Annotated in this window: 51 protein-coding genes and 1 tRNA gene (1 of these 52 only partly in view); 16 read left to right on the top strand and 36 right to left on the bottom strand. The window is 71.1% G+C overall.

What is annotated here, in order from left to right:
• Window positions 1-128: 128 nt before the first annotated feature.
• Both meaB and ACZ6SQ_RS32745 read right to left on the bottom strand, forming a co-directional pair.
• Window positions 129-1,085: a methylmalonyl Co-A mutase-associated GTPase MeaB gene (meaB, locus tag ACZ6SQ_RS32740; protein WP_469568658.1), complete on the bottom strand. Its 957-nt coding sequence runs from the start codon at window positions 1,083-1,085 to the stop codon at window positions 129-131.
• 42 nt (window positions 1,086-1,127) lie between these two features.
• Window positions 1,128-2,330, bottom strand: a complete 1,203-nt coding sequence (locus ACZ6SQ_RS32745) for an acetyl-CoA C-acetyltransferase (RefSeq protein ID WP_386380997.1) — start codon at window positions 2,328-2,330, stop codon at window positions 1,128-1,130.
• A 147-nt stretch (window positions 2,331-2,477) separates the two neighbouring features.
• On the opposite strand from ACZ6SQ_RS32745, the gene mce reads away from it, so the two are divergent.
• The 7 genes from mce to ACZ6SQ_RS32780 all read left to right on the top strand — a co-directional run bounded on the left by mce (window position 2,478) and on the right by ACZ6SQ_RS32780 (window position 12,197).
• Entirely contained in the window at window positions 2,478-2,918 is a 441-nt protein-coding gene (gene mce / locus ACZ6SQ_RS32750; protein WP_386380996.1) for a methylmalonyl-CoA epimerase, read from the top strand.
• Window positions 2,919-3,153: 235 nt separating this feature from the next.
• On the top strand, window positions 3,154-7,002 hold the full coding sequence (scy, locus tag ACZ6SQ_RS32755) for a polarized growth protein Scy (protein ID WP_469568531.1): 3,849 nt from the start codon (window positions 3,154-3,156) through the stop codon (window positions 7,000-7,002).
• A 206-nt stretch (window positions 7,003-7,208) separates the two neighbouring features.
• Window positions 7,209-8,144, top strand: a complete 936-nt coding sequence (locus ACZ6SQ_RS32760) for a coiled-coil domain-containing protein (RefSeq protein ID WP_386380994.1) — start codon at window positions 7,209-7,211, stop codon at window positions 8,142-8,144.
• Between the two features lie 85 nt (window positions 8,145-8,229).
• A complete protein-coding gene (locus ACZ6SQ_RS32765; protein ID WP_469568533.1) occupies window positions 8,230-9,204 on the top strand; it encodes an ABC transporter ATP-binding protein in 975 nt (324 codons plus the stop codon).
• A 2-nt stretch (window positions 9,205-9,206) separates the two neighbouring features.
• On the top strand, window positions 9,207-9,977 hold the full coding sequence (locus ACZ6SQ_RS32770) for an ABC transporter permease (RefSeq protein ID WP_469568536.1): 771 nt from the start codon (window positions 9,207-9,209) through the stop codon (window positions 9,975-9,977).
• 124 nt (window positions 9,978-10,101) lie between these two features.
• Window positions 10,102-11,331: an ABC transporter ATP-binding protein gene (locus tag ACZ6SQ_RS32775; protein WP_469568538.1), complete on the top strand. Its 1,230-nt coding sequence runs from the start codon at window positions 10,102-10,104 to the stop codon at window positions 11,329-11,331.
• Window positions 11,328-12,197 carry an ABC transporter permease gene (locus ACZ6SQ_RS32780; protein WP_386380990.1) on the top strand — a complete coding sequence of 290 codons (870 nt, stop codon included), beginning with the start codon at window positions 11,328-11,330 and terminating at the stop codon, window positions 12,195-12,197. Before ACZ6SQ_RS32775 ends, ACZ6SQ_RS32780 begins: the two co-directional genes overlap by 4 nt.
• Before the next feature lie 56 nt (window positions 12,198-12,253).
• On the opposite strand, the gene ACZ6SQ_RS32785 is transcribed toward ACZ6SQ_RS32780, so the two are convergent.
• On the bottom strand, window positions 12,254-12,589 hold the full coding sequence (locus ACZ6SQ_RS32785) for an ATP/GTP-binding protein (protein ID WP_469568541.1): 336 nt from the start codon (window positions 12,587-12,589) through the stop codon (window positions 12,254-12,256).
• Window positions 12,590-12,811: 222 nt separating this feature from the next.
• Between ACZ6SQ_RS32785 and ACZ6SQ_RS32790 the strand changes: the two genes are divergently transcribed.
• A complete protein-coding gene (locus tag ACZ6SQ_RS32790; protein ID WP_469568543.1) occupies window positions 12,812-13,840 on the top strand; it encodes an LLM class flavin-dependent oxidoreductase in 1,029 nt (342 codons plus the stop codon).
• An 84-nt stretch (window positions 13,841-13,924) separates the two neighbouring features.
• Here ACZ6SQ_RS32790 and ACZ6SQ_RS32795 read toward each other — a convergent pair whose 3' ends face one another.
• Window positions 13,925-14,317, bottom strand: a complete 393-nt coding sequence (locus ACZ6SQ_RS32795) for an SCO5389 family protein (RefSeq protein WP_386380987.1) — start codon at window positions 14,315-14,317, stop codon at window positions 13,925-13,927.
• A 299-nt stretch (window positions 14,318-14,616) separates the two neighbouring features.
• Here ACZ6SQ_RS32795 and nucS point away from each other — a divergent pair, with 299 nt between their 5' ends.
• Window positions 14,617-15,288: an endonuclease NucS gene (nucS, locus tag ACZ6SQ_RS32800; protein ID WP_469568546.1), complete on the top strand. Its 672-nt coding sequence runs from the start codon at window positions 14,617-14,619 to the stop codon at window positions 15,286-15,288.
• Between the two features lie 88 nt (window positions 15,289-15,376).
• Here nucS and ACZ6SQ_RS32805 read toward each other — a convergent pair whose 3' ends face one another.
• The 3 genes from ACZ6SQ_RS32805 to ACZ6SQ_RS32815 form a co-directional block, all read right to left on the bottom strand.
• Window positions 15,377-17,908 carry an ATP-binding protein gene (locus tag ACZ6SQ_RS32805; protein WP_469568548.1) on the bottom strand — a complete coding sequence of 844 codons (2,532 nt, stop codon included), beginning with the start codon at window positions 17,906-17,908 and terminating at the stop codon, window positions 15,377-15,379.
• A gap of 251 nt (window positions 17,909-18,159) precedes the next feature.
• Window positions 18,160-18,483, bottom strand: a complete 324-nt coding sequence (locus ACZ6SQ_RS32810) for an STAS domain-containing protein (protein ID WP_386380984.1) — start codon at window positions 18,481-18,483, stop codon at window positions 18,160-18,162.
• A 172-nt stretch (window positions 18,484-18,655) separates the two neighbouring features.
• Entirely contained in the window at window positions 18,656-19,504 is an 849-nt protein-coding gene (locus ACZ6SQ_RS32815) for a 3-hydroxyacyl-CoA dehydrogenase family protein (RefSeq protein ID WP_469568550.1), read from the bottom strand.
• 156 nt (window positions 19,505-19,660) lie between these two features.
• On the opposite strand from ACZ6SQ_RS32815, the gene ACZ6SQ_RS32820 reads away from it, so the two are divergent.
• A complete protein-coding gene (locus ACZ6SQ_RS32820) occupies window positions 19,661-20,233 on the top strand; it encodes a cob(I)yrinic acid a,c-diamide adenosyltransferase (protein ID WP_469568552.1) in 573 nt (190 codons plus the stop codon).
• 160 nt (window positions 20,234-20,393) lie between these two features.
• Here ACZ6SQ_RS32820 and ACZ6SQ_RS32825 read toward each other — a convergent pair whose 3' ends face one another.
• Entirely contained in the window at window positions 20,394-20,969 is a 576-nt protein-coding gene (locus tag ACZ6SQ_RS32825; protein WP_469568555.1) for a hypothetical protein, read from the bottom strand.
• A gap of 152 nt (window positions 20,970-21,121) precedes the next feature.
• Between ACZ6SQ_RS32825 and ACZ6SQ_RS32830 the strand changes: the two genes are divergently transcribed.
• The 3 genes from ACZ6SQ_RS32830 to ACZ6SQ_RS32840 all read left to right on the top strand — a co-directional run bounded on the left by ACZ6SQ_RS32830 (window position 21,122) and on the right by ACZ6SQ_RS32840 (window position 24,900).
• On the top strand, window positions 21,122-22,321 hold the full coding sequence (locus tag ACZ6SQ_RS32830; RefSeq protein ID WP_469568557.1) for a sensor histidine kinase: 1,200 nt from the start codon (window positions 21,122-21,124) through the stop codon (window positions 22,319-22,321).
• Window positions 22,318-22,959: a response regulator gene (locus tag ACZ6SQ_RS32835; protein ID WP_386380979.1), complete on the top strand. Its 642-nt coding sequence runs from the start codon at window positions 22,318-22,320 to the stop codon at window positions 22,957-22,959. Before ACZ6SQ_RS32830 ends, ACZ6SQ_RS32835 begins: the two co-directional genes overlap by 4 nt.
• Before the next feature lie 117 nt (window positions 22,960-23,076).
• Window positions 23,077-24,900, top strand: coding sequence for a glycosyl hydrolase family 18 protein (locus tag ACZ6SQ_RS32840; protein WP_469568561.1), 1,824 nt, complete (start codon window positions 23,077-23,079; stop codon window positions 24,898-24,900).
• A 20-nt stretch (window positions 24,901-24,920) separates the two neighbouring features.
• Here ACZ6SQ_RS32840 and ACZ6SQ_RS32845 read toward each other — a convergent pair whose 3' ends face one another.
• The 26 genes from ACZ6SQ_RS32845 to ACZ6SQ_RS32970 all read right to left on the bottom strand — a co-directional run bounded on the left by ACZ6SQ_RS32845 (window position 24,921) and on the right by ACZ6SQ_RS32970 (window position 52,865).
• Window positions 24,921-25,367 carry a DUF2550 domain-containing protein gene (locus ACZ6SQ_RS32845; protein WP_386380977.1) on the bottom strand — a complete coding sequence of 149 codons (447 nt, stop codon included), beginning with the start codon at window positions 25,365-25,367 and terminating at the stop codon, window positions 24,921-24,923.
• Between the two features lie 170 nt (window positions 25,368-25,537).
• Window positions 25,538-25,912, bottom strand: a complete 375-nt coding sequence (locus ACZ6SQ_RS32850) for a F0F1 ATP synthase subunit epsilon (protein ID WP_386380976.1) — start codon at window positions 25,910-25,912, stop codon at window positions 25,538-25,540.
• Between the two features lie 111 nt (window positions 25,913-26,023).
• Window positions 26,024-27,460, bottom strand: a complete 1,437-nt coding sequence (gene atpD, locus ACZ6SQ_RS32855) for a F0F1 ATP synthase subunit beta (RefSeq protein WP_469568565.1) — start codon at window positions 27,458-27,460, stop codon at window positions 26,024-26,026.
• A complete protein-coding gene (locus ACZ6SQ_RS32860) occupies window positions 27,460-28,377 on the bottom strand; it encodes a F0F1 ATP synthase subunit gamma (RefSeq protein ID WP_469568567.1) in 918 nt (305 codons plus the stop codon). Before ACZ6SQ_RS32860 ends, atpD begins: the two co-directional genes overlap by 1 nt.
• Window positions 28,378-28,397: 20 nt before the next feature.
• The gene (gene atpA, locus ACZ6SQ_RS32865; RefSeq protein WP_469568569.1) at window positions 28,398-29,987 is read right to left on the bottom strand and encodes a F0F1 ATP synthase subunit alpha; all 1,590 of its coding nucleotides are present in this window, start codon (window positions 29,985-29,987) and stop codon (window positions 28,398-28,400) included.
• A 148-nt stretch (window positions 29,988-30,135) separates the two neighbouring features.
• On the bottom strand, window positions 30,136-30,951 hold the full coding sequence (locus ACZ6SQ_RS32870; RefSeq protein WP_469568571.1) for a F0F1 ATP synthase subunit delta: 816 nt from the start codon (window positions 30,949-30,951) through the stop codon (window positions 30,136-30,138).
• The gene (locus ACZ6SQ_RS32875; protein ID WP_469568573.1) at window positions 30,948-31,484 is read right to left on the bottom strand and encodes a F0F1 ATP synthase subunit B; all 537 of its coding nucleotides are present in this window, start codon (window positions 31,482-31,484) and stop codon (window positions 30,948-30,950) included. The genes ACZ6SQ_RS32870 and ACZ6SQ_RS32875 overlap by 4 nt, the downstream gene beginning before the upstream one ends.
• Before the next feature lie 53 nt (window positions 31,485-31,537).
• Window positions 31,538-31,759 carry an ATP synthase F0 subunit C gene (atpE, locus tag ACZ6SQ_RS32880; RefSeq protein WP_004925497.1) on the bottom strand — a complete coding sequence of 74 codons (222 nt, stop codon included), beginning with the start codon at window positions 31,757-31,759 and terminating at the stop codon, window positions 31,538-31,540.
• A gap of 77 nt (window positions 31,760-31,836) precedes the next feature.
• The gene (gene atpB, locus ACZ6SQ_RS32885; protein ID WP_386380970.1) at window positions 31,837-32,676 is read right to left on the bottom strand and encodes a F0F1 ATP synthase subunit A; all 840 of its coding nucleotides are present in this window, start codon (window positions 32,674-32,676) and stop codon (window positions 31,837-31,839) included.
• A gap of 210 nt (window positions 32,677-32,886) precedes the next feature.
• A complete protein-coding gene (locus tag ACZ6SQ_RS32890; RefSeq protein ID WP_469568577.1) occupies window positions 32,887-33,333 on the bottom strand; it encodes a hypothetical protein in 447 nt (148 codons plus the stop codon).
• A gap of 299 nt (window positions 33,334-33,632) precedes the next feature.
• Window positions 33,633-34,967, bottom strand: a complete 1,335-nt coding sequence (locus tag ACZ6SQ_RS32895; RefSeq protein ID WP_469568580.1) for an MraY family glycosyltransferase — start codon at window positions 34,965-34,967, stop codon at window positions 33,633-33,635.
• 162 nt (window positions 34,968-35,129) lie between these two features.
• Window positions 35,130-36,371, bottom strand: coding sequence for a serine hydroxymethyltransferase (locus ACZ6SQ_RS32900; RefSeq protein ID WP_469568582.1), 1,242 nt, complete (start codon window positions 36,369-36,371; stop codon window positions 35,130-35,132).
• Between the two features lie 82 nt (window positions 36,372-36,453).
• A complete protein-coding gene (locus tag ACZ6SQ_RS32905) occupies window positions 36,454-37,122 on the bottom strand; it encodes an arsenate reductase/protein-tyrosine-phosphatase family protein (protein ID WP_469568583.1) in 669 nt (222 codons plus the stop codon).
• On the bottom strand, window positions 37,119-37,766 hold the full coding sequence (locus ACZ6SQ_RS32910; RefSeq protein WP_386380965.1) for an L-threonylcarbamoyladenylate synthase: 648 nt from the start codon (window positions 37,764-37,766) through the stop codon (window positions 37,119-37,121). Before ACZ6SQ_RS32910 ends, ACZ6SQ_RS32905 begins: the two co-directional genes overlap by 4 nt.
• Window positions 37,767-37,818: 52 nt before the next feature.
• On the bottom strand, window positions 37,819-38,664 hold the full coding sequence (gene prmC / locus ACZ6SQ_RS32915; RefSeq protein WP_469568587.1) for a peptide chain release factor N(5)-glutamine methyltransferase: 846 nt from the start codon (window positions 38,662-38,664) through the stop codon (window positions 37,819-37,821).
• A gap of 39 nt (window positions 38,665-38,703) precedes the next feature.
• On the bottom strand, window positions 38,704-39,780 hold the full coding sequence (gene prfA, locus ACZ6SQ_RS32920) for a peptide chain release factor 1 (RefSeq protein WP_386380963.1): 1,077 nt from the start codon (window positions 39,778-39,780) through the stop codon (window positions 38,704-38,706).
• Between the two features lie 108 nt (window positions 39,781-39,888).
• On the bottom strand, window positions 39,889-40,110 hold the full coding sequence (gene rpmE, locus ACZ6SQ_RS32925; RefSeq protein WP_007499053.1) for a 50S ribosomal protein L31: 222 nt from the start codon (window positions 40,108-40,110) through the stop codon (window positions 39,889-39,891).
• Window positions 40,111-40,264: 154 nt separating this feature from the next.
• Entirely contained in the window at window positions 40,265-41,386 is a 1,122-nt protein-coding gene (locus ACZ6SQ_RS32930) for an LCP family protein (RefSeq protein WP_469568590.1), read from the bottom strand.
• Window positions 41,387-41,590: 204 nt separating this feature from the next.
• On the bottom strand, window positions 41,591-43,243 hold the full coding sequence (locus ACZ6SQ_RS32935) for a trypsin-like serine protease (RefSeq protein WP_469568592.1): 1,653 nt from the start codon (window positions 43,241-43,243) through the stop codon (window positions 41,591-41,593).
• 244 nt (window positions 43,244-43,487) lie between these two features.
• Entirely contained in the window at window positions 43,488-45,536 is a 2,049-nt protein-coding gene (rho, locus tag ACZ6SQ_RS32940; RefSeq protein ID WP_469568593.1) for a transcription termination factor Rho, read from the bottom strand.
• Window positions 45,537-45,958: 422 nt separating this feature from the next.
• Window positions 45,959-46,888: a homoserine kinase gene (gene thrB, locus ACZ6SQ_RS32945; protein ID WP_386381029.1), complete on the bottom strand. Its 930-nt coding sequence runs from the start codon at window positions 46,886-46,888 to the stop codon at window positions 45,959-45,961.
• Between the two features lie 301 nt (window positions 46,889-47,189).
• Complete coding sequence (gene thrC / locus ACZ6SQ_RS32950) at window positions 47,190-48,248, bottom strand: threonine synthase (protein WP_469568596.1); 1,059 nt, start codon at window positions 48,246-48,248, stop codon at window positions 47,190-47,192.
• Between the two features lie 6 nt (window positions 48,249-48,254).
• A complete protein-coding gene (locus ACZ6SQ_RS32955; protein ID WP_469568662.1) occupies window positions 48,255-49,553 on the bottom strand; it encodes a homoserine dehydrogenase in 1,299 nt (432 codons plus the stop codon).
• A gap of 161 nt (window positions 49,554-49,714) precedes the next feature.
• Window positions 49,715-51,106 carry a diaminopimelate decarboxylase gene (gene lysA / locus ACZ6SQ_RS32960; protein WP_469568598.1) on the bottom strand — a complete coding sequence of 464 codons (1,392 nt, stop codon included), beginning with the start codon at window positions 51,104-51,106 and terminating at the stop codon, window positions 49,715-49,717.
• A 15-nt stretch (window positions 51,107-51,121) separates the two neighbouring features.
• Window positions 51,122-52,159, bottom strand: a complete 1,038-nt coding sequence (gene nrtL / locus ACZ6SQ_RS32965; protein ID WP_469568601.1) for an ArgS-related anticodon-binding protein NrtL — start codon at window positions 52,157-52,159, stop codon at window positions 51,122-51,124.
• Window positions 52,160-52,280: 121 nt separating this feature from the next.
• Window positions 52,281-52,865, bottom strand: coding sequence for a response regulator (locus ACZ6SQ_RS32970; protein WP_469568664.1), 585 nt, complete (start codon window positions 52,863-52,865; stop codon window positions 52,281-52,283).
• Between the two features lie 66 nt (window positions 52,866-52,931).
• Here ACZ6SQ_RS32970 and ACZ6SQ_RS32975 point away from each other — a divergent pair.
• A tRNA-Arg gene (locus ACZ6SQ_RS32975) sits at window positions 52,932-53,003 on the top strand.
• Window positions 53,004-53,405: 402 nt separating this feature from the next.
• The gene (locus ACZ6SQ_RS32980; RefSeq protein WP_469568604.1) at window positions 53,406-53,681 is read left to right on the top strand and encodes a hypothetical protein; all 276 of its coding nucleotides are present in this window, start codon (window positions 53,406-53,408) and stop codon (window positions 53,679-53,681) included.
• A gap of 186 nt (window positions 53,682-53,867) precedes the next feature.
• Here ACZ6SQ_RS32980 and ku read toward each other — a convergent pair whose 3' ends face one another.
• Window positions 53,868-54,914: a non-homologous end joining protein Ku gene (gene ku, locus ACZ6SQ_RS32985; protein ID WP_469568606.1), complete on the bottom strand. Its 1,047-nt coding sequence runs from the start codon at window positions 54,912-54,914 to the stop codon at window positions 53,868-53,870.
• A gap of 59 nt (window positions 54,915-54,973) precedes the next feature.
• Here ku and ligD point away from each other — a divergent pair, with 59 nt between their 5' ends.
• Complete coding sequence (gene ligD, locus ACZ6SQ_RS32990) at window positions 54,974-55,870, top strand: non-homologous end-joining DNA ligase (protein ID WP_469568608.1); 897 nt, start codon at window positions 54,974-54,976, stop codon at window positions 55,868-55,870.
• Window positions 55,871-55,874: 4 nt separating this feature from the next.
• Here the strand turns inward: ligD and ACZ6SQ_RS32995 are convergent, their stop codons facing one another.
• Window positions 55,875-56,049: the end of a nuclease-related domain-containing protein gene (locus tag ACZ6SQ_RS32995; protein ID WP_469568610.1), read on the bottom strand. It continues 632 nt past the right edge of the window; only the last 175 of its 807 coding nucleotides appear in the window; its start codon lies beyond the right edge, outside the window; it ends in the stop codon at window positions 55,875-55,877.

A 56,049-nucleotide genomic window follows, 5' to 3' on the forward strand; every position in this document is an offset into this window, starting at 1 on the left:
CCCCCCCCCCCCCCCCCCCCCCCCCCCCCCCCCCCCCCCCCCCCCCCCCCCCCCCCCCCCCCCCCCCCCCCCCCCCCCCCCCCCCCCCCCCCCACGTCCGCGCGGGGCGGCCGGTGACAGCCGGAGCCTCAGCCCCGGGTCAGGCCCGTCACCAGTTCGTCCGCCGCGCGGTACGGGTCCAGCTCGCCCGCCACGATCCGCTCGGCGAGGCTGCTCAGCCGACGGTCGCCGTGCAGGTCTCCGATGCGTTCGCGAAGGGCGGTGACCGCGATCGTCTCCACCTCGTGGGAGGCACGGGCGAGGCGGCGCTCGGTGAGCACGCCGTGCTCCTCCATCCAGGCCCGGTGCTTCTCCAGGGCCTCGACCACCTCGTCCACCCCCTCGCCGCGCGAGGCGACTGTCTTCACGATCGGGGGACGCCAGTCGCCCGGGGCCCGGGACTCGCCGAGCCCGAGCATGTGGTTCAGCTCGCGGGCCGTCGAGTCGGCGCCGTCCCGGTCTGCCTTGTTGACCACGTACACGTCGCCGATCTCCAGGATGCCCGCCTTGGCGGCCTGGATGCCGTCGCCCATGCCCGGGGCCAGCAGGACCATGCTGGTGTCGGCCTGGGAGGCGATCTCCACCTCCGACTGGCCCACCCCGACCGTCTCCACGAGCACCACGTCGCAGCCCGCCGCGTCCAGCACCCTGATCGCCTGCGGCGCCGCCCAGGCGAGCCCGCCGAGGTGCCCGCGGGTCGCCATGGAGCGGATGTAGACGCCGGGGTCGGAGGCGTGGTCGGACATCCGCACCCGGTCACCGAGCAGAGCCCCGCCGGAGAACGGCGAGGACGGGTCGACGGCCAGGACGCCGACCCGCCTGCCCTGCCTGCGGTACGCCGTCACCAGGGCCGAGGTCGACGTCGACTTGCCGACGCCCGGGGACCCGGTGAGACCCACGACGTAGGCGTTGCCGGTCAGCGGAGCGAGCGCCGCCATGACCTCCCTGAGCTGCGGGGACGCCCCCTCGACCAGGGAGATCAGCCGGGCCACGGCGCGTGGCCGGCCCTCCCTGGCCTGAGAAACCAGCGTGGCGACGTCCTGCATCACAGCTCCCGTTCTCCTCGTGTCGGGTACGACGGCGGCCGGTCAGGCCTTGGGCACCCGCACGATCAGCGCGTCGCCCTGGCCGCCGCCGCCGCACAGCGCCGCCGCGCCGACACCGCCGCCGCGCCGCTTCAGCTCCAGCGCCAGGTGCAGCACCAGCCGGGCGCCGGACATGCCGATGGGGTGGCCGAGGGCGATGGCACCGCCGTTGACGTTCACCTTGTCCGTGTCCACGCCGAGGTCCTTCATCGACTGCACGGCGACGGCGGCGAACGCCTCGTTGATCTCGATCAGGTCCAGGTCGGACGTCTCCAGGCCCTCCTTCTTCAGGGCGTGCAGGATCGCGTTCGACGGCTGCGACTGCAAAGAGGTGTCCGGGCCGGCCACGTTGCCGTGGGCGCCGATCTCGGCGATCCAGTCCAGACCCAGCTCCTGCGCCTTGGCCTTGCTCATCACGACCACGGCGGCGGCGCCGTCGGAGATCTGCGAGGCGGTGCCGGCGGTGATCGTGCCGTCCTTGGTGAAGGCCGGGCGCAGCTTGCCGAGCGACTCCGCGGTGGTCTCGGCGCGGATGCCCTCGTCCTTGCTGAAGACGACCGGCTCGCCCCTGCGCTGCGGGATCTCGATCGGCGTGATCTCCGCCTCGAAGACGCCGTTCTTCTGGGCGGCGGCGGCGCGCTGGTGCGACAGGGCGGCGATCTCGTCCTGCGCGGCGCGGCCGATACCGAGGCGGGTGTTGTGCTTCTCGGTGGACTCGCCCATCGGGATGTTCTCCCACGGGTCGGTCAGGCCGTCGTAGGCCATGGCGTCGAGCATCTCGACGGCGCCGTACTTGAAGCCGTCGCGGGACTTCGGCAGCAGGTGGGGGGCGTTGGTCATGGACTCCTGGCCGCCCGCGACCACGATGTCGAACTCGCCCGCGCGGATGAGCTGGTCGGCCAGCGCGATGGCGTCGAGGCCGGACAGGCACACCTTGTTGATGGTGAGCGCCGGGACGTTCATCGGGATGCCGGCCTTGACGGCGGCCTGGCGTGCCGGGATCTGCCCCGCCCCGGCCTGGAGCACCTGGCCCATGATCACGTACTGCACCTGGTCACCGCCGATGCCCGCGCGGTCCAGGGCCGCCTTGATCGCGAAGCCGCCCAGGTCGGCTCCGGAGAAGGTCTTCAGGGAGCCGAGCAGGCGGCCCATGGGCGTACGGGCGCCGGCGACGATGACCGAGGTGGCGCTGTTCGTTCCAGACATGAGGTGCGATCCCCTTTCAGCTGCACAAGCTGAGGAGTGAACGAGGGTTTACTCGAATGTACTGAGCCGGTGCTCCGCGCGTCATCGGGCCGTCGGTGTGATCGCGCGCACGTTGCGTAACCACCTTCGGAGCGCTCCACTGAATCCATGCTGACGCGAATCGACCACATCGGGATCGCCTGTTTCGACCTCGACAAGACCGTCGAGTTCTACCGGTCCACCTACGGCTTCGAGGTGTTCCACTCCGAGGTCAACGAGGAGCAGGGCGTGCGCGAGGCCATGCTCAAGATCAACGATACGTCCGACGGCGGAGCCTCGTACCTCCAGCTGCTGGAGCCCACCCGCGAGGACTCCACAGTCGCAAAGTGGCTCGCCAAGAACGGCGAGGGAGTCCACCACATCGCCTTCGGCACCGCGGACGTCGACGGGGACGCCGCCGACATCCGCGGCAAGGGTGTGCGGGTGCTCTACGACGAGCCCCGTATCGGCTCCATGGGGTCCCGGATCACCTTTCTCCACCCCAAGGACTGCGGCGGTGTTCTCACGGAACTGGTCACTTCGGCGGCCGTTGAGTCACCTGAGCACTGACCCTCGTACATATGGGCCGGTAGGGTTGGGTGCGGTCGCCCGGCTCCCGGGCGTCCACGTCCTGTCGTCGGAGACGGCGCCAGGACCGCCGGGGTCCGGGTTTCGGGGGACGAGCGCCGGGCAGCAGCCCATGCTCCGTTCGTTGATCTGACACCATTCCCCGGGGGCCCCGTTCGGCGGATGGGCGGGGCTCGTTTGGAGAGACTTGCGACCAGGGGACGGATGGGACCGCGCAGTGCGGGGCTACGAGAGCCAGGAGCGAGAGCCGGCGGCTGACGTCGACCACCTCTCTCGGTTCGAGGCCGAGATGAAGCGGCTGAAGACCGAGCGGGAAAAGGCGATCCAGCACGCCGAGGACCTCGGCTACCAGGTCGAGGTGCTGCGCGCCAAGCTGCACGAGGCGCGCCGCACCCTGATGACCAGGCCCGCCTACGACGGTGCGGACATCGGCTATCAGGCCGAGCAGCTGCTGCGCAACGCGCAGGTGCAGGCCGACCAGCTGCGCTCGGACGCCGAGCGCGAGCTGAGCCAGGCGCGGGCGCAGACCCAGCGCATCCTCCAGGAGCACGCCGAGCAGGCGGCCCGGCTCCAGGCCGAGCTGCACCAGGAGGCGGTGACCCGGCGCCAGCAGCTCGACCAGGAGCTGGCCGAGCGCCGCCAGACGGTCGAGGCGCACGTCAACGAGAACGTGGCCTGGGCCGAGCAGCTGCGTGCCCGCAGCGAGGGGCAGGCCCGGCGGCTGCTGGACGAGTCCCGCGCGGAGGCCGAGAAGGCCCTCGCGGCGGCCCGCACGGAGGCCGAGCGGCTGACCGGCGAGGCCGGCCGGCGGCTCCAGGCCGAGGCCGAGGCGGGGCGCTCGGAGGCCGAGCAGATCCTGCGCCGGGCCCGTACGGACGCCGAGCGGCTGCTGAACGCGGCTTCCACCCAGGCCCAGGAGGCCACCGACCACGCCGAGCAGCTGCGTTCGTCGACGGCGACGGAGTCGGACTCGGCCCGTCGGCAGTCCGCCGAGCTGAGCCGGGCCGCCGAGCAGCGGATGAGCGAGGCCGAGGAGGCGCTGCGCAAGGCGCAGACCGAGGCCGAGAAGCTGCTCACCGAGGCCAAGGAGTCCGCCGCCAAGGCGCTGGCCGGCGCCGAGGCCGCCAACGAGACCCGCACCCGCACCGCGAAGGAGCAGGTCGCCCGGCTGGTCAGCGAGGCCACCAAGGAGGCCGACACCACCCGGGAGGAGGCCGAGCAGCAGCTCGCCGACGCCCGCGCGGAGGCCGAGAAGATCGTCGCGGAGGCCTCCGAGAAGGCCCGCACGCTCACCGCCGAGGAGAGCGCGACCCAGCTGTCGAAGGCGGCCAGGACCGCCGAGGACGTGCTGAACAAGGCCTCGGAGGAGGCCAAGCAGACCACCCGCGCCGCCGCCGAGGAGGCCGAGCGCATCCGCCGTGAGGCCGAGGCGGAGGCGGACCGGCTGCGCGCCGAGGCGCACGGCATCGCCGAGCAGCTCAAGGGCGCGGCGAAGGACGACACCCAGGAGTACCGCGCCAAGACCGTCGAGCTCCAGGAGGAGGCGCGTCGGCTGCGCGGCGAGGCCGAGAACCTGCGCTCGGAGGCGGTCGGCGAGGGCGAGAAGATCCGCGCGGAGGCCCGCCGTGAGGCGGTCGCGCAGATCGAGGAGGCGGCCCGGTCCGCCGAGGAGCTGCTGTCGAAGGCGAAGGCCGACGCCGACGAGCTGCGCCGGATCGCGACCGCGGACAGCGAGAAGGTCCGCACCGAGGCGATCGAGCGGGCGACGAGCCTGCGCCGGCAGGCCGAGGAGACCCTGGAGCGCACCCGCGGGGAGGCCGACCGCCACCGCGAGGAGGTCGTGGAGCAGGCCGACGGCATCCGCGCGGACGCCGAGCGGGCCGCGCAGGAGCTGCGCGAGGAGACCGAGCGGGCGGTCGCGGCCCGGCAGGCGGAGGCCGCCGAGGACCTGACCCGCCAGCACACCGAGGCCGAGCAGCGTCTGGTCTCCGCCGAGCAGGCCCTCGGCGAAGCCCGGGAGGAATCCGAGCGCATCCGCCGCGAGGCCGCCGAGGAGACCGACCGGCTGCGGGCCGAGGCCGCCGAGCGCATCCGTACGCTCCAGCAGCAGGCCGAGACGGAGGCGGAGCGGCTGCGTGACGAGGCCGCCGCCGACGCGTCCGCCTCCCGCGCCGAGGGCGAGGCCGTGGCCGTACGGCTGCGCACGGAGGCCGCGACCGAGGCGGAGCGGATGCGGCAGGAGGCGCGGGACGGCGCCGACCGTATGCGCGCGGAGGCGCAGGCCGCCGCCGAGCGGCTGGGCACCGAGGCGTCGGAGACGCTGGCCGCCGCTCAGGAGGAGGCCGTCCGGCGCCGCCGTGAGGCGGAGGAGCTGCTGGGTTCGGCCCGGCAGGAGGCCGACCAGGAGCGCGAGCGGGCCCGCGAGCAGAGCGAGGAGCTGCTGGCGAGCGCGCGCAACCGCGTGGAGGAGGCCCAGACCGAGGCGACCCGTCTGGTCGAGGAGGCCGACCGGCGCTCGACCGAGATGGTGTCGGCCGCCGAGCAGCACGCCCAGCAGGTGCGGGAGTCGGTGACGGGCCTGCACGAGCAGGCGCAGGAGGAGATCACCGGGCTGCGTTCGGCCGCCGAGCACGCGGCGGACCGTACCCGCCGGGAGGCCGAGGAGGAGGCGGACCGGGTCCGTTCCGACGCCTACGCCGAGCGGGAGCGGGCCGGCGAGGACGCGAGCCGGGTGCGCCGCGAGGCGTCCGAGGAGGCGGCGGCCGCCAAGGCGCTCGCCGAGCGGACGATGGCGGACGCGATGGCCGAGTCCGAGCGGGTGCGCTCGGACGCCTCCGAGCACGCCCAGCGGGTGCGCACGGAGGCCTCGGACACCATCGCGCAGGCCGACCAGGACGCGGCGCGCACCCGGGCGGACGCCCGCGAGGACGCCAACCGCATCCGCTCGGACGCGGCGACGCAGGCGGACACCCTCATCACCGAGGCCCGCAGCGAGGCGGAGCGGCTCACCACCGAGACGGTCGCGGAGACCGACCGGGTGCGTGCCGAGGCGCAGTCGGCCGCCGAGCAGCTGGTCTCGGAGGCGACCGGTGAGGCGGAGCGGCTGCGTGCCGGGGCCGCGGAGACGGTCGGTTCGGCGCAGCAGCACGCCGACCGGCTGCGCGCGGAGGCCGAGCGGCTGCGCGAGGACGCGGCCCGCGAGGCGGAGCGGCTCACCACGGCCGCGCGCCAGGAGGCCGAGCACATCCTGGACGAGGCGCGCCAGGACGCCAACAAGCGGCGTTCGGAGGCGGCCGAGCAGGTCGACACGCTGATCACGGAGACCGCGGCGGAGGCCGACAAGCTGCTGAACGAGGCGCAGCAGCAGGCGCTGAAGACGACCGCGGACGCCGAGTCGCAGGCCGACACGATGGTGGGCGCGGCGCGCAAGGAGGCGGACCGGATCGTCTCCGAGGCGACGATCGAGGGCAACTCCCGGGTGGAGCGTTCCCGTACGGACGCCGACGAGCTGCTGGTCGGCGCGCGCCGGGACGCGACGGCCATAAGGGAGCGCGCGGAGGAGCTGCGCGACCGCATCACGTCCGAGATCGAGGATCTGCACGAGCGGGCCCGCCGGGAGGCCGCGGAGACGATGAAGTCGACCGGCGACCGCTGTGACGCGCTGATCACGGCCGCCGAGGAGCAGCTGGAGAAGGCCAAGGCGAAGGCCAAGGACCTGATGTCGGAGGCGAGCTCCGAGGCGAGCAAGGTGCGTATCGCGGCGGTCCGCAAGGCCGAGGGTCTGCTGAAGGAGGCCGAGCAGAAGAAGGCCTCGCTGATCAAGGAGGCCGAGGAGCTGCGGGCCGAGGCGATCCGTGAGGCGCGGGCGACGGTCGAGGAGGGCAAGCGGGAGCTGGAGGTCCTGGTGCGCCGGCGCGAGGACATCCAGGCCGAGATCTCCCGGGTCCAGGACGTGCTGGAGGCGCTGGAGTCCTTCGAGGCGCCGTCCGCGGGCAAGGACGGGGGCGTCAAGGCGGGCGCGACGGTCGGGGCACCCCGTTCGGGTGCAAAGCCGTCGGACGGCTAGCCAGGCGGATGCGTTCCGGGGTGTTCTGGGGGCTTTGCCCCCAGACGTTCCCGGAGCTTTGCCCATGACTTGGCAAGCGATCCGGGGGTCAGCCACCCAAAAGGGGTGTCATTCTCCAGATCAAACACGCATCCGCTCGATGACACACCGTTCCGACCCCTAGGATTCCACCTATCACCTCACCGGTCTCATTCGACAGGAATCCCATGAGCGACACTTCCCCCTACGGCTTCGAGCTTGTGCGGCGTGGGTACGACCGCGCTCAGGTGGACGAACGTATCTCCAAGCTCGTCTCCGACCGTGACAGCGCTCTCTCCCGCATCACCGCTCTGGAAAAGCGCATCGAGGAGCTCCACCTCGAGACGCAGAACGCCCAGGCCCAGGTAACCGACGCCGAGCCGTCGTACGCCGGTCTCGGCGCGCGGGTCGAGAAGATCCTGCGCCTGGCCGAGGAAGAGGCCAAGGACCTGCGCGAGGAGGCCCGCCGCGCGGCCGAGCAGCACCGCGAGCTTGCCGAGTCGGCCGCCCAGCAGGTGCGCAACGACGCCGAGTCGTTCGCGGCCGAGCGCAAGTCCAAGGCCGAGGACGAGGGCGTCCGGATCGTCGAGAAGGCCCAGGGCGAGGCCGTCCAGCTGCGCTCCGAGGCGCAGAAGGACGCGCAGTCCAAGCGCGAGGAGGCCGACGCGCTCTTCGAGGAGACCCGCGCCAAGGCCGCGCAGGCCGCCGCCGACTTCGAGACGAACCTGGCCAAGCGCCGCGAGCAGTCGGAGCGCGACCTGGCCTCGCGTCAGGCGAAGGCCGAGAAGCGCCTCGCGGAGATCGAGCACCGTGCCGAGCAGCTGCGCCTGGAGGCGGAGAAGCTGCGCACGGACGCCGAGCGCCGCGCCCGCCAGACGGTGGAGACCGCCCAGCGCCAGGCCGAGGACATCGTGGCCGACGCCAACGCCAAGGCCGACCGTATCCGTTCGGAATCCGAGCGCGAGCTGGCCGCCCTGACCAACCGCCGCGACTCGATCAACGCGCAGCTGACGAACGTCCGCGAGATGCTCGCCACGCTGACCGGTGCCGCGGTGGCCGCCGCCGGCTCCCCGGCCGAGGACGAGCCGATCTCCCGCGGTGTCCCGGCGCAGCAGTCCCGGTAACCCTCCGGCAGCCCTTCGCCGAACAGCTGACGAGCCCTCTGTCACTCCGGTGGCAGAGGGCTTTGTCCCGTTCTAGCGTGGCCGCATGATCGAGCTCGAGGGTCTGACCAAGCGGTACGGAGAGAAGGTGGCGGTCAACAACCTCACCTTCACGGTCCGTCCGGGCATCGTCACGGGCTTCCTCGGCCCGAACGGCGCCGGGAAGTCCACGACCATGCGCATGATGCTCGGGCTCGACCGGCCGACGGCCGGGGACGTGCGCATCGACGGCAGGCACTACAACCAGCTGACCGACCCGCTCAAGTACATCGGCGCCCTCCTCGACGCCAAGGCCGTGCACGGCGGCCGCAGCGCCTTCAACCATCTGCTGTGCCTGGCGCAGAGCAACGGCATCCATCGCGGCCGCGTGCACGAGGTGCTGGACACGGTGGGCCTGACCGCCGTCGCCCGCAAGAAGGCCAAGGGGTTCTCGCTCGGCATGGGGCAGCGCCTCGGCATCGCGGCCGCGCTGCTCGGCGACCCGCGGATCCTGATGTTCGACGAGCCGGTCAACGGGCTCGACCCCGAGGGCATCCACTGGATCCGCAATCTGATGAAGGCGCTGGCCGCGGAGGGCCGTACGGTCTTCGTCTCCTCGCACCTGATGAGCGAGATGGCGCTGACCGCCGACCACCTCGTCGTCATCGGACAGGGCCGGCTGCTCGCGGACACCTCCATGGCCGACTTCATCGCCCGCAACTCACGGACCTTCGTCCGGGTGCGCTCCCCGCAGCGCGAGCGGCTGCTCGACGTGCTGCACCGGGCCGGGATCACGGTGGTGGAGACGGGCAGCGGGGTGCTGGAGGTCGACGGCGGCAAGTCCGAGCGGATCGGTGAGCTGGCCGCGCAGAACCAGGTCGTGCTGCACGAGCTGAGCCCTCAGCAGGCCTCCCTGGAGGAGGCCTTCATGGCGCTGACGGCCGAGTCCGTCGAGTACCACGCGCACACCGACAGGCCTCCCGCGCAGGCGCCGCCGCCGGAGCGGCGGCCGCAGTGGGGCGAGAGCTGGAAGGAGGGCTGAGCATGGCGGCCACACAGGTCATCCGGTCGGAGTGGACCAAGATCCGCTCGGTGGCGTCCACGGTGTGGACGCTCTCCCTCTCCGTGGTGGTCACGATCGCGCTCGGCATGCTGATCTCGGCGCTGTCGAAGAGCGAGTTCGACAATCTGGACGCCCGTGAGCAGCTCGACTTCGACCCGACCTTCATCAGCTTCGCCGGGATGAGCCTCGGGCAGCTCGCGATGATCGTGTTCGGGGTGCTGGTGGTGTCCAACGAGTACAGCACCGGCATGATCCGGGTCTCGCTGTCCGCCGTGCCGCAGCGGGCGACCTTCCTGTTCAGCAAGGTGGCCGTGGCCGCCGTGCTGGCGCTGGCGGTCGGCATGGCGACCAGCTTCGCCACGTTCTTCCTCGGCCAGTCGATGCTGGGTTCGCTGAAGGCGTCGATCGGCGACTCGGGCGTGCTGCGGGCGGTCATCGGCGGCGGCCTCTACATGGCGCTGATCGCGATGTTCTCCATGGGGGTGGCCGCGATGCTGCGCTCCCCCATGCTCTCGCTCGGCATCCTGATGCCGTTCTTCTTCCTGATCTCCAACATCCTCGGCAACGTCGGCGCCACGAAGAAGATCGGCCGCTACCTCCCCGACCAGGCGGGCAGCCGGATCATGCAGGTGGTCCGCCCGGTCGACGACGACACGCCGTACGGACCCTGGGGCGGGCTCGGGATCATGGCGCTGTGGGTGGCCGCGGCCCTGATCGGCGGTTATGTGCTGCTGAAGCGGCGGGACGCGTGAGTCACACTCGAAAGGGTGCTCGTTTTTACCTCCTCTTGGAGGGAACCGTCAGCGCCTCGATATCCTCCTAACCCTTACGGGGGCGTGTGCCCCGCTGTCCTGAACCTCTCGATGGGTGCGGAGCATGATCGAGGCAGTCGGCCTGACGAAGCGCTACGGCGACAAGACCGCTGTGTACAACCTTTCCTTCCAGGTGCGGCCCGGGGCCGTCACCGGCTTCCTCGGGCCGAACGGCTCGGGCAAGTCGACCACGATGAGGATGATCCTCGGGCTGGACAACCCCACCTCGGGGCAGGTGACGATCGGCGGCTACCCGTACCGCAAGCTGCCGAACGCGCCGCGCCAGGTCGGCGCGCTGCTCGACGCCAAGGCCGTCCACGGCGGCCGCTCGGCCCGCAGCCATCTGCTCAGCCTCGCCCAGCTGTCCGGCATCCCGGCCCGCCGCGTCGACGAGGTGCTCGGTGTCGTCGGCCTCCAGGACGTCGCCCGCAAGCGCTCCAAGGGCTTCTCGCTCGGCATGGGCCAGCGTCTCGGCATCGCCGCCGCGCTGCTCGGCGACCCCCAGGTGCTGCTCTTCGACGAGCCGGTCAACGGCCTCGACCCCGAGGGCATCCTCTGGGTGCGCAACCTGATGAAGGCGCTGGCCGCGGAGGGCCGTACGGTCTTCGTCTCCTCGCACCTGATGAGCGAGATGGCGCTGACCGCCGACCACCTCATCGTGATCGGCCGCGGCCAGTTGCTCGCCGACATGGGCGTCAAGGACTTCATCGCGGCGAACTCCGCGGGCTTCGCGCGGGTGCGCACCCCGGACACCGAGCCGCAGCTGCGCGAGAAGCTGGGCTCCGCGCTGACCGAGGCGGGCGCGCACGTGCTGCCCGAGCAGGACGGCGCCCTGCGGGTCACCGGGCTGCCCCTGCCCCGCATCAGCGACATCGCGCACGACGCCGACGTACGGCTGTGGGAGCTGTCGCCGCACCAGGCCTCGCTGGAGGAGGCGTACATGCGGATGACGCAGGGCGCGGTGGACTACCGCTCCACCATCGACCAGAAGGCCGGCCTCCAGCAGCCCCTGCCGCCCGGCGCCCAGCCGCCCATGCCGGTGCCCGGCCAGGGCCAGCCCGGCTGGTACGCCCCGCCGCCGCCCCAGCAGGGCGGTGCGCCCTTCGCCGCGCCGCAGGGCGCGAACCCGTACCTCCAGGCGGCCCCGGGCGCGGCTCAGCCCGGCTTCGGCCAGCCGGTGCCGGGTGCGCCGGCGCCGCAGCCGTTCGCCGCGCCGCAGGCACCGGCCGCCGCTCCTCAGCCGCCCGCGTCCGCCCCCTCCGCCGCCCCGAACAAGCCCGAGGACGTCCGATGAGCACGCCCCAGCACCCGATGCCGCAGGCCGCGCCCGAGTGGCAGGCGCCGGCCGGTCCGCCGCACGCCGCGTACAGCTCGCCGATCCCCGTGGTGCGCACGCACCTCGGCCACGCCCTCGCCTCGGAGTGGACGAAGATCAAGTCGATCCGCTCCACGATGTGGACGCTGGGCGTCTTCCTCCTGCTGGTCGTCGGCATCGGCCTGCTGACCGGCCTGGTGGTGGCGTCCAACTCCGAGGACGCGGGCCTCGGTGACGAGAACCCGCTCGGCCTCGGCTTCTTCGGGCTGCTGCTCGGCAACATGTGCCTGATCACGCTGGGCGTGCTCACCACGGCCTCCGAGTACGGCACCGGCATGATCCGCACGACCATGACCGCCTGCCCCACCCGGGGCCGGGTCCTCGCGGCGAAGTCGCTGGTGTTCTTCGTGCTGGCGTTCGTGGTGACGCTGGTGGCCTCGGGCTTCGTCGCCCTGGTCCAGGTCGGCCTGGTCAGCGACGCGCGTGAGCCCACCGGCGCGGAGTGGTTCAAGGGAACCGTCGGCGTCTCGCTCTACCTGGCCCTGCTCGGCCTGCTGTCACTGCTGATCGGCTCGGTCATCCGGCACTCGGCGGGCGCCATCACGATCATGATCGCGGCGGTGCTCGCGCCGCTGGTGATCGCGCTGTTCATGTTCTCGTCCTCGCTGGAGGACGTGCGCCAGGCGCTGTTCGAGTACTCGATCCCGAACCAGCTGAGCGTCTTCTACTCCAACTCCCTCACCGAGACCGGCCCGTCGGGCTGGGACCCGCTGTGGATCATGCTGGTCGCGGTCGGCGTGGCCTTCGCGGGCGCCTACGCCCTGCTGGAGCGGCGGGACGTGTAACCCCGCCCGCCCTTCCCGCACTCGGACCGCCCGGGCCGTGCGGGAGACGTGACCTGCTAGAACCTGGGCGCGTTACGGGACCGCTGCACCGGCGTGGTGCGGCGGTCCCGCGCGTTCCAGCACGCCTTGTGCCAGTGCCGGCGGTCGTCCACGCCCGCGTGCGCGGGCCAGGCCACCACGTGCGGGACGCCGGAGGGGATCATCTGGTCGCAGCCGGGGCAGCGGTAGGTCTTGCCCTGCACGCTCGCGCCCGCCACGTGCCGCACCGTCCAGTCCTCGCCCTGCCAGTCCTCCGAGGACTCCCAGCCGCCGTAGCGGCCCGGCCGGTCGTCCTCGGCATTGCGGCCGGACGAGGATTCGCCACCCTTGGGTCGGTTGCGACGCGGGGACACAGAACACCTCACGGGGCTATACAGGAATCACGGTCCGTGTCCAGCGTACGCGGCATCAGGGAGGGCACCCGGCGGTCCGTGGGGCTCGCCCGTCCCCACCGGGACGGCCCATTCGGCAGACAATCCGCAAATTCATCCGTCAGGCCGTGTCCTCGGCACGTGTCGGACGGTTATGCCGGGTGGGGGAGCTCCGTGTCGGAGCCAAGGAAGCAGGAAGTTGCGATGCGCGTAGGAAGTTTCGTGCTGGCGGCCCAGTTCCCGGGACAGGGCCAGGGGGAGGCACTGCACCGGGCGGTGCGCACTGCGGAGGTCACGGAGGAGGCCGGGCTGGACGCGGTCTGGCTGGCGGAGCACCACTTCGTGCCGTACGGCACCTGCCCGTCCGCGGTCACGCTGGCCGCGCTGCTGCTGGGCCGCACCCACCGGATCCGGGTGGGCACCGCGGTGTCCGTCCTGCCCACCACCCACCCCGTGACGCTCGGCGAGCAGGCCGCGCTGCTGCACCTGACGAGCGGCGGCCGCTTCTCGCTGGGCGTGGGCCGGGGCGGGCCGTGGGTGGACCTGGAGGTGTTCGGCACCGGCCTGGACGCGTACGAGAAGGGGTTCCCGGAATCACTCGATCTGCTGGTGCGCTGGCTGCGCGAGGCGCGGGTGTCGGCGGCCGGGGAGCGCTTCGCGTTCCGTGAAGTCCCGGTCGTGCCAAGGCCGTCGGAGTCCCTGACGGACGCCGCCGGTCCGGAGACGCTGGTCGCCTGCACCTCCCCCGCGTCCGTCCGGCTGGCAGCCGAGCGCGGGCTGCCGATGCTGCTGGGCATGCACATCGGGGACGAGGAGAAGGCCGAGATGACCGCGCAGTGGCGCCTGCACGCCCGCGCGGCCGGCCGCCCCGCCGAGGAGATCCGGGACCCGGGCCATGTGTCCGCCGGGGTCTGCCAGATCGCCGACCGGCGTACGGACGCGGCCGAGGTGCTGCTGAAGGCGATGCCGGGCTGGCTCAGGCAGGGGCTCGACGCGCATGTCACGGTCGACGGCCGCGAACGCCGGATGCGCGATCCCCTGGCGTACACCGAACTGCTCTGCGGGCTGCACCCGGTGGGCACCCCGCGGCTCTGCGCGGACCGGCTCGCCGCGACGGCGGAGCGCACCGGGGTCTCCCGCTTCGCCCTGCTCGTCGAGGGCTCGGGCGACCTCGCGGCCACGGAGGAGAACGTACGGCGGCTCGGCGCGGAGGTCCTGCCACAGCTGCGCTGAACCGCCGTGTCCCACGGGCTGCTTGCCGCCCCGGCCGAACTGCACCTCCCCCCGTACGGAGCGGCAAGCGAGTCGTTCAACGCCTCAGCAGTCCCGCAGCTCCGGGGACTGGTTCAGCAACTGACTGCGGACCGAGGTGAAGCGGGCCAGCGTCTGGTCGACGGAGGTGTCCATCGGGAACACCGCCACCCGGTGGCAGTTCTGGAAGGCCAGTCGCACCCCGAAGTGCCGTTGCAGCGCACCGCGTATGGCGTCACTCGCCAGCGCACGCAACAGCTGACCGCGTGCCTGCTCGTCCGGCGGGGGCGTCTGGTTGTCGGCGAACTGGCCGCCGTCCACCTTCAGCTGGGCCACCAGGGAGCTGATCATCTCCCATGCGTAGGGCAGGGAGGTCCGGACGCAGTCGACGAAGGCTGCTTCGTCGACCTCGCCTCGCTCGGCCTGTTCGAGTAGGGCCGGTGAGACGTCGAGCGACATGGGTTCTCCTCTCGCACCCCCGCGACGCAGGGGTTGCCGGACAGAAAAGGAAGGTCGCGAATTCCGACACGCTGCGTACACACATCGCAACCTCCCGTTTAATACGGTAGGCAACAGACGGTGACGGCACCAGGAGAATGCGCACATAGGGAACCCCGGGCCCGCGCACAATCGGCCACTACCGAACAGGACCGTTCTGGATCAAAAGGGGCGGCACCCTGAGCGACGGCTGGGGGCGGTGGTGGGCGACGGACGGGCGAATCGCGTCCACCCCCGGCCGTCGAGTAGCGTTGCGGACCATGCGTCTCGTCATTGCCCGGTGTTCCGTCGACTACGCCGGCCGGCTCACCGCTCACCTGCCCTCGGCGCCCCGTCTGATCCTGGTCAAGGCGGACGGGAGCGTCTCGATCCACGCCGACGACCGGGCCTACAAGCCCCTCAACTGGATGTCGCCGCCGTGCACTCTGAAGGAGGGCACGGGCGACGAGGAGGGCGTGTGGACCGTCGTCAACAAGGCGGGCGAGAAACTGATCATCACGATGGAGGAAGTCCTCCACGACTCCTCCCACGAACTGGGCGTGGACCCCGGCCTGATCAAGGACGGCGTGGAAGCGCACCTCCAGGAACTGCTCGCCGACCGCATCGAGACGCTGGGCGACGGCTACACGCTGATCCGGCGCGAGTACATGACGGCGATCGGACCGGTCGACATCCTGTGCCGTGACGCCGAGGGGCAGACCGTCGCGGTCGAGATCAAGCGCCGGGGCGAGATCGACGGCGTCGAGCAACTGACCCGCTATCTGGAGCTGTTGAACCGCGACCCGCATCTCGCGCCGGTCCGTGGTGTCTTCGCCGCCCAGGAGATCAAGCCCCAGGCCCGCGTCCTCGCCACCGACCGCGGCATCGGCTGCCAGGTCCTGGACTACGACGCGATGCGCGGCATCGAGGACGACAAGCTGCGGCTGTTCTGATCCGGCCGCCTTCGCGCGTACGGCACCGCACCGCGCTCAGGGCCGGGTTCCCCACGGGGAGCCCGGCCCTGACGCGTACCGCTGTGGGTCAGAGGATGTCGGCCGGGCCCGCGCTCTCCCGGCCCGTCTCCGAGGTGCTGGCCGAGGCCGTCGCCGAGCCGCTCGCCGAGTTGCTCGTGGTCGGCGAGCCCGAGGGCGACCCGCTCGGGGTTCCCGAGGGTGTGCCGCTCGGCGTCCCGGACGGTGTCGCCGACGGGGACGAGGGCCTCGTCGGTGAGGTGGAGGGACGGCTCGTCGGCTTCTTGGTCGGCGACTGCGTGGGCGAGGCGGACGGCCGGGGCGTCCCGCCGCCGGTGCCGCTCGGGGTGGGCACGGGAGCGTTCTGCACGGGAACCGTGGCCGGGTCGTCCGGGGTGCCCTCGGGGCTGGGGCCGGTCGGGCGGCTGGTGGCGGTGCCGGTGTCGCCGCCGGTCTCGGGGGCCTCGTCGGAGCCCAGGCTGTCCTCGCCCTGGTCCTGGCTGACCGAGGGGTTCACCCCCACCCGGTCCGAGGGGTCGGCGTCGTGGCCGGACGTGGCGCCCAGGGTCACCACCGTGCCCAGCACCGCGACGAGCAGCGCGCCCGCGCCCGTCGCCGCCAGGTTGCGCCGGGCCAGCCCGAGCAGCCCGCCCCGGGCGGCGCGGGGCGGGGCGGAGCTCTCCGGGTCCCGCCGCGTCGCCGGCCCGGAGGTGTCGTCGTCGGAGCGCCGCAGCGAGGGGAACGGCATGAGCGCCGGCGCGGCACCGGCCGCGCCCGCCGCCTCGTCCTTGCGGGTCTCGGGCAGTTCGGCCAGGAGGGCGAGCGGCAGGCCCAGCCCCGGGGTCGTGCCGGAGCGGTCGTCCACCAGGGCGAGCGCCCTGCGGCCGGCGACCGTGCCGCGCTTGTCGGCGAGGGCGCCGCGCAGGCCGATGGACGCCTCCAGTTCGGCGCGGGCGCGGTCGAGCTGTCCGCCGCACAGCGCGAGGACGCCGAGCTCGTGGTGGAAGTAGGCCTGTTCGGACACGGCACCGGCCAGCCGGGCGGCCTCGGCGCCGCCCCGCAGCGCCCGCTCCCAGGCGCTCCAGTCGAGGCCCGTGGCGAACGCGGGCGCCGCCGCGCGGGCCAGCTGTACGGCCGGGCTCTCCTCGTCCTCGGGCGGCACGGTGGTCACCGGCACCAGCGCGGTGAGCGCGCTGAGCACGGCGTCGGCCTCGGCGCACACGCGCTCGGGGGTGACCGAGGGGTGCCCGGCCCACCAGGCGTAGTGCTGGGCGGCGGCCAGGGCGCGGGTGTCGGCCTCGTCGCCGTATCCGGCGGACTCCAGCTGGGTCAGCACACCGGCGGCGAGCCGGTAGCGGGCGCCGACCGGGGTGACCAGGGCGCAGCCGAGGAGTTCGCCGAGGGCGGCGTCGGCGTGGGTGTCGCCCACCAGGGCGGGCAGATGCGCCTGGTGCGGGACCTCGCCGCCGAGGGCGACGGCGAAGCGCAGGGCGGCGCGGGCGGAGGAGCTGAGCCGGGAGGCGAGGAGAGCGGCGGGCGCGGCTCCCTCGGCGAGGGAGGGCAGGGGCACCTCGTCGGCGGGCTCGTCGGCGGGGGCCGGGGTGTCCTCCACGGGGACGTCGGGCTCGAAGACGCCGTACTCGTCGAGGGCGTCGGCCCCGGCGCGCAGCCGGTCGCGCTGCCGCAGCAGGGCGCCGGCCTGGACGAACCTGAGGGGCAGGCCCTCGGACTCGAACCACAGGTCGCCGGCCCAGTTGGCCTCGTCCTCGGAGAGCGTGCGGCCGACGGCGGACTCCAGCAGCTTCAGTCCGCCCGCGCGGTCGAGGCCGTCGAGAAGGACCTCGTCGAAGTCGGCCTCGACGGAGGGCGCGGGCACGTCGGGCGTGGCGGCGACCAGGAAGGCGCACTCGGGGGTGGCGTCCAGCAGCGCGTCGAGGGCGGCGCCGCCGAACTCCAGGTCGTCCACGACGACGACGGCGCCGATCTCGCCGACGCGGTCGAGCAGTTCGTCGCCTTCCGGGCGGTGCTCGGGCGCGCGGTGGACGGCGTGGAAGAGGTCGTGCAGCAGGTCGTCGGCGGTGCGGTGGAAGCCGCTGAGGCGGACCACGCCGTCGGGGGCGAGGTCGGCGCTGTCGCGGGCGACGAGGTCGAGCAGGCGGGTGCGGCCGGATCCGGAGGCGCCGGTCAGCCGTATGGAGCGGCCCCGGGCGAGGAGCCGTACGAGGCGCTCGTGCTCGTCCTGGCGGCCCAGCAGCGGCACTTCGGGGCGGGCCGGGCCGGCCGGGACCGGCGGTGCGGCGGCGCGGGCGGTCTCGGCGCGCTCGTCGGCGTCGAGCTTCTCGGGGCGGGCGGGGCGCCGGGCGGGCGGGCAGACCTCGATCTCGCTGCCGTCGACAGGGTTGACGGTGAGCAGGAACTCGCCGGAGACGAGTTCGGTCATGCGGGCCTGAGGGGGCGTGTGCTGGCCGAGTTCGGGCGCGATGGCGTCCCTGGGCGGGCGCTGGCGCGGCGGCTGGGCCGTGCCGCCCTCGAAGGCGTTCGGGCGGGAGGCACGTCCGTCGTCGTGGCCGTGGTCCTCGGGTCCCCGGGTGGTCGGGTCCATAGGTTCAAGCCCCCCAAAAGCGTGGTGTGGCGGTAGCCCCTCCCGGCCTTGCTGCACGCTGCGCTGTCGCTTCTGGTCCGGTACCCGCCGATGGGTTTCAGGCGGCGGGCAGACGAACCGTAAACCTTCGATCCGGTTCTACGACAGCCCGGGGTGCCGGCCCGTCCGAGACGTCATGGTCTCGTGATGATTGGGCGCGTCGGGCGATTCGACGCCTCGCGTCCGGTCCTGGTCACCGCCCGTATCGGGGGTCACACCCGGGGCAGCGACTCCACCCCGAGGCCGCCCTCGATGGCCAGAATCCGGTGCAGCCGGGTGGCCACGAGCAGGCGCTGCATCTGCGGCGGCACGTCGCGCAGCACCAGGCGGCGGCCGCAGCGGCCGGCGCGCCGGTGGGCGCCCATGATCACGCCGAGCCCGGTGGCGTCCCAGGAGTCCAGCTCCGACAGGTCGAGGACCAGGTCCCCGGCTCCGTCGTCGACGGCCGAGTGCAGGACCGTACGGGCGTCCGCGGCACTGCGAACGTCGAGGCGGCCCCCGACGACCACCTCGGCGTGGTCGCCCCTGATGTACATAAGTGCTCCTGTGCGTGCGTCTCGTGCTCCGCGATGCGATGAGTGTGGTGCCGTGCTGTACGAGCTACGGTTGCAACCTCTGACGGTGTTGAGGCGTCAGAGGTTGCCGTCCGTAAGCGAACCGATACCGAATTCACCCCTTGGTGTGACACCTGTGGGGCGTGTGCGGTTCTCAGTGCTTGTAGAAGCCCTGCCCGCTCTTGCGGCCGATGTCACCGGCGTCCACCATCCGGCGCATCAGCTCCGGCGGGGCGAACTTCTCGTCCTGGGTCTCGGTGTAGATGTTGCCGGTGGCGTGCAGCAGGATGTCGACGCCGGTGAGGTCCGCGGTGGCCAGCGGGCCCATGGCGTGGCCGAAGCCCAGCTTGCAGGCCAGGTCGATGTCCTCGGCGGTGGCGACGCCCGACTCGTAGAGCTTGGTGGCCTCCACCACGAGGGCGGAGATCAGCCGGGTGGTCACGAAGCCGGCCACGTCACGGTTGACGACGATGCAGGTCTTGCCGACGTTCTCGGCGAACTCCCGCGCGGTGGCGAGCGCCTCGTCGCTGGTCTTGTAGCCGCGCACCAGCTCGACGAGCTGCATCATCGGCACCGGCGAGAAGAAGTGCACGCCGACGACGCGCTCGGGGCGCTCGGTGACGGCCGCGATCTTGGTGATCGGGATGGCGGAGGTGTTGGAGGCGAGCACGGCCTCCGGGCGCACGATCTTGTCGAGCGCGCGGAAGATCTCGTGCTTGACCTCGAGCTTCTCGAAGACGGCCTCGACCACGATGTCGGCGTCAGCCGCCGCGTCCAGGTCGGTCGTCGAGGTGATCCGCCCGAGCGCCGCCTCGGCGTCGGCGGCGTCCAGCTTGCCCTTGCTCACGAACTTGTCGTACGACGCCTTGATGCCGTCCGTACCGCGCTTCAGCGCCTCGTCGGTGACATCGCGCAGGACGACGTCCCAACCCGCCTGCGCGGAGACCTGAGCGATGCCGGAACCCATGAGACCGGCCCCGATGACGGCAAGCTTCCGTGCCACTCCGACTCCCTTGTATGCATACACGCTGTTTACGTTTGCTCTCGGGCGGACACTAGCGGGCGTGAGCCGCTGTGTGACCGGTAAGTAACGCGCGTCACGTCTCATCTGACGGACATCACACCGGTGGGCGGCAGAAGGCGTAACTACCCTGATCCCATGGTCAATCTGACGCGCATCTACACCAGGACCGGCGACCGCGGCACCACCGCCCTCGGGGACATGAGCCGGGTCGCCAAGACCGATCTGAGGATCTCGGCGTACGCCGACACCAATGAGGCCAACGCGGTCATCGGGACGGCCGTCGCGCTGGGCGGTCTGGAGGAGGAGGTCGTCGCGGTCCTCACCCGGGTGCAGAACGACCTGTTCGACGTGGGTGCGGATCTGTCGACGCCCGTGGTGGAGAACCCGGAGTACCCGCCGCTGAGGGTCGAGCAGTTCTACATCGACAAGCTGGAGGCCGACTGCGACCGCTTCAACGAGCGGCTGGAGAAGCTGAGGTCGTTCATCCTGCCGGGCGGCACCCCGGGCGCGGCCCTGCTGCACCAGGCCTGCACGGTCGTACGGCGGGCCGAGCGTTCGACCTGGGCCGCGCTGGAGGTGCACGAGGAGGTCATGAACCCGCTCACGGCGACCTACCTCAACCGGCTCTCGGATCTGCTGTTCATCCTCGCGCGCACCGCGAACAAGGAGGTCGGGGACGTGCTGTGGGTGCCCGGCGGCGAGCGCTAGACGCTGGGCGCCGGGCCGGGCGCCAGGTGCTGGGCGCTGGGCCGGGCGGTTCTTCGGGTGCGGCGCCGTGGGGGCCGGGCGCGCAGTTCCCCGCGCCCCTGAGGCGGCGGTGGAGCTGCTGGGCGCGGCGGAGCCGCGTATCGGCACAGCCCCGCCGCCCCTAGAAGCGGCGGTCGGAGCCGGCGTGGTCCTGGACGGGTGAGGTCTTCTCGCGTTTCGGGAAGAGCGTGTAGCTCGTGGCGATGACCAGGTTGATGCCGATCACCCAGAGCATGCGCTGCTGCCAGGAGCGCAGCGAACTGGTGTCCCCGTCGCCTCCGACGTACCAGGCGGCGGCCTGGAGGAGGGCGAGGGCGACGACGGCCGCGAGGGTCCAGCGGCCGGCCACCCGCCACTCGTGGACCGCGCGGGCGGTGCCGTACTTCGGCGGCCGGGGCGGCGGAGGTCCGTCGGCGAAACGGTGGGCGAAGCGGGCGTCGGCCCACTTGACGGTGGCGTGGCCGAGACCGACCGTGAAGCCGATGTATACGGCGGCCAGGCCGTGCTTCCAGTCGGGCTCGGCGCCGTTCTTGAGGTCGACGGCGGTGACGGCGAGCAGCAGGATCTCCAGCAGCGGCTCGCACAGCAGCAGGGCCAGCCCGAGGCGCGGCATCCTCACCACGTAGCGCAGGGTCAGTCCCCCGGCCAGCAGCACCCAGAAGGCCACTTCACAGGCGACGATCAGTCCGACGATCACGGCTCGCTCCTCTCGGTCACCCTTCCAGGCTCCCGGCGGTCCGCGCGCCGCGCGTCGTCGGCGGAGAGGAACCCGCGCTACATCGAAAGATGCAGCCGGGGACCGTCCCCGGGGTGCACGCGTGCGGCCCGGCGGCGGTGTTGGATGAGGGCATGCTGTCCGCGCTCCCCCGCCCCCGCCGCTTCGATGTGCTCATCGCGCTGGCCGGGCTGCTGGGCGGTCTGCTGCTGTGGGGCCTGGGGCTGGGATCGCGGGCCGCGGACGAGCCGGTCGTGGTGTGGCCGGGCCGCTGGCCGATCCTGGTGCCGCTGGTGGTGATGGCGGGCTGCGAGCTGCTGCGGCGGACCGCGCCGCGCCAGGCCCTGCTGGTGGCGACGGTCGCGGTCTTCGCGGATCTGCTGACCCAGGGCAATCTGGTCACCGTCGTGATGTTCACGGACGTGATCTACGCGTCCGTGCTGTACGGCCCGCCCGCCGCGGCCCGCCGTGTCCCCCGGGTGACCGGCATCCTGTCGGTGGCCGGGATGGTGGTGCCGTACGCGATGTGGCGGGTGCCCGAGGCCCTGCTGATCGGCGTGGCCGTCGGTGTGGTGGCGTTCGCGCCCGCGGCCACGGGCCTGATCGTGCGCAACCACCGGGACGCCGCCGAGGCGGCCCGGCTGGCGGCCGAACGCACGGCGCTGCTGGCCGAGATGGACCGGGTGCAGGCGGTCACCGCCGAGCGCGCCCGGATGGCGCGGGAGCTGCACGACATGGTCGCCAACCATCTGTCGGCGATCGCCATCCACTCCACCGCCGCGCTGTCCCTGGACGAGCCGGCCACCACCCGGCAGGCGCTCGGGGTGATCCGGGAGAACAGTGTCGCGGGGCTGGCCGAGATGCGCCGTCTCATCGGCATCCTGCGCGACGGCAGCGGGGACAGCGAGCCCGCCGCCACACCCACCCTGGACGGCCTGGACGCCCTGGTCGCCTCGGCCCGGAGCAACGGCCTGGACGTGTCCCTGGACGTTTCCCTGGACGGCGACGCCCCGGCCGGTGTCCCCGCGCCGGTCGAGCTCGCCGCGTACCGCATCGTCCAGGAGTCGCTGACCAACGCCCTCAAGCACGCGGGCCCCGGCCGGGTCTCGGTCGTGCTGCGGGCCGGCGCGGGCGCGCTGTCCCTGACCGTCACCAGTCCCTGGGGCGGGCACGACGGGCCGCGCGCTCCCGGCTCCGGCGCGGGGCTGGTGGGGATGCGGGAGCGGGCCACGCTGCTGCGCGGCACGCTCCGGGCGGGTACGGAGGACTCCCCGGACGGCAAGGTCTGGGCGGTCCGCGCGACACTTCCCACTGCCGAAGGAGATCCCGCATGATCCGCGTCCTCGTCGCCGAGGACCAGTCCGCCGTCCGCGCCGGGCTGGTGCTCATCCTGCGCAGCGCGCCCGACATCGAGGTGGTCGGTGAGGCGGCCGACGGCGAGCAGGCGGTGGAGCTGGCCCGGGAGCTGCGGCCGGATCTGGTGCTGATGGACATTCAGATGCCGCGCATGGACGGGGTGTCGGCGACCCGGGCGGTGGTCGCGGAGCGGCTGGCGGACGTGCTGGTGCTGACCACCTTCGACCTCGACGAGTATGTGTTCGGGGCGCTGCGGGCGGGGGCGGCGGGGTTCCTGCTGAAGAACACCGACGCCCGGGATCTGCTGGAGGCGGTGCGCACGGTCGCGCGGGGCGAGGGCCTGATCGCGCCGGCGGTGACCCGGCGCCTGATCGCCGAGTTCGCCTCCGGGCCGGCCCGTCCGAAGGCCGATCCGGCGCTGCTGGAGGCGCTGACACCGCGTGAGCGCGAAGTATTGATCTGCCTCGGCGAGGGACTGTCGAACGCGGACGTCGCGGCCCGCCTGGACATGGCCGAGGCGACGGTGAAGACGCACGTCAGCCGGTTGCTGGGGAAGCTGGAACTGCGCAGCCGGGTGCAAGCGGCGGTGCTCGCCCAGGAGTTGGGTCTGAGGTAGTACACAGCGTCAGAGTGGTCCAGACCTATTGACCTCTGGTCCAGACCTTTCCTATCCTCGCGGCACCGTGGGCGTGAAGGCTCAGTCATGCCCCCAACACCCCCTGAGGAGAAGCGCATGCGCTTCGGACACAGAGCTGCGGCAGGGTTCGCGACCCTGCTGCTCCCGCTGGCCGGAATGGTGGGGCTCGCCAGCCCCGCCCAGGCAGCGACCAGTGCCACCGCCACCTTCACCAAGACCCAGGACTGGGGCACCGGCTTCGGCGGCCAGTGGACGGTGAAGAACACCGGTGACACGACCATCAACTCCTGGACGGTCGAGTGGGACTTCCCCTCCGGCACGTCCGTCACCTCCGCCTGGGACGCCGACGTCACCTCCGCCGGCAACCACTGGACCGCCAAGAACAAGACCTGGAACGGCACCCTCAACCCGGGTGCCTCCATCTCCTTCGGCTTCAACGGCGCCGGCCCCGGCTCGCCCTCCAACTGCAAGATCAACGGCGGCAGCTGCGACGGCGGCCCGACGGTCCCCGGCGACACCGCACCGTCCGCGCCGGGCACCCCGACCGCCTCCGACGTCACCGACACCTCGGTGAAGCTCAGCTGGTCGGCGGCCACCGACGACAAGGGCATCAAGAACTACGACGTTCTGCGCGGCGGCACCAAGGTCGCGACCGTCACCGGCACCACCTACTCCGACACCGGCCTCACCGCCGGCACCGACTACTCCTACACCGTCCAGGCCCGTGACACCGCCGACCAGACCGGCCCGGCCAGCGGCTCCGTCGCCGTACGGACCACCGGCGGCGGCACCGACCCGCAGCCCGGCGCCAAGGTCAACCTCGGCTACTTCACCGAGTGGGGCGTCTACGGCCGCAACTACCACGTCAAGAACCTCGTGACCTCCGGCTCCGCGTCGAAGATCACCCACATCAACTACGCGTTCGGCAACGTCAAGAACGGTCAGTGCACCGTCGACGACACCTACGCCGCCTACGACAAGGCGTACACCGCCGACCAGTCCGTCTCCGGTGTCGCCGACACCTGGGACCAGCCGCTGCGCGGCAACTTCAACCAGCTGCGCCAGCTGAAGGCCAAGTACCCGCACATCAAGGTGCTGTACTCGTTCGGCGGCTGGACCTACTCGGGCGGCTTCGGCCAGGCCGCTGCCAACGCGACCGCGTTCGCCAAGTCCTGCAAGGCCGTCGTGGAGGACCCGCGCTGGGCCGATGTGTTCGACGGCATCGACATCGACTGGGAGTACCCGAACGCCTGCGGCCTGACCTGCGACACCTCCGGCGCCGCGGCCTTCAAGAACCTCTCCCAGGCGCTGCGTGCCGAGTTCGGCCAGAACTACCTGATCACCGCCGCCATCACCGCTGACGCCTCCTCCGGCGGCAAGATCGACGCGGCCGACTACGGCGGCGCCGCGCAGTACCTCGACTGGTACAACGTGATGACCTACGACTACTTCGGCGCCTGGGACAAGACGGGCCCGACCGCCCCGCACTCCCCGCTGACCTCGTACTCGGGCATCCCGAAGGCCGGCTTCAACTCGGCCGACGCGATCGCCAAGCTCAAGGCCAAGGGCGTCCCGGCGAGCAAGCTCCTGCTCGGCATCGGCTTCTACGGCCGCGGCTGGACCGGCGTGACCCAGGCCGCCCCCGGCGGCACGGCGACCGGCGCGGCTCCCGGCACCTACGAGGCCGGCATCGAGGACTACAAGGTCCTCAAGACGGCCTGCCCGGCCACCGGCACCGTCGGCGGCACGGCGTACGCCCACTGCGGCACCAACTGGTGGTCGTACGACACCCCGGCCACCATCGGCACGAAGATGGCGTGGGCCAAGTCCCAGAACCTGGGCGGCGCCTTCTTCTGGGAGTTCTCCGGCGACACCAGCAACGGTGAGCTGGTCGGCGCCATCAGCAACGGTCTGAAGTAACAGCTGACTGAAGAGTTCCACTAAGCGACGTTGACGCGCTGTCCGGGCGGGGCTGCTTCCAGCCACGCGAGAAAACCGGTCAGCGCGTCTTCGCTCATCGCGAGCTCCAGACGCGTACCCCGGTGCAGACAGACCAGGATCACCGCGTCGGACAGCAGGGCCAGCTCCTCCTCGCCCTCGGGGACGCGGCGGCCGGCCACCTCGATCGCGGAACGCTCCAGGACCCGGCGCGGACGAGGCGCGTAGGAGAAGACCCGGAACCACTCGATACGGTCACCGCTGTAGCGGGCGATACCGTACGCCCACCCTTTGCCGCTGGTGTCGCCCCCCTCGGGGACGTCCCAGCGCAGGCTGCAGTCGAAGGTGCCACCGGAACGCTGGATCAGTCTGCGGCGCAGACCGAAGACGAACAGCCCCAGCACCACGAGCGCCACGACGATTCCGCACACAGTCAGAGCGAGGACCATCGACACCGACCTCCTCGTCTCCTAGGTAACGGAACGTAAAAAACACCCAGATCTGCCTCAGCCGCGGCGGGGACCGGAGAGCTCCGGTCCCAGCCGCGGCTGAGTTGCATCATCGCGTGACTCCCCCAGTGTCTGGAGGACCTGGGGTCACCCCCAGGGGCGCCGGTGCGTCAGCGCGCCGTCGCCGCCCGCAGGCGGACCTCGGCGCGACGCTCGGCGGAGGCGTCCTCCGCCGACTTGGCGCGCTCCAGCGCCCGCTCCGCACGCTGGACGTCGATCTCCTCGGAGAGCTCGGCGACCTCCGCCAGCAGCGACAGCTTGTCGTCCGCGAACGAGATGAATCCGCCGTGCACCGCGACGATCACGGTTCCACCGTCACTCGTACGGATGGTCACGGGGCCCGATTCCAGCACACCGAGCAGCGGCTGGTGACCGGGCATGACGCCGATGTCGCCGGACGTGGTGCGCGCGACGACCAGGGTGGCCTCGCCGGACCAGACCTCTCGGTCGGCCGCGACCAGCGCGACGTGCAGCTCAGCAGCCAAGGGTGGCTCCTCGGGTCACCACCCGGCGGGTCTGCCGGGTGTTGGTTACAAGTCTAATGGGCGTGGCGGAGGGGGCAGGACGCGCCCGCCCCCTCCGACCGAGCGCGAGGCTCAGGAGACGCCCAGCTCCTTGGCGTTGGCCTTGAGGTCCTCGATGCCACCGCAGAGGAAGAACGCCTGCTCCGGGAAGTGGTCGTACTCACCGTCGATGATCGCGTTGAACGCGGCGATCGACTCGTCCAGCGGCACGTCCGACCCGTCGACGCCGGTGAACTGCTTGGCGACGTGGGTGTTCTGGGACAGGAAGCGCTCCACGCGACGGGCACGGTGGACGACGAGCTTGTCCTCCTCGCCGAGCTCGTCGATACCGAGGATCGCGATGATGTCCTGAAGGTCCTTGTACTTCTGCAGGACCGTCTTGACGCGCATCGCGGTGTTGTAGTGGTCCGCCGCGATGTACCGCGGGTCGAGGATGCGGGACGTCGAGTCCAGCGGGTCCACGGCCGGGTAGATGCCCTTCTCGGAGATCGGACGGGAGAGAACCGTCGTCGCGTCGAGGTGGGCGAAGGTGGTGGCCGGGGCCGGGTCGGTCAGGTCGTCCGCGGGGACGTAGATCGCCTGCATCGAGGTGATCGAGTGACCACGGGTCGAGGTGATGCGCTCCTGGAGGAGACCCATCTCGTCGGCCAGGTTCGGCTGGTAGCCCACCGCGGAGGGCATACGGCCGAGCAGGGTCGACACCTCGGAACCGGCCTGGGTGAAGCGGAAGATGTTGTCGATGAAGAACAGCACGTCCTGCTTCTGCACATCGCGGAAGTACTCCGCCATGGTCAGACCGGCGAGGGCCACGCGCAGACGGGTGCCCGGGGGCTCGTCCATCTGACCGAAGACCAGGGCGGTCTTGTCGATGACGCCCGAGTCGGCCATCTCCTCGATGAGGTCGTTGCCCTCACGGGTGCGCTCACCGACACCGGCGAACACGGAGACACCGTCGTGGTTGTTGGCGACGCGGTAGATCATCTCCTGGATGAGCACCGTCTTGCCGACGCCGGCACCACCGAACAGACCGATCTTTCCACCCTTGACGTACGGGGTGAGAAGGTCGATGACCTTGACGCCGGTCTCGAACATCTCGGTCTTCGACTCGAGCTCGTCGAAGTTCGGGGCCTTGCGGTGGATGCCCCAGCGCTCGCCCTCGTAGGACTCGTCGACGTTCAGCACCTCACCGAGGGTGTTGAACACCTTGCCCTTGGTGAAGTCGCCGACGGGCACCGTGATGGAGGCACCGGTGTCGCTGACCGGGGCCTGGCGGACCAGACCGTCGGTGGGCTGCATCGAGATCGTGCGGACCAGGCCGTCACCCAGGTGCTGGGCGACCTCCAGGGTCAGCGTCTTCTTCTCACCCTCGTTGGCCGGGTCGGAGACCTCGACGTGCAGGGCGTTGTAGATGTCCGGCATGGCGTCGACGGGGAACTCCACGTCGACGACCGGGCCGATGACCCGGGCGACGCGGCCCGTGGCAACGGCCGTCTCAGAAGTCGTCGTCATTACTTGTCACTCCCCGCGGTCGCGTCGGCAAGGGCTGCGGAGCCACCGACGATCTCGCTGATTTCCTGGGTGATTTCGGCCTGGCGGGCCGCGTTGGCAAGACGGGAGAGCGTGTTGATCAGCTCGCCCGCGTTGTCGGTGGCCGACTTCATCGCGCGGCGGGTGGCGGCGTGCTTGGAAGCGGCCGACTGCAGCAGCGCGTTGTAGATACGGCTTTCGACGTAGCGCGGCAGAAGGGCGTCGAGGACGTCCTCCGCCGACGGCTCGAAGTCGAACAGGGGAAGGATCTCGCCCTTGGGGGCGGTCTCCTTCGCGACCTCTTCGAGGCTGAGCGGCAGCATCCGGCTGTCGACCGCCGTCTGCGTCATCATCGAGACGAACTCGGTGTAGACGATGTGGAGCTCGTCCACGCCGCCGTCCGCCGTGTCCTTCTCGATGGCCTCGATCAGCGGACCCGCGACCTTCTTGGCGTCCGCGTAGGCGGGCTCGTCGGTGAAGCCCGACCACGACTCCGCGACCTTGCGCTCGCGGAAGTTGTAGTGGGCCAGACCGCGGCGGCCGACGATGTACGTGTCGACCTCCTTGCCCTCGGCCTCAAGACGCACCGTCAGCTGCTCCGCCGCCTTGATGGCGTTGGCGTTGAAGGCGCCGGCCAGACCGCGGTCGCTGGTCAGCAGCAGCACCGCGGACCGGGTGACCGTCTCGGCCTGGGTGGTCAGCGGGTGCTTGGTGTTCGACCCGGTGCCGACCGCCGTGACCGCGCGGGTCAGTTCCTGCGCGTACGGCGTGGAGGCCGCCACCTTGCGCTGCGCCTTGACGACACGCGAGGCGGCGATCATCTCCATCGCCTTGGTGATCTTCTTGGTCGCGGTGACGGAGCGGATGCGACGCTTGTAGACCCGGAGCTGGGCTCCCATGAGTCAGGTCCCTTCCTACGTCACTTGGCCGAGGCCGGAGCGTCCTCGCCGAGAAGCTTGCCGTCCGAGGTCTCGAACTGCTTCTTGAAGGCGGCGATCGCGTCGGCAACAGCGGTGAGGGTGTCGTCCGACATCTTGGCGCCCTCCTTGATGGAGGTCATCAGGCCCTGCTCCGAGCGGTGCAGGTACTCCAGCAGCTCCTTCTCGAAGCGGCGGATGTCGGCGACCGGGACGTCGTCCATCCTGCCGGTGGTACCGGCCCACACGGAGACGACCTGGTCCTCGGTCGGCAGCGGCTGGTACTGCGGCTGCTTGAGCAGCTCGACCAGACGCTGACCGCGCTCCAGCTGCGCCTTCGACGCGGCGTCCAGGTCGGAACCGAAGGCGGCGAACGCCTCCAGCTCACGGTACTGGGCGAGGTCCAGACGCAGACGGCCGGAGACCTGCCGCATCGCCTTGTGCTGCGCGGAACCACCGACTCGGGAGACGGAGATACCGACGTTCAGCGCGGGACGCTGACCGGCGTTGAAGAGGTCCGACTCCAGGAAGCACTGGCCGTCGGTGATGGAGATGACGTTGGTCGGGATGAACGCCGAGACGTCGTTGGCCTTGGTCTCGACGATCGGCAGACCCGTCATCGAACCGGCGCCCAGGTCGTCCGAGAGCTTCGCGCAGCGCTCCAGCAGACGGGAGTGCAGGTAGAAGACGTCGCCCGGGTAGGCCTCACGGCCCGGCGGACGGCGCAGCAGCAGCGACACGGCGCGGTAGGCGTCGGCCTGCTTCGACAGGTCGTCGAAGATGATCAGGACGTGCTTGCCCTCGTACATCCACTGCTGGCCGATGGCCGAACCGGTGTACGGGGCCAGGTACTTGAAGCCGGCCGGGTCGGACGCCGGGGCGGCGACGATGGTCGTGTACTCCAGCGCGCCGGCGTCTTCCAGGGCGCCACGCACGGAGGCGATGGTCGAGCCCTTCTGGCCGATGGCGACGTAGACGCAGCGGACCTGCTTCTTCGGGTCGCCCGAGCGCCAGTTGTCACGCTGGTTGATGATCGTGTCGACGGCCAGGGCGGTCTTGCCGGTCTGGCGGTCACCGATGATCAGCTGACGCTGGCCACGGCCGATCGGGGTCATCGCGTCGACGGCCTTGTAGCCGGTCTCCATCGGCTCGTGCACCGACTTACGGGCCATGACGCCCGGGGCCTGCAGCTCAAGGGCGCGGCGGCCGGTGGTCTCGATCTCGCCGAGGCCGTCGATCGGGTTGCCGAGCGGGTCGACGACGCGGCCGAGGTAGCCCTCGCCCACGGCGACCGACAGGACCTCACCGGTGCGGGTGACCGGCTGGCCCTCTTCGATGCCGCTGAACTCGCCGAGGACGATGGCACCGATCTCGCGCTCCTCGAGGTTGAGGGCGAGGCCGAGGGTGCCGTCCTCGAACTTCAGCAGTTCGTTGGCCATGGCCGAGGGCAGACCCTCGACCTTCGCGATGCCGTCGCCGGCAAGGGTGACCGTACCGACCTCCTCGCGCGAGGCCGCGTCCGGCTTGTACGACTGGACGAAGTTCTCCAGCGCGTCCCGGATCTCCTCCGGCCGGATCGTGAGCTCCGCCATCTGGGTTCCCTGCTCTCCTTGTTGGGCCCGAAGTTTCACTTTGGGGGGATGGGGACTCCCCCCTGAACGAGGTGAATCCTCTGCACGGCCCAACATGGGCCGTAGGTACGTCTTGCGTTTTCAGTTGGCGCGGCGCTGGGCGCCCGCGTCAGCTCGCCAGTCGGCGAGCGGCGTCGTCGATGCGGTCCGCGACCGAGCCGTTGATGACCTCGTCACCGACCTGCACCCGCATCCCGCCGAGGACCTCGGGGTCCACGTCGAGGTTGAGGTGCATCGTGCGCCCGTAGAGCTTCGCCAGGGCGGCGCCCAGGCGCTGCTTCTGGCCGTCGCTCAGCGGCACCGCCGAGGTGACGACGGCGACCATGCGGCCCCGGCGCTCGGCGGCGAGCTTGGACAGGGACTCGAGTCCCGACTCCAGGCTACGTCCACGCGGGACGGTCACCAGACGCGTCACCAGACGCTCGGTGGTGGCCTTCGCACGGCCGCCGAGCAGGCTGCGCAGCAGCTCGCCCTTGGCGGCGGTGGTGGCCTTGCGGTCGGTCAGCGCGGCGCGCAGCTCGGTGTTCGAGGAGACGATCCGGCCGAACCGGAACAGCTCGTCCTCGACGTCGTCGAGCGTGCCCGCCCGCTGGGCGGCGGTGAGGTCGGCGGTGTCCGCCAGCTCCTCCAGCGCGTCCACCAGGTCGCGCGACTGCGACCAGCGGGAGCGCACCATGCCGGCCAGCAGGTCGACGGTCTCGCCGCCGACCTGGCCGCCGAGGAGGCGCTGGGCCAGCTCGGCCTTGGCCTCGCCGGACTGCGCCGGGTCGGTGAGGACCCGACGCAAGCTGACCTCGCGGTCGAGCAGCGCGGTGACGGCGGCCAGCTCGTCGGCGAGCCGCGTCGCGTCCACGGACGTGGAGTCCGTCAGCGCGTCGAGACGCTCGCGTGCGGCAGCCAGGGCCTCGCGGCTCGCTCCGTTCATCGCGATGCCTCGGCCTTCTCCTCGAGCTCGTCGAGGAAGCGGTCGATGACGCGGCTCTGCCGGGCGTGGTCCTCGAGGGACTCACCGACGAGCTTGCCGGCCAGGTCGGTGGCGAGCTTGCCGACGTCCTGGCGCAGGGCGGACGAAGCCGCCTTGCGGTCGGCCTCGATCTGGGAGTGGCCGGCGGCGACGATCTCCTCGCGCTGGCGCTGGCCCTCCGCGCGCATCTCGGCGATGAGCGCGGCACCCTGCTCCTGCGCCTCCTGGCGGAGACGCGCGGCCTCGTGCCGGGCCTCGGCGAGCTGAGCCTTGTACTGCTCGAGAACGCTCTGGGCCTCGGTCTGCGCGGCCTCGGCCTTTTCGATACCGCCTTCGATGGCCTCGCGACGCTCTTCCAGAACCTTGTTGATGGTCGGGAGGAGCTTCTTGGCGAGGAAGCCGAAGACGATGACGAAGGCGATGAGGCCGATGACCACCTCGGGCCACGGCGGAATGAGGGGGTTCTCCTTCTCACCCTCTTGCGCCAGGATCATGGCGAGGTTCACATCAGTGCCTTTCGTCGAAAGGGACGGTCGTCAGGTTCGTCTTAGTAGACGAACGGCATGACGAGACCGATCAGGGCGAGCGCCTCACAGAAGGCGAAGCCCAGGATCTGGTTGGCGCGGATCAGACCGGCCGCCTCGGGCTGGCGGGCGAGGGCCTGGGTGCCGTTGCCGAAGATGATGCCAACGCCGACGCCGGGGCCGATGGCCGCAAGACCGTAACCGACGGAACCGAGGTCACCGGTGACAGCAGCAAGGTTGGACATGCCAGTTCTTCCTTCTCTTTACGGACCGGTGGGGGTTGGCCACCGGACGAGTGCGGGGGTTTCGAAAGCGGCGGTGCTCAGTGGTGCTCGGCGAGCGCGCCCTGGATGAAGGTGCAGGTCAGCAGGACGAACACATACGCCTGGACCGCCTGGATGAAGAGCTCGAACGCGGTCATGACGATGACCATCGTGAACGAGACGGCCGAGTAGGCGATGCCGATGCCGTTCAGCATGTACCAGGTGGCAATGGTGAAGAGCAGCAGCAGCGTGTGGCCGGCGAACATGTTCGCGAAGAGTCGGACCGCGTGCGTGAACGGGCGGACCAGCAGGTTCGAGAAGAACTCGATCGTCATGGCCAGCGGGAGCACCGGGCCGAGCGACTTGTCGTAGCCCGTGAAGTTCTTGAAGGCACCGACGAAGCCGTGACGCTTGAACGTCAGCGAGACCCAGGTGATGTAGACGATCAGGGCCAGGATCGCCGGGTAGGCGATGATCGACGTCACCGGGAACGCGGCCACGGGAATGATGGACCAGAGGTTCATCATCCAGATGAAGAAGAAGAGGGAGACGGCGAGCGGTACGTACTTCTCACCCTCCTTCTTGCCGATCGTCTCGTAGACGATGCCGCGGCGGACGAAGTCGTAGCCGGCCTCGGCGACCATCTGGAGCTTGCCGGGGACGAGCTTCGGCCGGGCGAAGGCCGCCCAGAAGAAGCCGACCACGATGATCGAGCCGAGCAGCGCGAGCAGCATCGGCTTGTTGAAGTAGAAGCCGTTGCCGTCGGCGTCGCCCCAGAGCGGCTCGAACAGGAACGAGTGCAGGCCCGGAGCCGGGAAGCCACAACCGTCGAACAGGTGGCAGTCGGTCTCGAAGGCGAGCACCTGCGTCGGGTCAGCACTCACCGCGGGCTCCTTCATCGTGGCGCATAGGTACGGCAACCTCGTTGTGTCGGCGCGGCGTGCGGCCGCGGTTCGGCACGGGACTGGTGTTTCGGATGTGGGGGCGGCTGTGGGGCATCTCGCCTCGCGATCGAACAGGCGTCAGCTCGGATGCCCGCGCCCGCGATGCCGCAGTTGGCACCGGACGATAGCAGCATCTCTCAGGCGTCTTTATCCCGGCCCTACCCATCACGACGAGTGCCCCGATTTTCCGGGCTTGTCACCGGTCGAGGAGGAGGTCGAGTCGGGTTCGACGTAGAGAATCTTGGACTTCATGTGCGCCCGCGTCTGTGCGGCGATCCACGTCAGGGTGGCGACGACGAGTGTGAGCGCGAAGGCCTTGGGGTTGAACAGCGTGGTGTTCTTGAACGCGGCGACGAAGATGAACAGCAGCAGGATCTGCGCCGCGTAGAGCATCAGGCCCATGGCCTGGAACAGATGCGGAAGCGATTTGGCAGTGCGCTGGAGCACATACAGGCCGATCCCCATGAAGAGGATGACGACCAGCGTCGCGACGACGGCCCCCACCACTCCTTCGCCGCCGGCCACCACACCGCTGACGACGGCCGCGACCGCCCCTACGGCAGCTGTGGGTACAGCGGCCTGGGCAAGGATCCGGACGTCATTGGACGGCATGGCGGCAACTCCGCTTTCGCAGGGGGCAGGGGTGTCGTCATGGACGAGCGTAGTCCCGGGCTGAGAGAGAAACTCACGTCCGAGCGGGCCGTCGCACTACGGTCCTTCGGCTCTATCCCGGGTTCTCGTGAACGGTATCACAAACTATTTGATGAGGTCTTTACCTGCTGGGTGTGCCTGCCGTCACACATGAGAGTGAAGGTGCGCGTCTGTGCAGAAACCGAGCCGACTTGCCTGATATTGGCCCGGTTCGTTCCCCCATGACTTGGCAATGCTCTAGTCAGATTCTTACCTTTACGTCAGCGCGAGCTCTCCGCTTTGCCCCGATCCAGGACGTGCGAACGGGCGCTGAGAGCGGTCGCTCCGTTGACCGAGGGGACACCGGCCGCGACCGGCGGGCGCGGCTCCGCGGTACCGGGCTCCGCGGCCCCCGGCACGGCCTCCGCGAACGGTTCCGCTTCGCGGCGGCGACGGCGGTAGCGGGGCGGCACGAAGTGCTCGGCCCAGCGGGGCGCGCGAGGCGTGAAACGGGGCAGCAGCAGAAGGATCAGACCGATCGCGCTGAGTACCACGACACCGAGCACGATCCACATGGACGCGGAGTTCACGGAGTAGGCCAGGGCGCCGAAGGCGATCAGCGCGGACCAGAAGTACATGATCAGCACGGCCCTGCTGTGCGAGTGGCCGATCTCCAGCAGCCGGTGGTGGAGATGACCGCGGTCCGCGGCGAAGGGCGACTGCCCCCGCCAGGTCCGGCGCACGATCGCCAGGATCAGGTCGGCCGCCGGGATCGCGATGATGGTCAGCGGCAGCAGCAGCGGGATGTAGACCGGCACCGTCTGGTGCACCGCCGCCTTCTCCGACCCCGCGAACAGCTTCAGCGCGTCGGGGTCGACCTGCCCCGTGATGGAGATCGCGCCCGCAGCCAGCACCAGGCCGATCAGCATCGAGCCCGAGTCGCCCATGAAGATCCGGGCCGGGTGCATGTTGTGCGGCAGGAAGCCCAGGCACATGCCCATCAGGATCGCCGAGAACAGCGTGGCCGGAGCGGCCGCCTCGATGCCGTACGACACCCAGACCCGGTACGCGTAGAGGAAGAACGCCGCCGACGCGATGCACACCATGCCCGCCGCGAGACCGTCCAGGCCGTCGACGAAGTTCACCGCGTTGATCGTGATGACGACCAGGGCGACGGTCAGCAGGGTGCCCTGCCACTGGGTCAGCGCCACATTGCCGACGCCCGGAATGGGCAGCCACAGGATCGTCAGACCCTGCATGACCATCACGCCCGCGGCGATCATCTGCGCGCCCAGCTTGATCAGCGCGTCGATCTCGAACTTGTCGTCGAGGACACCGATCAGCCAGATCAGCGCGGCGCCGGAGAGCAGCGCGCGCGGCTCGTTGGAGGTCTCGAAGACCTCGCTCAGGTTCGCCAGGTGCCCGGCCACCAGCAGGCCCGCGCACAGTCCGAAGAACATGGCGATACCGCCGAGCCGCGGAGTGGGCTCCCGGTGCACGTCCCGGGCCCGGATCTCCGGCATAGCCCCGGCCACGATCGCGAACTTCCGTACCGGCCCTGTCAGCAGATACGTCACCGCGGCCGTGACGCAGAGCGTCAGCAGGTATTCACGCACGGGCTTCCCCACAGGTCTCGCTGGCCATCACAGCCCCACACCCTAGCGACGGTCGCGTACGCGACGCATATGTGTGGGGACTTCCGGGTAGCGACGATGGTTCCACGGCCGGCCGCGCACCGGCACGCGCCCCGGTCGGGGCCCTCGTCCGCGTACCCCGCCTCAGCCCGGATACGGCGGGAAGGCGGACACCAGTTCCCGCACCTCCTCGCGGGCCCCGAAGCTGTCCACCTCGTCCCGCAGCACCCCCGCGACGAGCGCGGCGAGCCGGGCCATCTCCGGCTCCCCCATGCCCTGCGTGGTGACCGCGGCCGTGCCCAGCCGCAGACCCCTGGTGTCTCCGTGCGGCAGCACACAGCAGTCCAGCACCACCCCGGCGGCGGCGAGCCGTCCGCGCGCGCCGCGGCCGTCAACCCCCAGCGGCGCCGGGTCGGCCGTGATCAGATGCGTGTCGGTGCCGCCCGTGGTGACGGTCAGCCCCTCCGCCTCCAGACCGGCCGCCAGCACCCGCGCGTTCGCCACCACCTGATGGGCGTACGTCGTGAAGGCCGGGGTGGCCGCCTCGCCGAACGCGACCGCCTTCGCGGCGACCGAGTTCATCTGCGCCCCGCCCTGGGTGAACGGGAACACCGCCCGGTCCACCCGCTCGGCCAGCTCAGGACCGCACAGCAGCATCCCGCCGCGCGGCCCGCGCAGCACCTTGTGGGTGGTCGCGCAGACGATGTCGGCGTACGGCACCGGGCTGGGCGCCGCTCCGCCGGCCACCAGCCCGATCGGGTGGGCGGCGTCCGCGATGAGATAGGCGCCCGCCTCGTCGGCGATCGCCCGGAAGAGGGCGTAGTCGATGTGCCGCGGGTACGCGATCGAGCCGCACACGATCGCCTTCGGGCGGTGCGCGCGGGCCAGGGCGCGCACCTGCTCGTAGTCGATCAGCCCGGTCTCCGCGTCGACGCCGTAGCCGACGAAGTCGAACCAGCGGCCGGAGAAGTTCGCGGGCGAGCCGTGCGTGAGGTGCCCGCCGTGCGTGAGGCCGAGGGCCAGGACGGTGTCACCCGGGCGCAGCAGCGCCGCGTAGGCCGCGAGGACGGCCGAGGAGCCCGAGTGCGGCTGTACGTTGGCGTGACCGGCGCCGAACAGCGCGGTGGCCCGTTCCACGGCGATCCGCTCGGCCACGTCCACGAGTTCGCAGCCGCCGTGGTAGCGGGAGCCGGGGTAGCCCTCGGCGTACTTGTTCGCCAGCGGTGAGCCCAGCACGGCCAGCACGGCGGGCGAGGTGAAGTTCTCGGCGGCGATCAGCTGGATCGTCGTCGACTGGCGCCGGCGCTCGCCCAGCAGGACATCGGCCAGTTCGGGGTCCTGGCGCCGGAGCGCGTCGACCTCGTCGAGGGCGGGAGTGACCGTCATGGTGGGCTCCGGGGGCGAGCGGGCGTACGTCGGCGCTGACGTACGTCCAATGTAGGCCCGGGTCCTCGGAGCCGCGCGGCCGTCACATCCGCGCGGGTACCCCGGTGAGCGCCGTGACGACCGGATCGAGGGCCTGGTGTATCTCGTCGCCGATGGAACGGAAGAAGCTCAGCGGGGCGCCGTACGGGTCATGGACCTCGTCCGCCTCCGCCGTGGGCGCCAGCAGCCAGCCGCGCAGCGCGGCGGCCGCGCGCACCAGCGCACGCGCGCGGAGCACCACACCGTCCTCCAGCGGCGGCAGCGTCGCCGGGTCTATCGCCTTCACCAGACGGGTGAACTCCTTCAGGGTGAAGGTACGCAGACCCGCCGAGTGGCCCATGGAGATGACCTGGGCGCGATGGTCACGGGTGGCCGTCAGGACCAGGTCGGCCATGATGACGTGCTCGTCGAGGAGCTCGCGGCCCATGAAGCCGGACGGGTCCGCGCCGAACTCGGCGAGCACGGCCTCGGCGTTCGCCTCCATCGGGGCGCCCTCGTGGCCCCAGGTGCCCGCGCTCTCGACTATCAGGCCGCCGCCGAGCACACCGAGGCGCTGGGTGACGTAATGCCGGGTCAGCCGCTCGGTGATGGGTGAGCGGCACACGTTCCCGGTACTGACGTGAAGGATGCGGAAGGTGTCCCGGGGGAAGCCGAAGGTGGTCGTCTCCTCCCCGATGCCGCCTATGCCACGCCCCGCGTCTGGGGGTGTCAATTGGCCACCTCAAGGTCGGGTACGACCTTGCGCAGCTCGTCCGGGGACAGCGCGCCCTCGCGCAGCAGGACCGGCACCGGGCCGGTGACGTCGACGATGGACGAGGGGACGATGCCCGGCGTGCGGCCGCCGTCGAGGTAGACCGAGACGGAGTCGCCGAGCATCTGCTGGGCCGCGTCGCAGTCCTCCGGCGCGGGGTGGCCGGTGAGGTTGGCCGAGGACACGGCCATGGGGCCGACCTCGGTGAGCAGCTCGATGGCGACCGGGTGCAGCGGCATGCGCACCGCGACCGTGCCGCGGGTGTCGCCGAGGTCCCACTGGAGGGACGGCTGGTGCTTGGCGACGAGCGTGAGCGCGCCCGGCCAGAACGCGTCGACCAGTTCCCAGGCCATCTCGGAGAAGTCCGTGACGAGGCCGTGCAGGGTGTTCGGGGAGCCGATCAGGACGGGCGTGGGCATGTTGCGGCCCCGGCCCTTGGCGTCCAGCAGATCGCCCACGGCCTCCTTGGAGAACGCGTCCGCGCCGATGCCGTACACCGTGTCGGTGGGCAGGACCACCAGCTCGCCACGGCGGACGGCGGACGCGGCCTCGCGCAGACCGGTCACGCGGTCGGTCGCGTCGTTGGTGTCGTATCGCCGAGCCATGTCTAGCGGTCCTCCTCGTGCACGTACTGCCGGACTGAAGTCTGGGGGCTGCTCACGGCGTCGCCTTGCGGGCGGTGGCGAACCGCGGGCGGTTGTTGAGGTCGGGGTGGTCGGCCGCGTCGGCCCAGCCCCGCTCCTCGGTGAAGATCCAGGGCACCTGGCCGCCCTGGGTGTCGGCGTGCTCGATCACGACCACGCCGCCGGGGCGCAGCAGACGGTGCGCGGTGCGCTCGATGCCGCGGATCAGGTCGAGGCCGTCCTCGCCGGAGAACAGCGCCATCTGCGGGTCGTAGTCGCGGGCCTCGGGTGCGACGTACTCCCACTCGGTGAGCGGGATGTACGGCGGGTTGGAGATGACCAGGTCGACCTGGCCGTCGAGGTCGCGGAAGGCGTCCAGCGCGTTGCCCTGGCGCAGGTCGACGCGGGAGCCCTCCATGTTCTTGCGGGTCCAGACGAGGGCGTCCTCGCTGAGCTCCACGGCGTGCACGCTGGAGCGCGGCACCTCCTGGGCGAGGGCCAGCGCGATGGCGCCGGAGCCGGTGCACAGGTCGACGATCGCGGGCTCCACGACGTCCATGGCGCGCACGGCGTCTATGGCCCAGCCGACCACCGACTCGGTCTCCGGCCGCGGCACGAACACGCCCGGCCCCACCTGGAGTTCCAGGTAGCGGAAGAAGGCCCGTCCGGTGATGTGCTGGAGCGGCTCTCGCGCCTCGCGCCGGGCGACGACCTCCCAGTAGCGGGCGTCGAAGTCCGCGTCCTTCACGGAGTGGAGTTCGCCGCGCTTCACGCCGTGCACGAACGCGGCGAGCTCCTCCGCGTCGGTGCGCGGCGAGGGCACGCCGGCGTCGGCCAGCCGCTGAGTGGCCTGGGCCACCTCTGCGAGCAGCAGATTCACGCTCGTCCTCCGTGAGTGGTACTCGTACGTCCCGCTTGTTTACGCGGCTGCGAGCTTGGCGGCCGAGTCCGCGTCGACACAGGCCTGGATCACCGCGTCGAGTTCGCCGTCCAGGACCTGGTCGAGGTTGTACGCCTTGAAGCCGACACGGTGGTCCGAGAGGCGGTTCTCCGGGAAGTTGTACGTGCGGATCTTCTCGGAGCGGTCGACGGTGCGGACCTGGCTGCGACGGGCGTCGGCGGCCTCCCTCTCCGCCTCCTCCTGCGCCGCCGCGAGCAGCCTGGAGCGCAGGATACGCAGTGCCTGCTCCTTGTTCTGGAGCTGGCTCTTCTCGTTCTGGCAGGAGGCGACGACTCCGGTCGGCAGATGCGTGATGCGCACGGCGGAGTCGGTGGTGTTGACGGACTGGCCGCCGGGGCCGGAGGACCGGTAGACGTCGATGCGCAGGTCGTTCGGGTTGATCTCGACGTCGACCTCCTCGGCCTCGGGCGTCACCAGCACACCCGCGGCGGAGGTGTGGATACGGCCCTGGGACTCGGTGGCCGGCACGCGCTGCACGCGGTGCACGCCGCCCTCGTACTTCAGCCGCGCCCACACGCCCTGGCCGGGCTCGGTGGCGCCCTGGCCGCCCTTGGTCTTCACCGCGACCTGGACGTCCTTGTAGCCGCCGAGCTCGGACTCGGTGGCGTCGATGATCTCGGTCTTCCAGCCGACGCGCTCGGCGTAGCGCAGGTACATCCGCAGCAGGTCGCCCGCGAACAGGGCCGACTCGTCGCCGCCCGCGCCCGCCTTGATCTCCAGGATGACGTCCTTGTCGTCGCTGGGGTCGCGCGGGACCAGCAGGAGGCGGAGCTTCTCGGTCAGCTGCTCGCGCTGTTCGGTGAGGTCCTTGACCTCGGCCGCGAAGTCGGGGTCGTCGGCGGAGAGCTCACGCGCGGTGTCGATGTCCTCGCCGAGCTGCTTCCAGGAGCGGAACGTGGCGACGATGGGGGTGAGCTCGGCGTAGCGCTTGTTGAGCTTGCGCGCGTTGGCCTGGTCGGCGTGGACCGAGGGGTCCGCGAGCTTCTTCTCCAGGTCGGCGTGCTCGGTGACCAGTTCCTCGACGGCCTCGAACATCTTGGGGCTCCTGTTGGGGTGTACGGGGGTGAAGGGCGGGCGACCAAAAACGCCGGTCCCGGGCACACCCGCGCGGGGCGTGGCCGTGGACCGGCGCGTTGGGGCTCGCTACTTCTTGGAGCCGGCGGCCTTGCCGAAGCGGGCCTCGAAGCGGGCCACACGGCCACCGGTGTCGAGGATCTTCTGCTTGCCCGTGTAGAACGGGTGGCACTCGGAGCAGACCTCGGCCCGGACGGTGCCGGACTCGATGGTGCTGCGGGTGGTGAACGACGCGCCGCAGGTGCAGCTGACCTGCGTCTCGACGTACGCGGGGTGGATGTCGCGCTTCAAGGTGTCTCCTAGGTATCGGGAGGGCGCCGGGTCGCCGGCCGCGGAGTGCGGCGGCGTGAACCGGAGCCGACGTACCAGTCTGCCAGGACTGGCGCCATCTCCCAAAACCGGGGCTCGCTGTGAGGTATTCCCTGCGGGGTGTGGTCGGCGGTGGCTACTCGACGACCGACTTCGCCTGGCCGGTGGCCGTGCCCGTCGTCGCGGCCCTGGGGATCGGCCGGTCCGCCCTCAGGGCCTTCCACACCAGGTCGGCCTTCTTCTCGTCCAGCAGGACGCGGTTGAGGTCCGCCGGGTCGTACTGGACCGGCATCGTGATCATGGTCATGTCGCCGGGGCCGATGCCCTTGAGGCCGCTCGCCCAGGAGAGCAGGGAGTTGACCGAGCCCAGGTCGCTGTCGGTGGTGACGGTCCTGGTGGCGGTGTCGGCGAGGTCGTAGAGCCGCTTGGGGTTGCCCAGGACGCCGACGTCCCCCAGCTGGGCCACGAGGGCCTTTATGAAGGCCTGCTGGAGCTGGATGCGGCCGAGGTCGGAGCCGTCGCCGACGCCGTGCCGGGTGCGGACGAGGCCGAGGGCCTGTTCGCCGTCGAGCCGGTGGGTGCCCGCCTCGAGCTTCAGATGGCTGTCGGGGTCGTCGATGTCCTGGGTGGTGGTGACCTCGACGCCGCCGAGTTCGTCGATCAGCTTCTGGAAGCCGCTGAAGTCGACCTCCAGATAGTGGTCCATGCGCAGATCGGTGATCGACTCGACGGTCTTGACCGCGCAGGCGGCGCCGCCGGTGGTGAACGCCGAGTTGAACATCACGCCCCGGGCCGCGTCATGGGTGACGCCGTCGGCGTCGGTGCACTCGGGGCGGTCGATGAGGGTGTCGCGCGGGATGGAGACCACGCTGGCCTTCTTGTGGCCCTTGTAGAGGTGCACGACCATCGCCGTGTCGGAGCGGGCGCTGCCCTCGTCGGCGCCGCCGCCCAGTTTCCGGTTGGAGCCGGAGCGCGAGTCGGAGCCGAGGACCAGGATGTTCTCGGAGCCGTTGTCGGCCTTGGTGGGGCGGTCGGTGCCCAGCGCCTGGTTGATGTCGACGCTGTCGAGGTTGCCGTTGAGCTTGACGTACACATAGCCGGCCCCGGCGCCGCCGAGCACCACGACGCCCGCCGCGGTCCACGCGGCGATCCTCAGTCCGGTGTGCCCGCCCCGGGGCCTGCGGCGACGGCCCCTGCCGGGCTCGCTCGGTCCCGGGGCGCCCGGTATGCCGGCGCCCGGCGTGCTTTCGGCTGACATGCGCTCCTCGACTCTCGTCCGGTCGGGTACCCCCTGGATCGGCGGACAGGCCAGGTCGAATCGGCCCTCACCGAACCATCGTCGCTCTGTGGGGTCAGACGGGTAAACCCGGCGCAGGGTTGCACAGCACTTTGTGTGCGACCTGTGCGGCCGTACGGACACAGAGGGTCACCGGACGGGGAAGTCCCGCCCCGACCAGCGGCTTCAGCCGAGCAGGTCGTACTGCTCGTAGTCGGGCGCCGACGCTACGCGTGTGTCGAAGATCTCCGCGGAGGCCTTCCCGGTGCCCTTGTACAGCCAGAGCGTGCCGTCGTGGCCGCGGGCGAGCAGATCGGCCCTGCTGTCGCCGTTGACGTCGCCGACGGCGGCGAGGGCGTCGTAGTCCTTCCAGGTGCGCACCTTGACGGGCGGGGCGAACGCCTCGGTGCCGGCCCTGCCGGTGCCCTGGTGGAGATACACGCCGTGGCCGGTGGCGTCGCGGGTGATCAGGTCGGCCCTGCCGTCGTCCGTGAGGTCGCCGTGGCCGACGACGAAGTCGTAGCCCTCCCAGCCGGAGCCGGCCTTCACGGGGGTCGCGAAGGTGCCGTCGCCGTGGCCGGGGTGGATCCACAGCGCACCGGCCTCGTCCACCGAGACGAGGTCGGGCAGGTCGTCGCCGGTGACATCGCCGGGGGCGACGATATGGGCGCGGGTGCTCCAGTCGTCGGCGATCCGCTGCGTCCGCCAGACCTCGCGGAACGGGTCGTAGTGCGCCCAGAAGACACCGCCGTCGCTGCCGCGGCGCCACACCAGGTCCTGGAAGCCGTCCCGGTCCAGGTCCGCCTGGACGACCAGGTCCGCGGCCTCCCAGACGCCGAGCTCGTCGCGCGGGTCGAACGAACTGCCCTTGGAGGTCTTGAAGAAGCCCATCTGGTCGTCGGTGCGGCGGGAGAACACGTCGGCCCGGTGGTCACGGCTGAAGTTGGCGTCGTCCACCCGCGCGGAGATCGTGCCGAGGTGGGCGCGGAGCCCGGAGAACTTCCCGGCGCACTCCTCCGGGCGCCCCGAGACGACACCGGCGACCCGGCCGCCGACGACGAGCGGGCCGCCGGTGTCGCCGGTGCACCGGGCCGGCTTCGCGCCCTGCGCGCACACGCCCGCGGTGGCGCAGTCGGCCTGCGTCCTCAGCTTGGCGACGCGCAGGGCCGGCGCGGGGTGTCCGCCGCCGGAGGCGGTACGTCCCCAGCCGTAGACCTCGGCGGCGGTGCCGTCGGCGTACGCCGCGGGGTCGGTGGACGTGGCCATGCGGATCGGCTCGGCCTTCACCGGGGCGTCGAGGGTGATGACAGCGATGTCGTCCGCGTAGATGCCGGGGATGTACGCCGGGTCGTAGTACTGCCGCAGCGGCAGCGAGACGGTTCCGCCGTGCAGGTCGGCCGTGCCGGAGCCGGGCGTGGGCAGCCGGTCGGTGCCGGTGACGACGGCGCCGTACGCGTACCAGTTGTAGCCCTTGACGCACTGCGCGGCCGTGAGGATCTTCGTCGGCGCGACGACGGCCCCGGCGCAGAAGAGGTCGACGTCGTCGGAGGACGCCCCGGTGCCCCGGTCGTCGTGGTACCAGAGCTGGGCGATCCAGGGGGCCGTGGCGGACGCCACGGGGGTCCCGGCGGCGGAGTCGCGCGCGGGCTCGGCGGCCGTGTCGCCCACGACCGCGCCCGCCACCCGGCGCTCCAGCTCGCCCGCTCCCAGCGTGCTCAGCCCGGGAGGCGCCAGCGTCGGCTCGGGCAGCACCGGCGAGGCCCCCGCCACCTGCGTCAGCACGACGGCGGTGACGGCCGCGGCGACACCGGCGGCGCCGAGGGACAGGGCGATCCGCATCCGGCGTTTACGGCTACGCCCCGGGGATGTGGACACAACCACGCGAGTCCCCCCTGGGGGTGGAAATCGAAGGCGATACAAGGCACGCGATCCTACACGCTACGAACACAACCCGAAGGGCCGCCCAGATTCACAGGACGGCCCTCCGGGACACACCCCTCAGGGGCGTGGAACTGCTTCAACACGCGGCTCGCCGGTCCACGGAGGACCCGTGGCCCACGAGCGGCAGCCGGCTCGACGAAGCTCAGTCACCGTTTCCGGGCGTGGGCGTCGTCTTCTGGATCTGCATCAGGAACTCGATGTTCGACTTCGTCTGCTTCATCTTGTCGAGCAGCAGCTCGATCGCCTGCTGCTGGTCGAGCGCGTGCAGCACCCGGCGCAGCTTCCAGACCACCGCGAGCTCCTCGTTGCCGAGCAGGATCTCTTCCTTACGGGTACCGGACGCGTCCACGTCCACCGCCGGGAAGATGCGCTTGTCGGCGAGCTTCCGGTCGAGCTTGAGCTCCATGTTGCCGGTGCCCTTGAACTCCTCGAAGATCACCTCGTCCATGCGGGACCCGGTGTCCACCAGCGCGGTGGCGAGGATGGTCAGCGAGCCGCCGTCCTCGATGTTGCGGGCCGCACCGAAGAAGCGCTTCGGCGGGTACAGGGCGGTCGAGTCGACACCACCGGACAGGATGCGGCCGGAGGCCGGAGCCGCCAGGTTGTACGCACGGCCCAGACGGGTGATCGAGTCGAGCAGCACGACGACGTCGTGGCCCAGCTCCACCAGACGCTTGGCGCGCTCGATGGCGAGCTCGGCGACCGTGGTGTGGTCCTCGGCCGGGCGGTCGAAGGTCGAGGAGATGACCTCGCCCTTGACCGACCGCTGCATGTCGGTGACTTCCTCCGGACGCTCGTCGACCAGGACGACCATCAGGTGGCACTCGGGGTTGTTGTGGGTGATCGCGTTGGCGATCGCCTGCATGATCATGGTCTTGCCGGTCTTCGGCGGGGCCACGATCAGACCGCGCTGACCCTTACCGATCGGCGACACCAGGTCGATGATGCGGGTGGTGAGCACGCCCGGGTCCGTCTCCAGACGGAGGCGGTCCTGCGGGTAGAGCGGGGTCAGCTTGTTGAACTCCGGGCGGCCGCGGCCGTGTTCGGGCGCCATGCCGTTGACGGAGTCCAGGCGGACCAGCGCGTTGAACTTCTCGCGGCGCTCGCCCTCCTTGGGCTGACGGACCGCGCCGGTGACGTGGTCACCCTTGCGCAGGCCGTTCTTGCGGACCTGGGCGAGGGAGACGTACACGTCGTTCGGGCCGGGCAGGTAGCCGGAGGTCCGGATGAACGCGTAGTTGTCGAGGATGTCCAGGATGCCCGCGACCGGGATCAGGACGTCGTCCTCGGCGATCTGCGGCTCCTGGCCCATCTCGTCGCGGCCACGACGGCCACGGCGGTCGCGGTAGCGGCCGCGACGGCCACGCCGGCCGCCCTCGAAGTCGTCGTCGTCCTGCGGGCCGGCGTTGCGGTCCTGGCGGCCGCCGCCCTGCTGCTGGCTCTGCTGCTGGCCGCGCTGCGCGCCGCCCTGGCCCTGCTGGTCGTCGCCCTTGCCGCGGCGGTCGCCACGGTCACCGCGGTCGCCACGGTCACCGCGGTCGCGGTCACGGCCGCGCTCACGGCGGTCGCGACGGCGGCCCTCGCCACCGTCGGCGTCGCCCTTCGCGTCGCCCTGCGCGGCGGGCGCCTCGGACTTGGCCTCGGTCTTCGCCTCGGCGGTGACGGTCTCGGGGCTGCCGGCCTCGGCGGTGGCCCGGCGACGGCGGCGCTCGGTGGGCGCCTCGTCCCCGCTCCGCTCGGCCTCCGCGCCGCGCTCGGCCGCGCGGCCGGTGCCGCCGGCGGGCTGGCCGGGGATCTCGATCTGCTGCTGGGCGACGGCCTTCTCGGCGGCGGCCTCGGCCTTGGCGTCCGCCTTCTTCTCGGCGGCCTCGTCGCCCGTACGGGTGCGGGAGGTGGCACGACGCTTGGGCTTGGTCTCGGCCGGCGCGTCGGTCTTCGCCGCCGGGGCGCTGCCGCCGGCGGCCTGCGCCTCCTTGATGACCTCGATCAGCTGGCTCTTGCGCATCCGCGCGGTGCCCCTGATGCCCAGGCCGGAGGCGACCTGCTGGAGCTCGGCCAGCACCATGCCCTCGAGGCCGGTACCGCGGCGCCGCCGGGAGCCGGCACCGGTGGCAGGCGCGGAGGCGTCCGTGGCGGGCGCGGCAGCGGTCTCCTCGACACGCGCGCCCATCAGATCGGTGGTGTCGCTCACGAAGGGTCCTTCCCTGGAGCGGACGTCGGCCTGTCTGGCTCGGCGACCGGTTGTGCTGTCCGGCTGCGGTCCTTGCTGTGTGGACCGTGCCGGGGCGGTAATCCGCCGGAAGGGCGGACGTGATATCTGGTGATGGCGCTCCCCCGAGCCGTGGCATCCAGTGTCACGTGGCGTGGTTGCACCGATTCCGGAGCTCCCCCAGAGGGGGTACGCCCACCGTCGGACCGCTCAGTGTCCGCATACGGCGTACTGCCCGCGTATGACGTACGGAACACAGTGCGGCTTGGGGGGCTCCCGGAAGAATGTCTGTCCCTGACGGGGACACGAGGCACCTCGCCATGGTGGGGTCGGGTGCAGACTTGAGATTAACACTACCGGATCCAACAAACATTCCCCCTCTCCAAATCCGGCAATCGCGTGCCCTACTCCCCTCCGGCCGAGGCGAGCGGCAGCACGCCGGCGCCCTGAAGGTCCAGGCCCAGGCGGTTCGCGGCCCATTCGGGACCGGCCAGGGCCTCGACCTTGTCGGCCGTCTCCGCGTCGGCGAGGGCCATCACGGTGGGTCCGGCGCCGGAGATGACGGCGGGCACGCCGTCGGCACGCAGCCGCTCCACCAACGCGGCGCTCTCCGGCATGGCGGGCGCGCGGTACTCCTGGTGGAGGCGGTCCTCGGTGGCCGGCAGCAGCAGCTCGGGGCGCCGGGTGAGGGCCTCGACGAGCAGGGCCGCACGGCCGGCGTTGACGGCGGCGTCGACGTGCGGGACGGTGCGCGGCAGCAGGCCGCGGGCGGTCTCGGTCAGCACGGGCTTACCGGGCACGAAAACCACCGGAACGATGGAATCGGCGGGCTCCAGCCTGATGGCACGGGCGGCGCCGGCCTCCATCCAGGCGATGGTGAAACCGCCGATCAGACACGGTGCCACGTTGTCGGGGTGGCCCTCGATCTCGGTGGCGAGCTCCAGCAGGGCGGCGTCGTCGAGCCTGGACTCGCCGCCTATGGTCACGGCGCGGGCGGCGACGATGCCCGCGCAGATGGCGGCGGAGGAGGAGCCGAGGCCACGGCCGTGCGGGATGCGGTTGGCGCAGACGATCTCGAGGCCGCGCGGCTGTCCGCCGAGTACGTCGAACGCCGTGCGCATGGACCGTACGAGGAGGTGCTTCTCGTCCCGCGGGAGCGTCTCGCTGCCCTCGCCCGCGATGTCGATGTGCAGCCCGGAGTCGGCCACCCGGACGACGACGTCGTCGTAGAGCCCCAGCGAGAGGCCGAGGGAGTCGAAACCCGGGCCGAGGTTGGCGCTGGTGGCGGGGACGCGCACCCGGACGGGGGCGGCGCGGAAGGCGGGACCGGCCATCTCGCGATGACTCTCCTTGAGCTGCGTGACTGTCGACTTGAGCTGTGTGACGGTCGAAGACATTCGATGAGGTACCGACGGAACCCCACGGGCCGCGGCCGAGACGCGGTGCCGCACGCAACGCACGGGCATATGCGGCAGGCGGGTTCGCTACAGCCTATCGAAGGAAGGTTCTGTGGCGACATAGGGCGCACAGGAGGCGCACGATGCGTGTCGCAAGCCCCCCGTGCACCCGTCACGGGGAATACCCCTACGTCGTCCGGTGACCCGGCCGGACGAGGTGTCCGGCCAGGCCGGTGGATCAGGCCAGACCGAGGCGCTCGGCCGCGGTGGTCGCGTCGACGGGGACGGTGACCGGCTGCGGGGCGCCGGCGACGGCCCAGTCGGGGTCCTTCAGGCCGTTGCCGGTGACCGTGCAGACGATGCGCTGTCCCGGGTCGACCAGGCCCTGCTCGGCCGCCTTCAGCAGACCGGCGACGGAGGCGGCGGAGGCGGGCTCGACGAAGACGCCCTCCTGCGCGGCCAACAGCCGGTAGGCGCGCAGGATCTCACGGTCCGTCACCTCGTCGATGAGGCCGCCCGACTCGTCCCGCGCGGCCAGCGCGTAGTCCCACGAGGCCGGGTTGCCGATACGGATGGCGGTGGCGATCGTCGAGGGGTCCTTGACCACCTCGCCGCGCACGATGGGGGCACTGCCGGAGGCCTGGAAGCCCCACATGCGCGGGGTCCGGGCGGCGACGCCGTCACGGGCGTACTCCGTGTACCCCTTCCAGTACGCGGTGATGTTGCCCGCGTTGCCGACCGGCAGGACGTGGATGTCGGGCGCGTCGCCGAGCATGTCGACGATCTCGAAGGCGGCGGTCTTCTGCCCCTCGATACGCACCGGGTTGACGGAATTCACCAGCGCCACGGGGTAGTTCTCGCTGAGGTCGCGGGCGAGGGTGAGGCAGTCGTCGAAGTTGCCGTCGACCTGGAGGATCTTCGCGCCGTGCACGAGGGCCTGGCCCATCTTGCCGAGCGCGATCTTGCCCTGCGGGACGAGCACGGCCGAGACCATGCCGGCGCGCACACCGTAGGCGGCGGCACTGGCCGAGGTGTTGCCGGTGGACGCGCAGATGACCGCCTTCGCGCCCTCCTCCTTGGCCTTGGAGATGGCCATGGTCATGCCTCGGTCCTTGAAGGAACCGGTCGGGTTGGCGCCCTCCACCTTGAGGTGGACCTCGCAGCCCGTGCGCTCGGAGAGGACCTGCGCCGGGACGAGGGGCGTGCCGCCCTCGCGGAGCGTCACGACCGGCGTGGTGTCGGACACCGGCAGCCTGTCCCGGTACTCCTCGATGATGCCGCGCCACTGGTGGGTCATTGCTGGTTACTCTCCTTCAACCCGCATGATGCTGGCGACACCGCGCACGGTGTCGAGCTTGCGCAGCGCCGCGACGGTCCCGGTGAGGGCGGCGTCGGAAGCGCGGTGGGTGACGACGACGAGGGAGGCCTCGCCGACGCCGTCTTGCCGTCCCTGCTGGCGCACCGTGTCGATGGACACGCCGTGCTCGGCGAACACGGTCGCGACCTGCGCGAGGACGCCGGGCTTGTCGGCGACGTCCAGGCTGATGTGGTAGCGCGTGACGACCTCGCCCATGGGCGACACGGTCAGGGCGGCGTACGCCGACTCGCCGGGCCCCGTTGCCCCGCTGAGCCGGTTGCGGCAGACGGCGACGAGGTCGCCGAGCACGGCGGAGGCGGTGGGCGAGCCGCCCGCGCCGGGGCCGTAGAACATGAGCTGCCCGGAGGCGTCGGACTCGACGAACACGGCGTTGTACGCGCCGCGCACGGAGGCGAGCGGGTGGGTCAGCGGAATCATCGCGGGGTGCACGCGCGCGGTGACGGACCGGCCGTCCGCGGCCCGCTCGCAGATGGCGAGCAGCTTGATGGTGCAGCCCATCGCTCTGGCGGAGGCGAAGTCGGCGGCGGTGACCTCGGTCATGCCCTCGCGGTAGACGTCGTCGAGCCGCACGCGTGTGTGGAAGGCGATGCCGGCGAGGATCGCGGCCTTGGCGGCGGCGTCGAAGCCCTCCACGTCGGCGGTCGGGTCGGCCTCCGCGTAGCCGAGGGCGGTGGCCTCGTCGAGGGCTTCCTGGTAGCCGGCGCCGGTGGAGTCCATCTTGTCGAGGATGAAGTTGGTGGTGCCGTTGACGATGCCCAGCACCCGGTTGACCTTGTCGCCGGCGAGGGACTCGCGCAGCGGCCGGATCAGCGGGATGGCCCCGGCGACGGCGGCCTCGTAGTAGAGGTCCTTGCCGTGCTCCTCGGCAGCGGCGTGCAGGGCGGCGCCGTCCTGGGCGAGCAGGGCCTTGTTCGCGGAGACGACGGAGGCGCCGTGCTCGAAGGCGGTGGTGATCAGGGTGCGGGCGGGCTCGATGCCGCCGATGACCTCGACGATCACGTCGATGTCGCCGCGTTTGACCAGCGCGGTGGCGTCGGTGGTGATCAGCTCGCGCGCGATGCCCTCGCGCACCCGGTCGGGCCGCCGCACCGCCACGCCGGCCAGCTCCACCGGGGCGCCGATGCGGGCGGCGAGGTCGGCCGCGTGCGTCGTCATGATGCGCGCCACCTCTGAGCCGACCACTCCACAGCCCAGCAGCGCCACCTTCAGCGGACGCGTACGCATCATCCGACCTCGTTTCCTCATACCGTTCAGGTTGGTCCAGTCTCACTCACCGGACCGGACTTTCTGCCCCTGGTCCGGATCGTGAGACATCTATTTCATCTGCCGGAGGGTGGAAGACAGGAGATCTTCCACCTCCGTCCTCGTGGCCCCCGCGGGCGCCGTCACCCCACGTCGAGCCGGAGCAGGTCCTCCTCGGTCTCGCGCCGCACGATGACCCGTGCCTCGCCGTCCCGGACCGCGACGACCGGCGGCTTGAGCAGGTGGTTGTAGTTGCTGGCCATCGACCGGCAGTACGCGCCCGTCGCCGGTACGGCGATCAGGTCACCGGGTGCCAGGTCGGCCGGCAGGAACGCGTCGCGCACGACGATGTCGCCGCTCTCGCAGTGCTTGCCGACGACCCGGGAGAGCATGGGCCCGGCGTCGGAGGTGCGGGAGACGAGGGACACGCTGTACTCCGCGTCGTACAGCGCCGTGCGGATGTTGTCGGACATGCCGCCGTCGACGGAGACATAGGTGCGCAGCCCGTCGAGCGGCTTGACCGTGCCGACCTCGTACAGCGTGAAGGCGGTGGGCCCGACGATGGCGCGCCCCGGCTCCACGGAGATGCGGGGGGTCGCGAGCCGGGCGGCCTCGCACTCACGGGTGGCGATGTCGGTCAGCGTCTTGGCGATCTCGTGCGGCTCGCGCGGGTCGTCGTCGCTGGTGTAGGCGATGCCGAGGCCGCCGCCGAGGTCGATCTCGGGCAGCTCGACGCCGTGCTCGTCGCGGATCGCCTTCAGCAGTCCGACCACGCGGTGCGCGGCGACCTCGAAGCCCGACAGGTCGAAGATCTGCGACCCGATGTGCGAGTGGATGCCGATGACGTCCAGCCCGTCGAGCTTGAGCGCCCGGCGCACCGCCTCGGCGGCCTGGCCCCCGGCGAGCGGGATGCCGAACTTCTGGTCCTCGTGCGCGGTGGCGATGAACTCGTGCGTGTGGGCCTCGACGCCGACGGTGATCCGGATCTGCACCCGCTGCCGCTTGCCCAGCTCCTGCGCGATGTGCGCGACCCGCACGATCTCCTGGAAGGAGTCGAGCACGATCCGCCCGACCCCGGCCTCGACGGCGCGGCGGATCTCGGCGGGCGACTTGTTGTTGCCGTGGAAGGCGATGCGGTCGGCGGGCATCCCGGCCGACAGCGCGGTGGCCAGCTCGCCGCCGGAGCACACGTCCAGGTTGAGCCCCTCCTCGTGCAGCCAGCGCACGACCGCCCGCGACAGGAACGCCTTGCCCGCGTAGAAGACGTCGGCGTCCGGCCCGAAGGCGGTGCGCCAGGCACGCGCACGGGCCCGGAAGTCGGTCTCGTCGAGGATGTAGGCCGGGGTGCCGAACTCCTCGGCGAGCGCCTTCACGTCGATGCCGCCGACGGTGACCACGCCGTCCTCGGTCCGGCCGACGGTCTCGGCCCACACCTTGGTGTCGAGGGCGTTGAGGTCGGTCGGCGGGGCGCTGTAGTGGCCCTCGGGGAGGACGTCGGCGTGACGGGGCCCGGCGGGGTGGGCGGAACGGCTCATCGTTGGCTGTCTCTTTCAGAGGTGGTCGGGTGCGTCGATGCCGAGCAGGGACAGGCCACCGGCCAGCACCGTCCCGGCGGCTTCGGCGAGGGCGAGCCGGGCGCGGTGGGCGGCCGAGGGTTTCTCCTCACCGAGGGGCAGCACGCCGGGCAGCAGGACGAGGACGGCGTCGGCGACGGTGACGAGATGCCGGGCGAGCCGGTCCGGGGCGCGGTGGGCGGCGGACACGGCCAGGATGCGGGGGTGGTCGGCGAGCAGCGCCTCGAGCCGGCCGGAGTCCGCGCCGGCCACGGGCCCGGGCTCGGCGCGGAACCCGAGGTCCGCGGCGTTGCGGCCGAGCGCCCTGGTGCGGGCGTGCGCGTACCGGACACGGAACAGCGGGTTGCTCTCCCGCTGCGCCAGCAGCTCGGCACCGATCCGGGGCCGGTCGTGCGGGGCGGGGTGCAGCAGCGCCCAGCGGCCGGCGTCGGGGCCGAGCACGGAGGGGTCCTGGGGGGCGGGGACGGGGCGGAGGGGGGTGGCGGGGGTGTCACGGGGGCCGGGGTCGCTGTCGCGGCCGGCGGGGGTGTCACGGGGGCCGGGGTCGTCTCCGTGGCTGATCTCGGTGCGGCCGCCCTGGGAGGCGACGATCCGCGCCACGGCGTCGGCGACGACCTCGGCGCGCGCCTCGTACGGCACGAGCAGCGCCACGACCTGACCGGCGAGGGCGTCGGAGTGCCCGTACCGGAGGCCCTCGCGGAGGATCTTCCGGACCAGCTCGGCGCCGGTCCGCCCGTCCAGACTGATGTTCAGGAAGCCGGGCCCGGTGATGACGACGTCGGTGACGCCTTCCGCCTCGCGGAGATGGGGCAGCAGCACCTGGGCCACCTGCCGCGGCGGCCGCCCCGCCGACCGGGCGAGCTGCATCGCCACGTTGGTGGCGTAGTCCCCGCACCCGCCGGCCCCCGGCGGCCCGACGACCACCCGCTCGGGCAGGGCGACGCTGAGCTCACCCGTGTCCACGGCACGGCGAACCGCGTGCAGGACGGTGTGCGAGAGCTCGACGGGGGTCACGGGACAAGCGTATGGGAGGAGGGGGGTGGGTATGCGAGCCGGTTTGAGCGATGGTCCGGGATGTGGACGTGAGGGTGGACACGCCGGGGAGGCCGACGCTCAGGGCGACACGGCGGCGGAGTCAGCCCTCGCAGCTGCCGAGGGCGCTGCCGTACGCGGCGGCCGCCCCGTCCGCCTCACCGAGGTCGTCGAGCGTGTCGAGCTCCCGGTCGGCGGCCCGCCGCTCACGATCGGTCTTGCGCTCGATCAACTGCCGCACGAGCCGGACGAGTTCGTTCGGCTCGAAGGGCTTGGCGAGGAACGCGTCGACGCCGACGTCGAGGCCGGTGTCCAGCTCGTACTGCGTGCAGGCGCTGACGATGGCGAGGGGAAGATGCCGGGTCCGCGGGTCGGCGCGCAGCCGTGCGGCGGTCCGCAGGCCGTCCAGCCGGGGCATGACGACATCGAGCGTCACGACGTCGGGGCGGACCTGATGGACGACATCCAGACACTCGGCACCATCGGCCGCGGTCACGACCTCGATGCCCTCCAGCTCGAGATTGACCCTGATCAACTGCCGGATGACCTTGTTGTCGTCCACAACAAGCACCCGGCCCGACGCGCCTGGCACAACCCGAGAGTAGGTCCAGACCGGCCATCGCGTCCGGCTTTTCCCGACTTCCACCCCTCGCGGGGGACACCCGGACCCACCCGCAAACCCGTTGATGACCACCCCGAGAGAGCTGGTAGTGTTCTACCCGTCGCCGCGAGCAACACGCTCAGCAACCGACACGCCCCCGTAGCTCAGGGGATAGAGCAACGGCCTCCGGAGCCGTGTGCGCAGGTTCGAATCCTGCCGGGGGCACTCGCCCGATCACCTCGAAATGTTCCTTGGTGACCAGGGTGGATGCCGAGAGAAGAGGGCGGGAGTCAGTCTCACTGACTCCCGCCCTCTCTCGTTGTCTCTCAGTGGTCGCGACAGCCGTCAGGGGGTCGGGCCGCGCCGGTGGCTGGGAAGATCGACAGCACCAGCTGACGCACTTCTGGCCACCGGTGGGCCTTGGGGCTTGATGTGAAGCAATTGCTCCCAGCTCGTATTCGCGCTCAATGCCTGTCATTGCTTTGGCCTCGTTTTATCGCGCTGGATCCACCAGGAGCTCTCACCCCTGTAGTCACAAGATCGAACTCCTGTTACTTTCCCGTGTGACCTTCTTGCCCGACTGACGGCTATACAGATACTGTTCCCCCTGAGAGATCGGGGGTCGGAATGGCGGATCCGAGTGTTGCGCTCGGCGCCAAGGTGCCGGAATCCATACTCAAGAGGCTGGTAAACGCCGACATCGGAAAGATGACCACGGCTTACTGCCCGAAATGCGGAGAGCTGACCAAGCATCTGCGAATCAGCAACTCCTATCTCATGGACAACGAGTTCGGGAAAATGCTGGCCCGCATCGGTGCGGACTGGAATCCCTTCTACAACATGATGGCCGGCCAGCCCGCCATCTGTACCGTGAAGGACTGTCGACGCGTGAACGACGTGTAGTCCCAACGGCAAGGGGGCGCGCGTCCCGGCGTATGCCGATAACGCCGCACGAGAACAACCAGAACATTCGGCGCCCACCGATCGGTGCTGAAAGTCGTATAGCGCGAGCCGATTGAACCGGCCCCTGCCCAGATATCTGGGCAGGGGCCGGCGGCCAGCGGAAAGCCAGTCTCAGGGATTCATCGGTCACGCCGTTCGTTTGCGGGGGGTCGATCTCTTTGCTGCTGTCTTCTTTGTGCCGCCGGATTTCGCGGTCGTGCTCTTCTTCGCTGCCGACGTGCTTTTCGTCGCTGCCTTCTTTGCTGCCTGGGTCGTCTTCGAGGTCGATTTTCTTGGCGAGGCGGCCGTCTTCTTCTTCGTCGTGGTCGACTTCTTGCCGGTCGGTTCCTTGGGCTGGGTGCGGGCGGTTGTGCGCCGTTTGGGGAGGTGGGTGACCTCGGCGTCGGAGGGCTGTTCGCCGCGGGACTCCTTGGCCGCGCGGACGCTGCTCTCCAGGGCCGCCATCAGGTCCAGGACCTTGCCGGACTCGGCCGGCTCGGGGGCCTCCGGGGGTGCCTCGCCGGAGACCTTGGCGGTGATGACCTCCTCCAGGGCCTCGCGGTACTCGTCGTGGAGGTCGTCGAGGTCGACCTCGCCGAGGGTGTCCATGAGGGCGTCCGCGAGGTCGAGTTCCTTGTCGCGGACCGTGACCGAGGAGTCCGGGGCCACGCCCTCGGGGGCGCGGACCTCGTCGGGCCAGAGCAGGCCGTGCATGGCGATGGCGTCGTCCACGACCCGCAGCATTCCCAGGCGCTCACGGCCGCGCAGGGCGTACTTGGCGATGGCGACCTTGTTGCTGCGCTTGAGTGCCTCGCGCAGCAGGGTGTACGGCTTCGCCGCGGGAGCCCCGCCCGCCGCCAGGTAGTAGGCCGCGTCCATCTGGAGGGGGTCGATCCGGTCGGCCGGCACGAAGGCGACGATCTCGATCGTGCGGGCCGTCGGGATGGGCAGGTGGGACAGGTCCTCGTCGGTGATCGGGATGATCGAGCCGTCCGCGTCCTCGTAGCCCTTGCTGATCTCCGAACTGGTGACCTCGCGCTCCTCCAGCTCGCAGAACTTGCGGTAGCGGATGCGGCCGCCGTCCTCGGTGTGGATCTGGCGGAAGGAGATCGAGTGGCTCTCGGTCGCGTTCACCAGCTTGATGGGGATGCTGACCAGGCCGAAGGAGATGGCGCCGTTCCATATCGATCGCACGTGCAGCACCTTTCGAGGCGACGAGGCGATATCACCCGATTTCGTGTGATTCTCATCGTATGACGCCGATCACGGAGGTGGAGGGGCGGCGGCTCGCGCTCAGCAACCTGGAGAAGGTGCTCTATCCGGCGACCGGGTTCACCAAGGGCGAGGTGCTGCACTACTACGCCACGACCGCCGAGGCGCTCCTTCCCCATCTGCGGGACCGGGCGGTCTCCTTCCTGCGCTACCCGGACGGGCCCGAGGGAGAGGTGTTCTTCACCAAGAACGTGCCCCCGGGTACGCCCGCCTGGGTCACCACCGCCGAGGTTCCCCGCTCGGAGGGCCCGGCCCGGATGGTCGTCGTGCAGGACCTGCCCTCGCTGATGTGGGCGGCCAACCTGGTCACCGAGTTCCACACCCACCAGTGGCTGGTCGGCTCGCCCGACGAGGCCGACCGGATCGTCTTCGACCTCGACCCCGGTGCGCCCGCCACGATCGTGGACTGCTGCGAGGTCGCCCTGTGGCTGCGCGAGCGCCTCGCCGACGACGGCTTCGAGGCGTACGCCAAGACCTCCGGCTCCAAGGGACTGCATGTGCTGGCGGGCGTACGAGGGGCCGGCTCCGCGCCGGTGTCCGACTACGCCAAGACACTCGCGATGGAGGCCGAGCGGGCGATGCCCCGGCTGGTGCTGCACCGGATGACGCGCAGCCTGCGGCCGGGGAAGGTGTTCGTCGACTGGAGCCAGAACGCCGCGCGCAAGACCACCGCCGCGCCCTACACCCTGCGGGCCCGGCCTCGGCCGCTCTCGTCCGCGCCGGTGACCTGGGCCGAGATCGAGGAGTGCGAGGCGCCCGAGCAGCTCGTGTTCGGCGCGGCGGACGTCGGGGCCCGGCTGCGGGACCACGGCGACCTGCTGGCACCGCTGCTCGACCCGGACCGCGCGGGCGAGCTGCCCCAGCCCAAGAGGACCTAGGGTTCTAGACCCCATCCCATGTGTGCCGGTCACGGGCCATCGCGTGCAGCGCCTCCACGTCGGCAGGTTTGAGCGCGCCGCCGAGCCGGGCCAGGCCGCCCAGGTCGGCGTCCTCGAGGACCCGGACCTCGCGGGACGGTACGGCGACGGTGAACCGGGCGGTGGGGCCGGCCAGGGCG

The sequence above is a fragment of the Streptomyces sp. NPDC048600 genome (assembly GCF_055587025.1).

What these genes read in the sequence shown, in the direction of transcription:
- meaB (WP_469568658.1), bottom strand. Translation starts at nt 1,085, where the DNA reads ATGCAGGACGTCGCCACGCTGGTTTCTCAGGCCAGGGAGGGCCGGCCA.
- ACZ6SQ_RS32745 (WP_386380997.1), bottom strand. Translation starts at nt 2,330, where the DNA reads ATGTCTGGAACGAACAGCGCCACCTCGGTCATCGTCGCCGGCGCCCGT.
- mce (WP_386380996.1), top strand. Translation starts at nt 2,478, where the DNA reads ATGCTGACGCGAATCGACCACATCGGGATCGCCTGTTTCGACCTCGAC.
- ACZ6SQ_RS32760 (WP_386380994.1), top strand. Translation starts at nt 7,209, where the DNA reads ATGAGCGACACTTCCCCCTACGGCTTCGAGCTTGTGCGGCGTGGGTAC.
- ACZ6SQ_RS32765 (WP_469568533.1), top strand. Translation starts at nt 8,230, where the DNA reads ATGATCGAGCTCGAGGGTCTGACCAAGCGGTACGGAGAGAAGGTGGCG.
- ACZ6SQ_RS32770 (WP_469568536.1), top strand. Translation starts at nt 9,207, where the DNA reads ATGGCGGCCACACAGGTCATCCGGTCGGAGTGGACCAAGATCCGCTCG.
- ACZ6SQ_RS32775 (WP_469568538.1), top strand. Translation starts at nt 10,102, where the DNA reads ATGATCGAGGCAGTCGGCCTGACGAAGCGCTACGGCGACAAGACCGCT.
- ACZ6SQ_RS32780 (WP_386380990.1), top strand. Translation starts at nt 11,328, where the DNA reads ATGAGCACGCCCCAGCACCCGATGCCGCAGGCCGCGCCCGAGTGGCAG.
- ACZ6SQ_RS32790 (WP_469568543.1), top strand. Translation starts at nt 12,812, where the DNA reads ATGCGCGTAGGAAGTTTCGTGCTGGCGGCCCAGTTCCCGGGACAGGGC.
- ACZ6SQ_RS32795 (WP_386380987.1), bottom strand. Translation starts at nt 14,317, where the DNA reads ATGTCGCTCGACGTCTCACCGGCCCTACTCGAACAGGCCGAGCGAGGC.
- nucS (WP_469568546.1), top strand. Translation starts at nt 14,617, where the DNA reads ATGCGTCTCGTCATTGCCCGGTGTTCCGTCGACTACGCCGGCCGGCTC.
- ACZ6SQ_RS32805 (WP_469568548.1), bottom strand. Translation starts at nt 17,908, where the DNA reads ATGGACCCGACCACCCGGGGACCCGAGGACCACGGCCACGACGACGGA.
- ACZ6SQ_RS32810 (WP_386380984.1), bottom strand. Translation starts at nt 18,483, where the DNA reads ATGTACATCAGGGGCGACCACGCCGAGGTGGTCGTCGGGGGCCGCCTC.
- ACZ6SQ_RS32820 (WP_469568552.1), top strand. Translation starts at nt 19,661, where the DNA reads ATGGTCAATCTGACGCGCATCTACACCAGGACCGGCGACCGCGGCACC.
- ACZ6SQ_RS32830 (WP_469568557.1), top strand. Translation starts at nt 21,122, where the DNA reads ATGCTGTCCGCGCTCCCCCGCCCCCGCCGCTTCGATGTGCTCATCGCG.
- ACZ6SQ_RS32835 (WP_386380979.1), top strand. Translation starts at nt 22,318, where the DNA reads ATGATCCGCGTCCTCGTCGCCGAGGACCAGTCCGCCGTCCGCGCCGGG.
- ACZ6SQ_RS32840 (WP_469568561.1), top strand. Translation starts at nt 23,077, where the DNA reads ATGCGCTTCGGACACAGAGCTGCGGCAGGGTTCGCGACCCTGCTGCTC.
- ACZ6SQ_RS32845 (WP_386380977.1), bottom strand. Translation starts at nt 25,367, where the DNA reads ATGGTCCTCGCTCTGACTGTGTGCGGAATCGTCGTGGCGCTCGTGGTG.
- atpD (WP_469568565.1), bottom strand. Translation starts at nt 27,460, where the DNA reads ATGACGACGACTTCTGAGACGGCCGTTGCCACGGGCCGCGTCGCCCGG.
- ACZ6SQ_RS32860 (WP_469568567.1), bottom strand. Translation starts at nt 28,377, where the DNA reads ATGGGAGCCCAGCTCCGGGTCTACAAGCGTCGCATCCGCTCCGTCACC.
- atpA (WP_469568569.1), bottom strand. Translation starts at nt 29,987, where the DNA reads ATGGCGGAGCTCACGATCCGGCCGGAGGAGATCCGGGACGCGCTGGAG.
- ACZ6SQ_RS32870 (WP_469568571.1), bottom strand. Translation starts at nt 30,951, where the DNA reads ATGAACGGAGCGAGCCGCGAGGCCCTGGCTGCCGCACGCGAGCGTCTC.
- ACZ6SQ_RS32875 (WP_469568573.1), bottom strand. Translation starts at nt 31,484, where the DNA reads ATGATCCTGGCGCAAGAGGGTGAGAAGGAGAACCCCCTCATTCCGCCG.
- atpE (WP_004925497.1), bottom strand. Translation starts at nt 31,759, where the DNA reads ATGTCCAACCTTGCTGCTGTCACCGGTGACCTCGGTTCCGTCGGTTAC.
- atpB (WP_386380970.1), bottom strand. Translation starts at nt 32,676, where the DNA reads ATGAAGGAGCCCGCGGTGAGTGCTGACCCGACGCAGGTGCTCGCCTTC.
- ACZ6SQ_RS32890 (WP_469568577.1), bottom strand. Translation starts at nt 33,333, where the DNA reads ATGCCGTCCAATGACGTCCGGATCCTTGCCCAGGCCGCTGTACCCACA.
- ACZ6SQ_RS32900 (WP_469568582.1), bottom strand. Translation starts at nt 36,371, where the DNA reads ATGACGGTCACTCCCGCCCTCGACGAGGTCGACGCGCTCCGGCGCCAG.
- ACZ6SQ_RS32910 (WP_386380965.1), bottom strand. Translation starts at nt 37,766, where the DNA reads ATGGCTCGGCGATACGACACCAACGACGCGACCGACCGCGTGACCGGT.
- prfA (WP_386380963.1), bottom strand. Translation starts at nt 39,780, where the DNA reads ATGTTCGAGGCCGTCGAGGAACTGGTCACCGAGCACGCCGACCTGGAG.
- ACZ6SQ_RS32930 (WP_469568590.1), bottom strand. Translation starts at nt 41,386, where the DNA reads ATGTCAGCCGAAAGCACGCCGGGCGCCGGCATACCGGGCGCCCCGGGA.
- ACZ6SQ_RS32935 (WP_469568592.1), bottom strand. Translation starts at nt 43,243, where the DNA reads ATGCGGATCGCCCTGTCCCTCGGCGCCGCCGGTGTCGCCGCGGCCGTC.
- thrB (WP_386381029.1), bottom strand. Translation starts at nt 46,888, where the DNA reads ATGGCCGGTCCCGCCTTCCGCGCCGCCCCCGTCCGGGTGCGCGTCCCC.
- thrC (WP_469568596.1), bottom strand. Translation starts at nt 48,248, where the DNA reads ATGACCCACCAGTGGCGCGGCATCATCGAGGAGTACCGGGACAGGCTG.
- ACZ6SQ_RS32955 (WP_469568662.1), bottom strand. Translation starts at nt 49,553, where the DNA reads ATGCGTACGCGTCCGCTGAAGGTGGCGCTGCTGGGCTGTGGAGTGGTC.
- lysA (WP_469568598.1), bottom strand. Translation starts at nt 51,106, where the DNA reads ATGAGCCGTTCCGCCCACCCCGCCGGGCCCCGTCACGCCGACGTCCTC.
- ACZ6SQ_RS32980 (WP_469568604.1), top strand. Translation starts at nt 53,406, where the DNA reads ATGGCGGATCCGAGTGTTGCGCTCGGCGCCAAGGTGCCGGAATCCATA.
- ligD (WP_469568608.1), top strand. Translation starts at nt 54,974, where the DNA reads ATGACGCCGATCACGGAGGTGGAGGGGCGGCGGCTCGCGCTCAGCAAC.